Consider the following 57,671-nt stretch of genomic DNA (forward strand, 5'->3'; position numbering starts at 1 on the left):
TCTGTGTCTATATTAACTTCAAATTTGTTAAACTCATTTTTATCACTTTCATTGTACGCAAACTGTTCAGAATTTCTAATAGTTTAATTGGAATTCCTTGACTAGCTAATCTAATCTAACCATTACTTGCCTTTTATCACTTCCAGACATGCTCTTCTTTAATCAATAACCCACGTTTATATGCTATTGCATTAAGTATACCGTACTCTTCTCTAATTATATAGTGAATTTTTTCAGACTTTTCTTTATTTGGTAAGCTGTCTTCCAATCCCTCTTTTATACGTGTAACGACTTCATCCATTTGCTCATATGTTAATAATTCTTCTTCGATACCATACAGCTCTGTTAATTCATCGATTGAAAAGTTTGCTAATTCTTCGTCAGTATAATTTTCTGTATTATTCAATGAAAGATTTTTCTCATTACCTTTATACCTAGATTGATTTTCTAAGAGTTGACAAAAAAGAAATAGAGCAAAATGGATATTAGAGAAATATAATGCTGTAATCCCTCGCAATGGAATATATTCTAAAAAATTACTTGAAAAGAAGACTGATTTCGAGGAAAAGTTCTTTCAATTCTAATTTTAGCCAATAAAAAAACCACCAACATTTATTTATTGGTGGAGACGGTGGGACATGTCCTTCCATACTTTCGTAATGGCACTGACTATATCTTGAACCTAAAATGTTTAGGTCCTTCGGCGTCTTATACAAAATATAAATTTATTCTATTGTAGAATAGTATTTTGCATCCTAGTGCTACCTGTTGTTCAGGCAGCCTATAAGTCGATACATGGCTGTTGGATTGCTCCACATACCACTCGGTATTGCCTTATTGTTGATTTTTCAAGTAAGTCCGGAGATCGCATTTCTTCGCTGGTTTGCTTTTCCGCTACTTACGTATCAAATGCATACGCTCTGTTGCCGAGAACTGCGCCACCTCGAACTGCGAAGCATAGGACGTGCTAATGTCGGCGTTGCGACAGATCTTTACGGTGGGACGACGAAAGCGCAGTCCCAGGAGTCGCGACCTTAGCCGAGCTCGGTCCTTTCCGTCCTACTTTTTGAAATTCACATAACAACAACTTAGGTTTCACCGATAAAGCCGAATTTTCACTTTTGTATTGCTACAAAAGGCGACTATGTTACTAATCGAACCCACGTCCAAGGATATTGCCACTTAAGCTTCTACACGCGTAGTTGGTATATTATATTTCGCTAGACTTTAGCCTACCAACAGGCTTTCAGAATAGCTAGTCTGATTGGTTTCAACGCTCTATCCACAGACGGAGGATGAACGTTTATCCCGCTATAAATGAGACTCAAGACCCGTTACACGGGAGATAACGGTTAGAGTCCTTTAGGTGCAATTAAGCAGCTAAAGCGTAATTTTCTTCTTTGCCAGTTATAGGCGTTTAACGTTTTACGAGCCGTAACCTCGACGTGCGACTTAAGCTCAACCTACCCCTGTCGAATCCGAAACGTCCCCATATTAAAAGGGCTCGTCGGTACTTTGAGCTTTACACTCTTTTCTCGAGTGCACTAATTATTATAACATATTCACACCAAAATGCAAAATAACAAATTGTGTAAAACCTAACGACTCATTTCTTTTACGGCACGATCAATATCACGCTTCATTTGTTTTTGTTTCAGATCTTCACGTTTATCGTATTGCTTTTTCCCTTTTCCAAGCCCAATTAAAATTTTTGCAAATCCATTCTTAATATATAATTTTAATGGGACGATTGCGTATCCTTTTTGTTGCATCATACCAAATAATTTATCAATTTCATGACGATGTAAAAGCAATTTTCTCGAGCGAGTCGGTTCATGATTAAATCGGTTTCCTTGTTCATATGGGGCAATATGCATATTAATTAATTGGGCTTCACCGTTAATAATCCGAACATGGGAATCCTTTAAACTGACCTTGCCAGCTCGGATCGATTTAATCTCTGTCCCTTTTAACACAATACCCGCTTCATACGTATCCTCAATAAAATAATCATGCGAGGCTTTCCGATTTTGCGCAATTGGTTTTTCATATTGTTTAGACATCTTTATTCCCCCTGTCTATATCCGTCTTCTTTACACTAACACAAAATCCACTGCATGTTCATCCATATTTACATTCATTACTTTAATATTTACTTCATCACCGATACGGAAAACCTTTCCTGTCATCTCACCAATTAGCGCATGGTGACGATCGGAATAGTGATAATAATCATCCGTCATATAGCTCACATGGACGAGACCTTCTACCGTGTTTTCCAACTCTACAAATAGACCGAAACTAGTGACAGAACTAATAATCCCTGCAAATTCTTCTCCAATTTTATCGGACATGAATTCTGCTTTTTTCAAATCATCCACTTCACGTTCCGTATCAACTGCGGCACGTTCCATTTCGGAAGTATGTTTGGCGATATCTGGTAAAAGTTTCTTCCATTTTTTTAATGTTTTATCAGACATATTACCATTTATTAGATACGTTCGAATTAATCGGTGAACAGTTAAATCTGGATAACGACGAATTGGTGATGTGAAATGAGTGTAAAAGTCGGTTGATAAACCGAAATGTCCAATACTAACCGGATCATATTTCGCTTGTTTCATCGAACGTAACATTAGTTTGGAAATCACCATTTCTTCTTTTTCGCCTTTGACACGTTCGAGCACCTTTTGCAATTCCAATGGATGAATATCATTTGGTGTTCCTTTTATAATATAGCCAAGTCCCGCAAGAAATTCGAAAAAGTGTTCAAGTTTTGCCTCGTCCGGTGATTCGTGAATCCGGTGAATAAACGGAACATCCATCCAGTGAAAATGTTCAGCTACTGTTTCATTTGCACATAGCATAAATTCTTCAATTAAACGCTCTCCTGTCGATCGTTCACGAATTACTACATCAGTTGCTTTTCCTTCCTCATCGACTAAAATTTGCGCTTCTTTAAAATCAAAATCAATCGCACCGCGTTTCATACGTTTATGACGTAAAATAGATGCTAATTCTTCCATTCGTTCAAAGTTTGAGACGAGGGGTTCAAATTTTCTCCTCGTTTCTTCATCCTTATCAACTAAAATTTTGTTCACATCTCTATATGTCATCCGTTCTGTCGTCCGAATAACTGCCTGAAATATTTCATGACCGACAACTTGACCAGCACGGTTCACTTCCATTTCACAGCCAATTGTTAACCGATCTTGACCACGATTTAAAGAACAAATTCCATTGGATAGTCTGTGTGGGATCATTGGAATAACTCGGTCTACTAAATAGACGCTTGTACCGCGCTCTAGAGCTTCTTTATCAATCGGAGAGTTTTCTGTTACATAATGGGTCACATCTGCAATATAAACACCAAGCAAATAATTGCCGTTTTCTAATTGTTCCACTCGTACGGCATCATCTAAATCTTTCGCATCTGCACCGTCAATAGTGACAATCACTTCTTCACGTAAATCCCGACGCCCCTTAAGTTCTTTTTCACTTATTGAATCTGGCGTCTCTTCTGCTTGATTTAACACATTATCTGGAAAGTCTATCTTAATCCCGTGCTTATAAATGATCGAGAGAATATCAATTCCTGGATCATTTTTATGACCCAGAATTTGCACGACTTCTCCTTCAGCACTTTTTCTACCTTCAGGATACTGAACTATATCTACAATTACTTTATGTCCTGTTACTGCACCTTTTGTTTTATTTTTAGGGATAAAAATATCATTGGGGATTCGTTTATCATCAGGGATGACAAATCCAAATTCATGACTATCTTCATACGTCCCAACAATTTGGTTATTCGCTCGCTCTAATATGCGAATAACAACCCCTTCCGGACGATTTTCTCTTACGCCCTTTTTTTCGATACGAACAATTACCGTATCATTATTCATTGCTGATAATAAGTCAGATGAATGAATATAGATATCTTTTTCATTTTCGTCTTCCGGAATTAAAAAGGCAAACCCTTTTTTATTCATTTCAATCTTTCCACGGACTAAATTCATTTTTTCTGGCAGACCAAAACGATTTTTTCGTGTTCGTATAAGTTGACCAGTATGCTCAAGTTCATTCAATGTTTTAACCAAAAGTTTAAATTCATCAACCTGTGACAATCCGAATATTTCTTCTAATTCATTAACAGATAAAGGTCTTGTACCACTTTCTTTAAAATAATCTACTATTTTATCTTGTAAATTTTCATTCATCTTTTCACCTTCTTTCTATATACTATTACTATTTTATATATGGTTAGGAAGTTCATTCATTTAGTCTTGCCATTTTAATGATTCTAGAAACGTATAGATGTCTTTATGCAGCAGATCCTTCTCTTTATCCAAAGTAATTACATGCCCTGAGTCTTTATAGCATTTTAGTGACTTTTCATCAGTGGCAATTTGGTCATAAATATATTTTGCACTCGCTGGGTTAATCATATCATCTTTTTGAGCTTGTACGATCATTGTTGGTACGTAAAGCATATCAATTTCTTCACTAACTTCTTTTATAAAAGAACCAATTTGCTTAAACATTTCCGTAGAATTATTCATTAAGGTAGCGATTTCTTCTTTAATAACTTGTTCATCTTTTTTCTCAAACTGTTTATATTGTTCGGAAAAAAATTTAAATCCTTTCGTCAGTTGTCTATTATTATCAAAATACATCGGTGTACACATTGGGATCATAGCTTTTACTTTTTTACGAATCGCTAATTTTAATCCGAGCACACCGCCCATTGAAAGTCCTGCTATTGCAATTTCCTCATAACCTAACTGTTGCAAATATTCATAGGCATTTTGTACATCTTCCCACCACTCTTTAGGAGTTGTTTCAATCAATTTTTCTGGTTCTACCCCATGTCCTCGATAAATTGGTGCATGAGTGGTATATCCTTTTTGCTCAAGAAAACGTCCTAACATGCGTACATCTGCAGAATGTCCGGTAAACCCGTGTAACAGGAGTACTGCACGAGGACCAGCTTGAAATGTAAATGGTTCAGGCTTTTTTATTTTCAAACTCTAAACTCCCTCCCGCTTATCCTTATCCTTCTTCAACATTGAAAAACCCTTATCACAGATGTAATAAGGGATCGTCTTTCATTATTATAAGATATAGGCACTAACAAAAGCTAAAATAAAGAATAATGTAGCTGTAATAACTGTTCCACGGTGAAGAATTAAATCTAACCCGCGCGCTTTTTGTTTACCAAATAATTGTTCAGCACCACCGGATATGGCACCAGATAAACCAGCGCTTGTACCTGATTGTAAAACAATAAAAGTGATCATTATAATTGCATCAATAATTAATATTACATTAATAGTCGTTGCCATCTTAAGTACATCCTCTCTTAAAACGAACAAATATCTAACTTATACTTTATCATATGTGGAAAAAGAATGGCAAGTTTTAACTTGCCATTCGAAAGTTACCCTATACTCTCCGTCTCCTCGGAAAACTCATAATGTTCTTTTTCATTACGATGTCTAATCAAAAATACGATGAGTGATAGAGCTGCAAATACCGCAAAATAAATAAATAAGACGCTTATATTGGCCCAAACTTTAGAAATGCTACCTAATGTAATAATATTATTGTACCCATCTAAAGAATAAGTAAATGGCAAAAATGTACTTAATTTACGTAATCCTTCTGGTAACATATGAATCGGTAGGTCTGATCCTGTTGTAGATAACTGTAATACAACAAAGACTAATGCGATAAAACGGCCTATATTTCCTGCTAATGCAATTAAAAATAAGACAATCATTAAGAAGGTTAAACTTACCCAAATGGAGAAGAAGATAAATAATATACTACTTTGTACCTCTATTTTTAAAACAAATAGTGAGAACAAAGAGATGAGAATCGCTTGCGCAATCACTAGCACGGAAAGCTTTGTAACTTTACCGATAAACCACGACATTCCTGTACTTGGTAAAATTGCTGGTTTTCTGTATGGCACTACAAATGACATTGCCATTACTCCAACAAAAAGAGCTAATGTTAAAATATACGGTGCGTTTGCGTTACGATAAAATGGAAAGCTATTAATAACTTCACCATCTAACACGACTGGAGACGCAAACATAACTTTATTTGCATCAGTCGGATTTAAACTACTTGTACGTTCTACCCCTCCCAATAAACCTTCAACTAATTGACCGCTGCCATCTAATAATTCTCCTAATCCGTCATCAACTTGTGTAACACCATCTGTAAGAGTTCCCCAACCTTCTTCAACTGTTTGGTTTCCATCAGCGATTTGCGTGGAACCATCATGGAGTTGTGTTGCACCTGCTGTTAATTCTCCCCAACCACTTTCAACAGTTTGATTCCCATCAGCGATTTGCGTGGAACCATCATGAAGTTGTGTAGCTCCTGTTGTTAACTCTTGCCATCCATTTTTAACTGTTTTGTTCCCATTAGCAACTTGAGTTGTTCCATCGTGTAAAACAGCTACGTTTTTTTCTAATTCATCCCAACCGGATTTTACCGTTTGATTTCCATCCGCTATTTGCGAAGCACCATCTACTAATTGATTTGCTCCAGCATTTAATTGTTCTTGGCCATCAACAAGCTCTGCTAATCCGCTATTCAATGCACTAAGTCCGTTATTAAATTCACTGCCTTCTTTAAGACCATCCCGTAATTGATTTGCACCATCAACCAGTCTTTGAAAATCGTTTTGTTTTTGTGGAGCATCTTGCAAACTCTGCTCTAGTTGGTTCAATACCGTATCAAGTATTCCATCATACATAGGGTGTTCTTTATCTAAAGTAGAAAGAAATTCAAGACTATCATATAATGTTCCCATTGATTCGATTGTTTCATTAACACCTTGTTGTGCCTGGATCACACCGGCAGCTAGTTCGGTACTGCCTGGTACGAGTTGTTCGTCTAATCCTGCTTTTAATTGGGCACTTCCATCCTTGGCCGTTTTAGCTCCTTCGAGTAACTGCTTTGACCCCGCTTGAAGTTCTTGTGCTCCCGATTTTAGTTCAACAGCACCATCTGATAATTTTTTAATATCAGAAGACTTTTCATTTAAGGTACTTAGTAATAATCCAGTTCCATCATTGACTTGTTGTGCTCCATCAGCTAATTTTGCAATATCACTTGATTTGTTTTGTAAATTGCTTAATAATGTCCCCGTTCCTACATTGAGTTCTAATGCCCCATTGGCAAGTCGAGATATATCCGGTTGCTTAACCACTAAAGAATTTTGCAATTCTCCTGTTCCAGCATTAAGCTCCTTTGCCCCATCGGCTAATCGGCTAATGTCAGGAGATTTATCGATTAAAGAAGTAAGGATTTCATCTGAACCATCTTTTAATTGGCCAGCACCATCACTAATCTGCTCGGATCCTTCATGAGCCTCTGCAAAACCATCTGCAACATCTCCAAGCTGTGAAAATACATTATCTACATAAGTTTCAGTTACTTGGGTTGATAATTGGTTCTTTAAGGACTCTGCCGCTTTATCAGTTACTTGTGCCGCCATAAAATGGAGTCCTTCATTTTGTATAAATTTTAATTCAGGTCTTTGCGGATTATCATCAAGTACCGTAAGCGCATTTTCTGAAAAATTGGAAGGTACTTCAATCATCATATAATATTTCATTCTATCCATACCTCTTTGCGCTTCCTCTTTTGTTACAAATTCCCATCCTAATTCTTCATTCGTTTTTAAGTTTTCTATTAATTCATCCCCAACATTTATTTTTTCCCCATCTTTTACAGCACCTTCATCACTATTAACGACAGCGATTGGTAAGTTATCCAAGTTGTCATACGGTCCCCATTTAGGTGATAACATTATCATCGCATAAACTAACGGAACAAAAATACAAATAAGGACAGAAAGTAAAACAGTTTTTTTAGCAATTAATCTTTTAAACTCTGATAATATATATTGTGATGTACTCATGAAACCTCCCCTTTATTTTCAGATTAAATGGAAACTAAAACAATAATGCTATCTAACTAGATTGAACCACTACCTTTAAATGGCTTTCTCTCATTATTCCTCCCTCAAAGAGGAAGCGTTTTCAAAAAAGTTGTATAAATCTTTTTTTAGTTACACTTAATCATAAACTTGGCATTTTCTTTTACCAATTCCTAAAATTGTAGGTTAATAAGATGAGTAGTAAGGATAAACCACTACCTTCATATGAATGAAAACTGTTGCATGTTTTCAGTTTGCAAGAACATTAAAGCTAACAGGTGAAATTACTAATAAAGATCCAATGTTAGACTGGATTAGTTTCCTAGACAAAAAAACAGTGAAAACTGTTATAAGAATTTCACTGCTTTTTTGTATAAAAATTACTTACTGACTTATAAACCGTTTACGAATAAATACTAATGCTCCACCAGCAATTAACAAAATACCACCTAAAGTAATGAGTAGTGGATTGTTAGTTGCTGTTTTCGGTAATATGGAGCCACCACTTGGAGTTCCTTTATCTGTTCCATTTGAAACAAATCCTTTACCATTACCATTTTTATCGCTTTGGTCATCATTCCCGCTTAGGCTATTGTTGCCACCTTGGTCATCGTCGACACCTTTGGGATCGTCGCCGCCTTTGGGATCATCTCCACCTTTGGGATCGTCGCCGCCTTTGGGATCGTCGCCACCTTTGGGATCGTCGCCACCTTTGGGATCGTCACCGCCTTTGGGATCGTCGCCACCTTTGGGATCGTCGCCACCTTTGGGATCGTCGCCACCTTTGGGATCGTCACCGCCTTTGGGATCGTCGCCACCTTTGGGATCGTCACCGCCTTTGGGATCGTCGCCACCTTGGTCATCGTCGCCATCACCTGGCTCCGTAGCTTCTTCTACAGTAACTGTCGCTAGAAGTGTTTCATTATCTGGAGTACAAATAACATCTAATTTTACAGGCGTAGCTCCCAGTTTTGCATTAATAACCGCTTCAATCTCTCCAACATTAATATTTAAATCTTCTTCTCCCGCCGTAAAGCTAGAGTTAACACCCGATACTTTAAAAGGAACGTGATCATCTCCTTCTTTGTGTGGTGTTTCTGGAATTTTCACACCACTACTGCCGACAACATTTACGGTTTGCCCATTAGCTTCCATTTTAAAATGATTAACATGTCCATTAAATGGATTGATTAAAGCTCTAAGTGCATCTAAGTTTCCTGTAAGATCAATTGCAATATCTGTCACAATATTCTTTAATTGAAATTCTTTATTTGGTTCTACAGATTCGGGGATAAATATTTTAGGTGTAACTTTCATGTCAATATCAATTTTCCCCGCAATGGAAGTATTGGCAATACAAGTATAATCAAATGATTTGGTCACTTCTGCAGCACTTACATTGTTCCATCCTGCTTGATAAAAAAATGCCATTACAAGAATAGACATAAATACAATTGCTTTCTTACATTTTTTTCTAATTTTAGCTCCTCCTCGAATCTCTTTTAAGTTTTTACTCATTATTTATTGATTGAATACCCTCCTTCCATAATATTCATAAATTATGTAAACCCTAACAGTGGGTATTACTAAAAATAAAACTAGATTAATAGATATATAAAACCCTTACATATTATTTTAAATGTTTTAACAATTCGTACCAATTCCTAAAAAACTAGTGTTTAAACTAAATAATTTTGTTAACTCCCTACTTTTATATGGATTTAAATTTTTCACAATTCATTTATCAATGGAGCTACCTAGTCTGATACTTAGAAGAAAAGCAGTGAAAACCTTGTTCAGTAGTTTTCACTGCTTTTTAAATAACCTAGATGTGGTGATCAAGCTGAATAGTACCTAAACCTTAAAATATCAAGATTGCGTTAAAGCTTAGCTTCTTTCTTCTTTCGCATAAACACTACTGTTCCACCAACAAGTAATAAAACAACCCCTAATGTAAGAAGTAATGGATTATTAGTAGCAGTTTTCGGTAGGATTGATCCGCTACCTGAAGCTCTTTCTTTAGAACTTCCAGTTGGAACAACCCCTTTGTTTCCTATCTTGGTGTTCGTATCATCTCCATTGCTTTCTATGCTACTTTTGCCATCTGTTTTATCTTCACCGTCTTTGCCATCTGTGCCGTCTTCACCATCTTGGCCATCGGCACCGTCTTTACCGTCTTCGCCATCTTTACCATCAGAGCCGTCCTTGCCGTCTTCGCCATCTTTACCATCAGCGCCGTCCTTGCCATCTTCGCCATCTTTACCATCAGCGCCGTCCTTGCCGTCTTCGCCATCTTTACCATCAGCGCCGTCCTTGCCATCTTCGCCATCTTTACCATCAGCGCCGTCCTTGCCATCTTCGCCATCTTTACCATCAGCGCCGTCCTTGCCGTCTTCGCCATCTTGGCCATCGGCACCGTCCTTGCCGTCTTCACCATCTTTACCATCAGCGCCGTCCTTGCCGTCTTCACCATCTTTACCATCAGCGCCGTCCTTGCCGTCTTCACCATCTTCTCCTGGTGGTCCTTGCAAGTTTCCTACCTGTTCCCAACCTTCTTCAGATTTAATATAAATATCACCTGAAATTGTATCAAGATACAAATCACCATAATTACCAACATTTACACCTGGTGCTCCCTCTCCTATTAGCCAGGTCACACCATCTATACCATCTTGTCCGTCTTCGCCTTTCAAATTACCGATTAATTGCCAATCCTCGTCTGTTTTCTCATATATATCAAATGTATCTGTATCTAAATAAAGATCACCTTTATTTCCTTGGGTTGGTTGAGGTGCTCCTTCTCCCGTAAACCAAGTACCACCTGTTTCTTCACCGTTTCCATCTCCGGGATCCTCGCCGTTATCTCCATCTCCGGGTTCTTCACCGTTTCCATCTCCGGGATCCTCGCCGTTATCTCCATCTCCAGGATCCTCACCGTTTCCATCTCCGGGATCCTCTGTTTCAACAACATGTACGATCCTTGTCTCTGTTGCTCTATTTCCTGCTGCATCCGAAACAGTGTAAACTACCTCATATTCACCCGGTTCTTCCGTATTTACTTCACCACTAATCTTTATTAACTCTGTTACATCGCCATCAACATTATCTGTAGCTGTTGCACCTGGCTCTACATACTCCTGTCCAACCTCTAATTCCAGTGGGTTATCACCTTTTAATGTGATTACCGGAGCCGTCTTATCAACAACATTAACTATTCTAATCTCTTTTGCTTCATTCCCGGCTGTATCTGTAACAGTATAGACTACTTCATATTTTCCTGGTAAATCTGTATTCACTTCTCCACTAATTACAATAGAATCAGTCACATCACCATCGACATCATCTGTAGCTGTTGCACCAGGCTCTACATACTCCTGTCCAACCTCTAATTCCAGTGGGTTATCACCATGTATCGTAATTACTGGCGCGACTTCATCAGCTTCTTCTACATATACTGTCGCCAACAAAGTTTCACCTTGTGGCGTACAAACAACAGTTAAATCAACTGGAGTTGCAACAAGCTTTGCATTGATCACTGCCTCAATTTCTCCTACATGAATCTCCGTATCTTCTTCTCCAGCTGTAAACTTAGAATCAATGCCAGATACTGTAAACGGAATATAACTATCCTCAGGATTATGAGGTGTCTCCGGAATTTTTACTCCAGATTCGCCAACGGCATTTACCGATTGACCATTAGCTACCAGATTAAAGTGATTAACATGTCCATTAAACGGATTAATTAACGGTCTTAGAAAATCTAAATTTCCAGTCAAATCAATTTCAATAGCTGATATTATATCCTTAACAATAAATTCTCCATTTGGCTCAACTGAATCAGGAAGTGATATACTAGGATTAACCTTCATATTGATATCAATTTTTCCTGCTATTGAAGTGTTAGCAACACATACATAATTATATGATCCTGTTGCTTTTGCTGCATCAACTGTCTTAATTCCGCCATTGTGCATAAACATCATCATGATAATAAACATCATTACAAAAATCTTTAATAATTTATTGATGATAATCTCCTCCCCCATTAAAATTACAAAACCAACATGTATTTAAACGGTCCACATCACTTCCTCCCATCAACCCGTAATCTGCAGGATGAAATACCCTTGAAAACCCTTACAAAATTTGCTATATTTATAGTACTAGAACAGTTCAACAAGGAAGCATCCGTTATACTACAGATTTTCTAGCCTGTCTTTACTTTAAATCTTTTACATTTAATAACCAATTCCGAAAAATATCGTATGTTTAGACAAACTTTTTAGGAGAATCCCTACTTTTATATGATTCTGAAAATTATAAATTTTTATATGAGATATTTAAGTATGTAAAGAGGAAAATACATTTAAAGATGTAACGATGTTTATCAGAACGTAACGTTGTCAAAATTGCTACTTGTATTCTTTCATATAATATGTAATTGAAGGGAGATACTCGAATGTCTTTATCGTTAGAACTTCATATGCATACTTTATTTCATAAGGGTTTAGAATTGGTTAAAGAGTACGAAGAATCAATAAACAATGAATGGAAGCAAATGTATAATTACTTTAAAAAGTCTGGGAAAAAATCTGCAATCATTACCAAGAAATCAATTAACATATTTTCACGTATACTGTTTCAATCGGATCATGACCAAGAATCTCTATTAGTTAATTTAAAAAATAGTTAGAATGAAGAAATTGGAGAAAATCATTTGAATCAATTTATCATTTCATTACTAGAAAGTTCTATCCATCGAGCTATAAATTTAAAAACTACATATACTCATACCGATTATCAGTCTATTCAATATCTTTTTAATAAAATTAGCGAATATATTCTTTCGAGTAAATCAGTAGAGCCATTTTCCATTGATGCCTTTCTACAACATCTTGTAAAATCACATCAACTACCAATTGAATGGATTGCTGTTATTACGACAAAAAACGAGACTCTTGTAGTCAATCGTTGGTTTAGTAAAGAACAGAGCCCACTCCCAACGAATATCCCAATGGAAGCAGAATCCATTTATGCAATGATTGAATTATTGATGGAACATATTACTCGATCAACTAAGAAAATGATTTTGCCTATTCCTTTCGAAAATATGACACTATTGTTCTGTACAAAAAAAGAACAAATGGAACATGTTCTTCCGTTAATTACTTATGCTTTACAACTTTTTCAAAGCGGAAAAACAACATTGAAAATAACTCGACAGGAGCAACAATGGAAAGATTCAGTGATCATGTTTAATGAATCAATTATTCGTGCTCGAACTTTCAATGATGCAGTAGATATAATAACCGAAGGATTTGTTAATTATTTACCTTTTGAACGATGCGGTTTATTTTCATACTCTTCAAATGATGAGATAGGATTTGGTTTGTCCGGTCATCGCCACGATCGTGATGCTATTCGAGACATCACTGAAAATATTAAAAACTTACCACTTATTAATAATGGTCTAGAACTTTTACGATTATTCGGAAATGGTATGAAATATTTGCAACCCCTTTATATCGCTGATGCAAGGGATGGGTTTCCAAAACAATATATTGATCAATTCCAATTAAAATCTTTAGTTGTCGCACCGATTTTCACACCATCAAATAATCAGCTAATTGGAGCTGCCATCTTAGACCAAGGAGCGAATTCAGAATTTACTATATCTCAGGATACGTATACAGCACTGATTAAGTTTGGTCAAAGTGCTGGGGAAGTACTTGGAAAGTTTCATACGAGTATACATTTATTAAATAAAACACCTCATTTCTCTCCTAGAGAAATTGAAGTATTAGAATTGATGGCGGAAGGAGAGTCAACGACAGGGGCTGCAGATAAGCTTCATTTAAGTGAGTATACAGTCCGTGATTATATAACTGCTATTATGCAAAAAATGGAAGCAAAAAATCGCACAGAAGCAGTTGCTCGTGCCATTCGAAAAGGTGTCATCTGAAGAATAAACGTAGTTGAGCGATGTTAAAATTTAAGTGCAAGTTAAAAAAGATATAAGGATGAGAGGCTTTAAGCCCCTCCTTTTCCTTATAAGATTTACCTCACTGTTACTCGGATGACGCGATTAATCTACCTCCCTTTTCCTCCTTCCTCTCCTCCTCATACTTATTTTCAATCAAAGTTTTATATCTCTCTTCGATAACGTTTGTTTTAAGTGAAAATTTCGGAGTTAGTTCTCCACCATCAATTGTCCACTCTTCTCCTATGACAACCACCTTTTTTGGTTGTGCGTAATTGATGAATTTCTTCGTTAATTTCGTCACTTCTTTTTCCAACATTTGCTTTACTTTTGGATGTTGACTTATTTCTTCTTTGGTAGTCGCTGTAATTCCATTTTGCTTTGCCCAAGGAATAAGATTTTCATATTCGGGATTGACTAAACAGATGACATACTTTCTGTTTTCTCCAATAACGAGAGATTGACTAATGTAGGCGCTTTCATTTATTGCATTTTCAATTGGCTGAGGGGCAACGTTCATACCAGTAGATAATATAAGCAACCGTTTTTTACGATCGATAATCTTCAGATAACCATCTGAATCCAATTCACCAACATCCCCCGTTTTAAACCAATCACCTTCAAATGATTCTTTTGTTTCCTCAGGATTATTATAGTACCCTTTCGTAATACTTGGTCCCCGTACTAATACTTCCCCATCATTGGCAATTTTCACTTCTAAATTTGGCAATACTTTCCCTACTGTTCCTACTTTACCTCGAATCATTGGATTTGCTGTAATAATAGGAGATGTCTCTGTTAAACCATAACCTTCTAATATTGGAATATCCAGAGCCCAAAAAAATTTGGCTATCTCTGGATTTAACGTACCACCACCTGATACTAATCCACGAATTCGACCACCTAGTTGTTCTTTAACTTTTTGAAAAACTAACTTATCCGCTCGTTTCCATTTGCGATAAAATTTTTTCGGTAAATAATTTTGAGACATGAATTGATCCATGCTTGCATTGAGATAATATTCATACTTTTCCTCACCTACTGATACAGCCCAATTAAAAATTTTTCTTTTTAAAGCAGAACTATTCTTAATTTCTTCTTGAACTTGCGTATATACTTTTTCAAATAATCGGGGAACACTTGTGAAAACTGTTGGACGAATTTCTTGTAAATTTTGTGGTATAGTTGCGATACTCTCTGCATAGCCAATTGTAGTCCCGACCGATAAAGGTAAAAAATGACCTGCCAATCGTTCAAAAACATGTGAGATAGGTAAATAAGAAAGTGTAACATCTTCCGGCAATATTTCTACTAACCAAAACTGAACACCCTCAATATTAGCTAGTATATTCCCATGAGTCAACATCGCCCCTTTTGGTTTACCTGTTGTGCCAGAAGTACTAATGATAGTAAGTAAATCTTCTCGCTCCAGATGCGACCAGTTTTTTTCCCAACGATCAATAGAATGATCTTTTCCTAAACTTTCTACCATGGAAAAGGCATAATAATTGTCAGAAGGATAAAAATCCTCTCTCGGATACATAATGATGATATTGTTTAGTTCATAGGTTCCATTTGCCAACTTTTCTACCTGTTCTTCATCCTCTACAATAACAGTCGTTACATCTGTATTGTTTAAAATATACTCTACTTGTTCAGTAGGTATCGTTGGATATATTGGAACACTTACTGCTCCAATACTGGCTATAGCAAAATCTGAAATCCCCCACATCGGATTACTAGTTGAAATAATTGCTACTTTATCTCCTTTCTTAATACCAATATGCAATAATCCAGATGCAAAATGATGTATCTTTTCCCAAAACTTGCCGTATGTCACCCGTTCATAATTTCCATTTTCCTTCCAAATAAATGCATCTTTATCACGAAAGCGTTCTACTGTTCGACGAAGCATTTCCAAAATATTATTTGGTTTCACATTGAACACCTCTCCATTTATAATACTCAACCTATTTAAATAATGATTATAACCGTTCAATGATTGTTGCTGTTGCCATCCCAAATCCAATACACATCACTTGCAAACCGAACCTACCTTCCATGTCTTCTAAAGTATGAAGTAATGTAGTCGCAATGCGTGCACCACTTGCTCCTAAAGGATGACCTAATGCAATTGCTCCCCCTCGGGGGTTTACTATATCCATATTTGGCTTTAGTTCTTTTTCCCACGCTTTTACTACCGATGCAAAAGCTTCATTGATTTCGATGACATCCATTTGTTCCATTGTTATACCAGCTTTTTGTAACACTTTTTTTGTCGCTGGTATTACTCCAGTTAAATTCATTACTGGATCTTCTCCCACGACTGCTCTTGCAATAATTCGAGCTCTTGGTTTTATTGATAGATCTCTAGCTTTTTTGTGTGACATAAGCAATAGACCAGCAGCACCATCACTTATTTGACTAGAATTTCCGGCAGTTACAACACCCGATTCTGGTTGAAAAGAAGCACTCAATTGGTTTAGTTTTTCAAGTGTTGTCTCTCTTCGAATACCTTCATCCGTTAAAAACTGTCTATCTCCCTCTATATCAATAGGAATAATTTCTCTTTCAAAATATCCTTCATCAATAGCTTCGATAGATCTTTGATGGCTTAAATAAGCAAACTCATCTAATTCATTTCTTGTTATATCCCATTCACTAGCAATCATTTCTGCTGAGAACCCTTGAGGAACAATTGTATGTTCATTCATTAATGTGTCGCTGAAACCCCCGATATCACTTCCCATTGGAACACGTGACATGCTCTCGACTCCACACGCAATTACAATAGTAGCATCTTTTGCTAGAATAGCTTGACAAGCATTGTGAATCGCTTGTTCACTAGAACCACATAAGCGGTTAATCGAATATGCCGGAACCTCTACTGGGAAACCAGCAGCAAGTGTAGCAAGTCTTCCAATATTTCCTCCCTGTTCATCTGTCATCGTTGCACATCCTGTTACTACATCTTCAATATCCCTTTCTGAAACATTATTTCTTTCCACTAACTGTTGTAAAATCGGAACGAGTAAATCAACAGGATGTGTTTGGGATAATGCCCCTTCTTTTTTACCTATTGCCGTTCGAATTGCATCAACGATTACAACCTCACTCACTATTGGATCCTCCTTCCTAAAAGGTGAATAGTTCAATCCCTCCTGAAACATTTAATTCGACACCAGTAATATAATTTGCTTTATCAGATACCAAAAATGTAATTGCATTAGCGATATCTTCTGGTTTTCCTGGTCTTTTAAATGCAGTTCGATTAATCATACGCTCATTCATATCAGGATTACCAAGGTTAAAAGCTTCCGTATCAATAATTCCAGGAACAATAGCATTTACATTAATGTTATATCGTGCCCCTTCTAATGCCATGCTTTTGGTAAAGCTTAATAATCCACCTTTTGTTGTTGCATAACTTGCTTGCCCAAACCCACCTAACGTACCTGCTACAGAGGACATATTTATAATGGATCCGCGTTTTTGGGCTTTCATATATGGCCAAACAGCTTTCGTACAATGAAAAGCTCCTGTTAAATTAACACGTAAATCTCTCTCCCAAAACTCATCATTTTGATATTCGAGTTGTGAAACATGATCAAGTGTACCAGCATTATTTATTAAAATATCTATTTTTCCAAACTCATCTACAACGCGTTGTACAACATCCTCTACTTGCTCTTTATTTGTAACATCCATTTTTATTGCCATTGCTCTTCTTCCCATATCTGTAATCTGTTTCTCCGTTTTGTTTGCATACATGACATTTGTACTTTGCATCACTTGTGCCATTGGTCCGAATCTCTCAGCTTCTTCTTCACTCTTTTCATCCGATTCTAACAAAATGTCAGTGACGACAACATCTGCACCTGCTTCAGCTAATGCAAGTGCGTCTGCACGTCCGATACCTCTTGAAGCGCCTGTTACTAAGGCTACTTTTCCTTCTAGTAAGTTGTTCCAAGATGACATTTATAATCCCACCTTTTTAAAATTATGTATTCGGATAAAATTGGGCCTTTTCTTTTTGAAAAAATGCCATTAATCCTATACCTGGCTCTTCTGTTGTAAATGTTTTTGAAAATGCCTTTGCTTCAAATTTCAATCCTTCCTCTATTGGTTTTTCAGCGGCATTGATCGCTTGTTTCGCGAGCCCCATCGAATGAATCGCCCCTTCTGCCAGTCGTTCAGCAAACATGGTCGTTTCTTTTTCTAAATCTTCGGCAACTTGCGTAATTAAGCCAATTTCATACGCTTCTTCGGCAGCTAATTTTTTTGCTGTAAAAATTAATTCCATTGCTTTTGCTCTTCCTAGAATATGAGTCATTCGCTGTGTTCCACCTGCACCGGGAATAATACCTAAAGATAATTCAGTCAATCCGATTTTTCCACTACTCATTATTCGGAAATCACAAGCTAAAGCTAGTTCACAACCACCACCTAATGCATGCCCATTAATGGCAGCAATAACCGGTTTAGGTATACTAGCGAATTTATGAAAACAGGCTTGCATTCTTGCGCTTTGTCGTGCTATTGGATCATCTTCATCATTCATTTCACCTGTTGTAGCCATCATCCCTTTTAAATCAGCACCTGCTAGAAAAATATTTGGATGATTAGAAGTTACTACAATGACTCGAACTGATGGATTACTCTTTAAATTATCAAGAGCTGCTTCTAGTTCTTGCATCAATTGTTCTCCTATCGCATTAACCGGAGGGTTATCAATAATTATCCAAGTCACACCTTTGGGATGATGTTTCAAATGGATGAGCTCATAAATCATTTTTGCTACCTCCTAAACTCTAATTCCATATGGTTCATATTGACGTCTTGCAATGACTAAATGCTGAATTTCATTTGTCCCTTCAAACAAATCAAACACTTTCACATCACGAAATAATTTTTCAACAATATGCCCTTCCAACCCTATAGGGCCTAATAACTCTAAGCTTTTAGCACATACATCAAGTGCCATTTTTCCAGCTATTGCTTTACATATTGCAGCTTCCTTCGCATTCGGAATACCTTGATCTGCTTTCCACGCTGCCTCCCACGTAACTAAACGGGCTGCATGAATCATGCCTTCCATTTCGGCAAACATTTCAGCTGTCATATTGTGATATTTATCACTTATCGGAAAATCTTGTCGTACAATATCTAACGTATATTCATAGGCCGCTCTCGCTATTCCTATCGCCATCGCTGCTACAATTGGTCTTGTTGAATCAAAAGTTTGCATCGCTGTTTGAAAACCAGACCGTTTAGAATTTTTCTTTTCATACAGTTCTTCACCGCCAAGTAAGTTTTCAATTGGTACGAAACAATCCTCAAATAACAGCTCAGCTGTTTCGTTTGCTCGTAACCCCATTTTTTCAACCAAACGAGAACACGTAAAACCAGATGTGCCCTTTTCAACGACAAAAGCTCTTTGTCCAGCCCTTCCTAACGCAGGATCAACTGTTGCAAATACGACAACCCACGAAGCACGCCCACCATTTGTTATAAAGATCTTCTGGCCGTTAATTAGATAACCTCCATCCACTTTTGTAGCTATTGTTTGAACATTAGAAGCGTCAGAACCTGCTTCCGGTTCCGTCAGTGCATATGCACCCCATCTTGGCTTATCATTTTTAAAAATGGTCAGAAATCTATCTTTTTGTTCTTGTGTCCCACTACTTTGGATTGGAGGGCCTCCAAGTCCTGCACCAGGTAACGATAAAGCAATTGCCGGGTCACCCCAAGCAAGTTCTTCGGTTGCAATGACTGCCATTCGATTCCCTTCACGTTCGCCCTTATTGTAACCGCTCTCATTTTCACTACTACTAATGGATGAGGTGTTAAGTTGAACTCCGAATTGGTTTATTTTTTGTAACCAATCTTCTGGCACATACCCTAGCCTATCTGCTTCTAAAGAAATGGGTCGGATTTCATTTTCTGCAAACCAGTGGGTCATTTCTCTAATTTGATGTTGCTGTTCGGATAATTCAAACGATATCATACCATCACCTTTTTCTCAGTCATTGCTAAAATTTGGCCACCACGACGTGTTAGGAATTCTCTTTCTCTTCCATATAATATAACTTGGGCTTGTGCATCTCTCATCCATTTCTCCACAGGATATTCTTGCACATACCCATGGCCGCCTAACAATTGCACAGCGGAATTAGTTACAAAACGGACACCCTTATGTGCGGTAAACATAGTACTTAATGCATAACCTTCTGCACTTGAATGACGGTCATCTATAGCTTTTGCCGCTTGCCATATGCGGCTTCTTACCATTTTTACCTCCATGACCATTTTGGCAATTCTAAAAGATACCCCTTGAAATTTGGCGATCGGTTGCTGAAATGCTTCTCGTGTCGCTGTATATTCCGTAGCATAATCTAATGCAGCCTGCATAAGACCTAATTGCTTTGCCGCTTGTAATATATAAATTCTTGTGTTCGCTTGCTGTAAAATTCTTTCTGCTTTATTTCCTATCGCGATGACTTGATTTTCTGAAAAACTTACTTCATCAAAAGATAATTTAGCAATACTCGCTTCTCGTAATCCTAAACGATTATCGCATGTTTCAACTTCCCATTTGTTACGACTTTTATCTAACCAAAAAAGTATGGTTTCTCCGGTGTCATCTTTGATACCGATTATTAGATGAGTCGCTATCTTCCCCAACCGTACTGGTTTAGATTTTCCATGCAGCTTATAGGCATTACTTGTTTTAGCTAATTTTAAGCGACTTTCTGGCATTTCTTCAGCAACTTCCTTAATAAAAGCGATCGTACAGCTATTTTCTTTAACGAAGTGTCGTTGCTCATCATGTATCTGTCGATCACTCATAACACGTAGTACTGAAGCACCATCCCCCAAACCCGGAAAGCCTTGGACTGTTCCTAAATCTCCGTAGCATAAAGCTTCTAATATCTGTACTTGTGAAATAAGTGGTAATTGCATCCCGCCTAAACTGTCCGGTTCCTCCATAGCTAAAAATCCTAAATGGTTTACTTGATCAATCAATTCATGATGGACAAAACCTTTTTGCTCATTTTTACGTGCGGAAAGTCGTATATTTTCCCTGCCAAGTTTGTATGCCACCTCTGTAAAAGCTTTTTCTTCGTTCGTTGGATCAAATGAGATCATTAGAAAACTCCTTACTTATTTTTCTCTTTATTATAAGTTGCCAATATACTTTGCAATTTTAAAGCTAACCCCATATTTCCTTTAATTTTTAATTTTCCACTCATAAAGGCTTGTGTTCCATTTAATTTACCTTCTGCCATTTGCACAAAATCTTCTGCCTTCATATGGAGCGTACAATCCGCTTGTTCTTTTTCTCCTTCAGCGCAAGAACGATGATCATTTTTTAATATAAGTTGATATATTCCTGGGTCTTCATCCGTTAAATTGAACTGATAAACAGCATTAACCCCTTCTGCATACTTTGGTTCTCTACTTAATGCATCATTAATTTCTTGAAAAACTTGTTTAACATTTGACATATTATTTCCTCCTGTACTTTTTCTTAATGTAAGCGTATAGTAAATGTTTTTCATTTCATACTCCGTTATATGTCGTGTTTATTAAAAAACAGACAGTACTCATCCCTAAAATTGTATGATCTTATAAGCGGGCTATAAAAATTGTAATAAAAAATTAGTGAGGATTGTGGAATCAAAACTTGGAAATGTATAAACATGTTTCTTGATGCAGAGTGGCGAGCAATTAATGTGGATTCAGATGATCTGTAAATGACGTCATACATTTCTAAGTCACAATCTATGTATATTGGAAATTCTATTAAACAACCAAATGAAAAAAATCCGAACCTATTCAAATTTAAAATTTGAATAGGTTCGGATAACCACATGACAAAACACTTTTCTCTCATACTTTTTTATAAAAAATAAAGACGATTCAAGCTATCTCAGTTTTTCAATCACGGATGATGCAGCAAGTTTTCCGCTGAATAAACAGCCTCCCAAAAACGTACCTTCTAAGGATCGATACCCATGTACACCCCCGCCGCCAAACCCAGATACTTCACCAGCAGCATATAACCCAGCGATTGGCTCCCCTTGAAAATCTAGCACTCTAGCAGCTAAATCCGTTTGTAATCCACCTAATGTTTTCCGACTTAAAATATTTAAACGTACGGCAATAAGTGGACCATTTCTAGGATCTAGTAATCGATGGGGCTTTACAGTCCGAATTAGTTTATCACCAATATAATGTCTTGCACCGTGCATTGCAGTTACTTGTAAATCTTTCGTAAATTTATTCTCCATTGCCCGGTCTCTTGCTTCTACCTGCTTACGCATTTTTTCAATATCAATCCTCTTTTCGCCCACTAATTTATTCATTTTAATCACTAAATTATCAATCGAATCCGCTACAATGAAATCTTCTCCGTAATCAAGAAATGCTTGTACTGGTTTTGGTGATCCAGGTAATACACGTTGTAAAACTTTACTTATACTTTTTTCTGTTAAATCTGGGTTCTGTTCTGAACCTGATAAAGCAAATTCTTTTTCAATAATTTTTTGCGTTAAAATAAACCATGAATAATCGTATCCAGTGTCTAGTATCGTCTTTAGCGTACCCAATGTATCAAAACCTGGTAGATTTGGAACTGGGAATCGATTTCCTTCTGCATCAAACCACATAGAAGAAGGGCCGGGAAGGATACGAATGCCATGCCATTCCCATATCGGACTCCAATTTTTAATCCCTTCCGTATAATGCCACATACGGTCACGATTGACGATACGACCTCCGATTTTTTCCGTAATTTCAAGCATACGTCCATCCACATGCTTTGGAACACCCGAAAGCATTTTTTCTGGCGATTTTCCTAATCGTTCAGGCCAATTTTTACGAATCAATTCAAAGTTTGCCCCTATTCCACCACTACAAATAATGACCGCCTGCGCTTCATACGAAAAATCGCCAATTTCTTTTCGTGAACTCTCTTCTCCCCTTCTGATAGAAGTCGGCTCTAGTATAGCTCCAGTAACTCCTGAAATGGACTTATTTTTTACGATCAATTCATCCACACGATGACGAGGTAAATATGTAACAGTTCCTGCCTCTATTTGTTGATGGAGTGATTTGACAAATGGTGCCACGATACCTGGTCCAGTCCCCCAAGTTATATGAAAACGTGGTACTGAATTTCCGTGACCTTCTGCTAAATACCCACCTCGCTCCGCCCAACCGACTACAGGGAAAATACGAACTCCTTTTTCATATAACCAATCACGTTTTTCATATGTTGCAAAATCAACATATGCCTCAGCCCATTTCAGTCCCCAAAAATCTTCATCATCTAAACGATCAAATTCAGCACTACCAAGCCAATCTTGCCAAGCTAATTCTTTAGAATCTTTTATTCCCATACGTCTTTGCTCAGGTGAATCTACTAAAAATAATCCTCCGAACGACCACCATGCTTGACCACCTAATGACTGTTCACCTTCTTGATCAAGTAACAATACTTTTTTTCCGTTCTGTGCAATTTCAGTAGTCGCTACGATTCCAGCAAGTCCTGCTCCAATGACAATGACATCATATTCCATCTTATCGCCCCCTTTTTATTAGTATTATAAAGTGTTTTACTATTTTTGAAAGTATATTCTCTCTCTTCTGTCAATTTGACCGAATTAGATCTAGTGTTTTCGTTAACTTTTGTTCCCTTGCCGCTTCAAAATGAAATATCCAAGGACATCCCACTGTTTTAACTCGTTCAACAACATTTTGTATCGTAAATTGGTTCGGATCCAATTTCTCGGTAACTTCTTCCCAATATAATGGTGTTGCAATAGTTGCGTCTTCTGTTTTACGTGGAGAATAAGGAGCGATAATCGTTTTGTTCTTTCCATGCTGGACATAGTCAATGTAAAGACGTCCTCCGCGATTCTTTTTAAAACGTTCTATCGTAAAAAGATCTGGTGCTGCATTTACAACAATTTTTGCGATTGTTTCCGTAAAAATGGCAGTTTGCTCAAAGCTTAAACGATTAGTTGGAATTGGGATATGAATTTGAAGCCCTTTATTTCCCGATGTTTTAATAAATGAAATGAGTTCTAGTCCATCTAACAATTGTTTGATCATTTTCGCCGCTTTGATTGCGAGCACAAACTTTTCTCTGCTGGGTGGATCTAAATCAAATACAATTTCATTTGGATACATGCTATCAATCGTTTGAAATGGGACATGATATTCGATTGCACTATGATTTGCAAACCATATAAGCGACTCTAATTGGTTACAAATTTGAATCCGTTTATCCTCTTCTTCCAAATAATCAATATAATCAGGTGCATAACTAGGTAAGTTTTTTTGAAAAAAAGATTTTTCCTCTATTCCATCTGGACAGCGAATAACAGTAAGAGCTCGGTTTTGTACGTACGGAATAATATATGGATAAATTTCTCGTATATATACAAGTAAGTTACCTTTTGTGAGACGTTTTTTTGGCCAAAAGATTTTATCCTCGTTTGATATATTTACTTTTTCAGGTAGCATCGCTAAATCCAATTCCAACCTTTCTTTCGTACAATCTTCCGGTGCTAATGTTGGAAGTAGTTCAGCAAACTCGGGCTCTCGCAATTCATTTGCATGTAAATCTAATGTATTGATGGAAGCACATATTGCTGGAGGTAATCTGATCATTTGTTTCTCTTTTTCACCGTTTGACATAAATATTTTTTTTAATGACGTCATTTCTTCTGCACTTAGACCATGTTTACATTTTCCAATAGTCATCGTTGTTGCATGATGATAAATACCGGTTTGAAAATAATCATTTTTTACATCATATGCTGTTAGAAAAACATATATCTTTCGCCAGTTTTTTTCTTTTAACCAATCATCGTGTGCTTTCCCACGTACATATAAACTTGAGCTTTGTTTCGCTACAATGCCCTCACCTTTATGGTAAAAAACAATGGTAGAAACCTCTTCATAGTCTTCATATGATTTAATCATTTGAAGGGGCATATTCTCTTTTTCTTTTAGCTTTTTAAATAAATTTACTAACATTTTTTTTCTTTCTTTTAAGGACGTTTGACGGTAATCTTTTTGACCTTGTTGCAATAGATCAAAAGCAATAAATGTTGCCGGTCGCTCGATAGAAAGTTTGGCGATTTTCTCTTTTAATTTTAGTCGACCACGTTTTTGTATAGCTGAAAAATTAGCTTGATACGCATTATTTAACACTACTAATTCGCCGTCTAATTGAATAGGTAAATTTTTAGTAAGTACCGGCTCAATTTTCTTACAATAAGCTAAAACCTCAGGAAAATTTTCAGTTAAATCTATATTATTCCTGCTAATAATTTGAATATTATTTTCGCTCCACAATAGAGACGCACGGAAACCATCATATTTCACTTCATAAATCCAATCTTTTTTTGGGATTATTTTTGCTGTTTGGATAGGTTGCATTAATTCCATTTTTTTCACTCCTCCGTTCCTTCTTAATAAGTTGTGCTTTTTAAAGGATAAAAATGCAAAAGCATACACAAACTACATTGAAAAGGAGGCGTCTTTTCATGCATACCATGTGGAAAGGAACCATAAGTTTTGGACTAGTCAATATTCCTGTAAAAATGCATGCTGCCACAGAAAATAAAGATGTGAAATTAAGACAACTTCACAAAGAATGTCAAACACCTATTAAGTATCAAAAAGTATGCCCGGTTTGCGATCGGAAAGTAGAAGAAGAAGAAATCGTTAAAGCGTATGAAATTACGAAAGACAAATTCGTTATGTTAGATGAAGAAGATTTAAATGCATTAAAAAAAGAACAAGGTGATAAAGCTGTAGAAATTCTCGATTTCGTTAAACTAGAAGAAATTGATCCAATTTATTTCGAAAAAAGTTACTATTTATCACCTGGGGATGGTGGTTCAAAAGCTTATTCTCTATTACGTACAGCTTTAGAAGAAACGGGGAAAATAGGGGTAGCTAAGATGATGATTCGTTCTAAAGAACAGCTTGCAGTCATTCGATTTTATGAAAACATACTTGTTGTGGAAACGATTCATTATCCAGATGAAGTAAGAAACATCAAGGATGTACCTAATGTACCGGAAAAGGTAGAAATAGTGAAAAAAGAGCTTGATACCGCAAAATTATTAATCGACCAACTGACAACTGTTTTTGATCCTGAAAAATATACAGATGAATACCGTACTTCACTACTTGAGACAATCGAAAATAAGAAAACCGACAAAACTGCCACAGTTACCGGTAAGACCGAGAGGAAGCCAGACAATGTGACAAACTTAATGGATGCACTCCAAGCATCATTAGATAAAGCAAAAAAAGAAAAAACAAAACCGAAGAAAAAAACGACAACAGCGAAAAAAACTGCAAAATAACAGTAAAGGGGGTGTCCTTTTGATTTTAGGACATCCCCCCACTTTCTAATCTAAATACGCATTCCTAATAGATCATCTTCTTGGCGACCACCTACACGTTCATTTACGATTTCATATGCTTTGTTTAAATTTACTAAATAAGCCTCTTTTACTTCTTTCGCTTCATCTAATTTCTGGATATCATTTTTAAATTTTGTATACCCTTCTTCTAGTGAAAGACTCTTTTCTGCAACAAGCCTATTCATTATTGTTGTCTGCAATCGCTCGATGAAGTAATTGACTGTTCCGTACAGTTTGAACACCTCCATAGTCTTCTTCCACAAAAAACAACCTCCCTATAAAAGAAGGTTGTTCGTAAGTGTATGATCCAAATCAAAATAAGCCTCGGTGTCTTTATTTAAAAATCACCGCGCTTTTCTACCAACACCTCCTATCCTCCGTAGGAACTGATGTACGAGATCAAATAGGCAGGTCTCCTGGCTCATAATCATCGCTTTTCGATCCTTCCCGTCTTCATAATCATGAAAACAGTGGATTATTTCGAATTGCTCCTATACACAGTTGCGGGACAGCACCGGATTTTCACCGGTTTCCCTTTTAAGCAATAAAGATAATTTCTTTATTACACCTATTTCTCCTATATTCAGTTTATATCTTCATTATATCATTAAGTTTTTTTATTACTATAAGTGCGTGTTCAAAACTCCCATGTCTTTACAGACGCCGCAATGAATGAAAAGGATAAAAAGGACCAAGAAGTTCGAGGCGGCGCAGCTCCCGTCAGCGGAATGTATGCTTTTAAATACATGAGCAAAGATCTGGCACACAGAAAAAGTGATCTTCTTTTCCAAGGAAACGCTTCTAGCACGCAGAAAAAGTGCTTTCCTTTTTCAAGGAGCGGAAAAGCAAGCATTCGTGCGAAATTCGCAGTGCCATTTTTACCGGACTTTTTGAACATCCTCTATAATCTCTCTAAAGCATTCTCGATAGCTTCTTCCCCTTCTACTACATCAAATGAACGGTTGAACGTTTTTTCATTATCCAAACAGGAAAAAACTATTTTAGCAACATCAGCTCTTGAAATTTTTCCCCTTCCGGATAAGTTTTCACCTATCAACACTTTTCCAGTGCCTGGATCATTCGTTAGTCCACCTGGTCGCAGAATCGTGTACGTTAATCCACTTCTTAACAATTCTTTATCAGCATAATGTTTAGCGACATAATAATGACGGATTTTTTCATTCCAATATTCTCGGTTATTTGCCTGAAATGCACTTACCATAATAAATCTCTTGATCCCAGCTTGCTTAGTAGCCTCGATCGTCTTTACCGCACCGTCGAGATCTACTAATAAAGTTTTATCTGCTCCAGTATGACCACCTGACCCTGCAGTAAATAAGACGGCATCACAGCCGTCAGCAGCTTTTGCTATTTTCTCAACGCTACCTTCTAAATCTGCTACTACAGCTTCTACTCCTGCTTGTTGAAAAGTGTTTGCCTGCTCTTCTTTTCGCACCATTGCTACAGGTGTATGGTCACTCTCTTTTAATAAGTCGATGAGCTGTTTTCCAATTTGTCCGTTTGCACCTACTACCAATACGTTCACTTTCATACCCCTTTCTTAAACGAGTGTTTATGTACATTGTAATGGAGTTTGAAGATTATTTTAAATGAATTGTTTTTTAACCACGGAGTTCACGATTTAACCACGGCAAAGCAAAATTAACCACGAAGTTTGTAATTTAACCACGTAAAACATGTAATAACCACGGGGGAAAGCAGTAGCCACGCATTTCGCGATTTAACCACGGAAGGGAACAATTATCCCAATAAAAAAATCATCAGCGTTCTATCACACTGATGATTTTTCAATAAACCTTGTTATTTTTTCAAATTATAAAAAGCTTCTAATCCAGCATATTCACCAATTCCTGCAAGTTCATCTTCAATCCGGATTAGTTGATTATATTTTGCCACACGGTCTGTTCGTGATGGTGCACCAGTTTTTATTTGTCCTGCATTTGTTGCAACAGCAATGTCTGCGATCGTTGCATCTTCTGTTTCTCCTGAGCGATGAGAGATAACAGCAGTGTAACCAGCACGTTTTGCCATTTCAATCGCTTCAAACGTTTCAGTTAACGTACCGATTTGATTCACTTTGATTAAAATAGAGTTTCCAACACCTTGTTCAATGCCTTGTACAAGTTTTTCTGTGTTTGTTACGAAAAGATCATCTCCAACTAATTGCACACGTGTACCAATCCGTTCTGTAAGTAGTTTATGACCTTCCCAGTCATTCTCATCGAGTCCATCTTCAATTGAAATAATCGGGTATTTTTCAATTAATTCTTCATACCAATCGACCATTTCTTCGGAAGTACGAACAACACCTTCACCTTTTAAATTATATTTTCCATCTTCGTAAAATTCAGATGAAGCAACGTCCATTGCAAGTTGAACTTCTTCTCCTACTTTATATCCTGCTGCTTCAATCGCTTCTGCAATTGTTTGTAATGCTTCTTCATTGGAGGACAAGTTAGGTGCAAATCCACCCTCATCACCTACGGCTGTATTAAGCCCTTTATCTTGCAAGACTTTTTTAAGTGCATGAAAAATTTCAGCTCCAATACGCACAGCTTCTTTAAACGAAGGTGCTGCAACCGGCATGATCATGAATTCCTGGATATCCACATTATTATCTGCATGTTCTCCACCATTTAAAATATTCATCATCGGTACAGGTAGAACATTTGCATTAAATCCACCTAAATAATTATACAGAGGGATATTTAAGTGTGATGCTGCTGCATGGGCTGCTGCCATGGAAACGCCTAAAATAGCATTTGCTCCTAAGTTACTTTTATTCTCTGTATCATCAAGCTCAATCATAATCGCATCGATGATATTTTGACGAGTTACATCAAGCCCAAGCAGTTCTGGAGCAATTTTTTCATTAACATTTTCAACTGCTTTTAAAACACCTTTACCTAAGTAGCGATCTTTATCACCATCTCTTAGTTCAACAGCTTCATATTCTCCTGTTGACGCTCCACTTGGAACTAAAGCAACTCCAAATGCACCTGATTCAGTTGAAATTTCGACTTCTATAGTTGGGTTACCACGAGAGTCGAGTACTTCTCTTGCATAAACATCTGTAATATAAGGCATTACAAATCTCTCCTTTATATCGAATATATTTTTTAATAAAATTTTCTTAAAGCTTAGGACTAATGCGGGTTGAAAATCGACTTGTCATCTTGGTGAGGACTCGACATCTTGATAATCCACTCGACGTCTTGGTGAGGACTCGAAATTTTGAAAATCCACTCGACGTCTTAGTTAACGACTTGACATCTTGAAAATTCACAACCTGAAATTCGATCCAAAATTAATCAATTATTAATGATTTTCCTGTCATTTCTTCCGGTTTCTCTATTTCTAATAAATCTAACATTGTTGGTGCTAAATCTGCCAAAATACCATCATTACGAACCGTTATTCCTTTTTTCGTTATAATCACTGGTACTGGATTTGTCGTATGGGAGGTCATTGGCTTACCATCAGGTGTAACAACTTCATCGGAATTCCCGTGATCAGCTGTAATAATCGCTTCTCCACCAAATTCAATAATTTTGTCTACCACTTTCCCTAAGCACTCATCAACAGCTTCAATGGCTTTAATCGTTGGTTCTAATTTCCCTGAATGTCCAACCATATCTGGATTGGCAAAATTTAAAATTACAGCATTTAATTCGCCTTTTTCCAGTTCTTCGAGTAATGCATCAGTTACTTCATAAGCACTCATCTCTGGTTTAAGATCATACGTTGCGACCTTAGGGGAATCGATTAAGATTCGCTTTTCTCCGGCAAATTCTTCCTCACGTCCACCACTCATGAAGTACGTAACATGTGGATATTTTTCAGTTTCTGCAATACGCAGCTGTTTTTTGCCATTTTTTGCAAGGACTTCACCGACCGTATTCGTTAGATTAATTGTATCAAAAGCAATCGGTGCATGAATCGTATCACTAAAATTTGTCATTTGAACAAATAATAGATTTTCTAGTTTACGCTTCCCTCGGTCAAACTCTTTAAAATCCCCATTTGCGAAAGTTTGCGATAATTGAATTGCTCGGTCTGGTCTGAAATTAAAAAATATAACAGCATCATCATCATTAACCGGACCAACCGCTTCCCCACGCTCATTCATGATGACTGAAGGTAAAACAAATTCATCATACACTTCCTTTTCGTATGAATCATGGACAACTGCTTCAGCACTGTTAAATTTAGGTCCTTTACCGTCTTTAATTGCATCATACGCCAATTTTACTCGTTGCCAACGCTTATCCCGATCCATCGCATAATAACGTCCTGAGACTGTTGCAAACTTTCCTACTCCAATTGCCTTTATTTCGTTTTCAATCTGTTCTATGTATTCTAATGCTGTTTGTGGTCCTACATCACGTCCATCTAAAAATGCATGGATATAAACTTTTTCTATCTCTCTTTTTCGTGCTAATTTTAATAGTGCAATCAAGTGATCAATATGACTGTGAACCCCACCATCTGATAATAATCCGAATAAATGAAGGGCACTATTTTTTGCTTTTACTTGTTCTAATGCTTTTAGAAAAATTGTATTTTTATAAAACTCGCCTGAAGCAATTGCATTATTTATTCTGGTTAAACTTTGAAAAACGATTCTTCCTGCTCCGATATTTAAATGACCAACTTCCGAATTCCCCATCTGTCCTTCTGGGAGACCAACAGAAAGACCACTTACTTGAAGTTGATTATGCGGATAACTGTTCCAATATCGATCAAAATTTGGTTTTTTTGCTTGAGCTACCGCATTTCCCTGCTCCTCAGCTCGGCATCCAAACCCATCTAAAATAATAATTGCTGCTAAGTTCGTCATGATGCATTATTCCCTACTTCCACTAATTGTTTAAAAGAATCCGCTTCAAGACTAGCTCCACCAACAAGCGCTCCGTCAATATCGCTCATTTTAAGTAACTCTTCAATATTGGCTGGTTTTACACTCCCACCATACTGAATAGTAACTTGGGAAGCAATTTTCTCTGAAGTTAGTTGACGAATTACTTCACGAATATGTGTACACACTTCATTTGCATCCTCACTTGACGCAGTTTTCCCTGTACCAATAGCCCAAATCGGCTCATAAGCAATAATTGTTTTTTTAATTTGCTCATCACTCAAATTACTTAAAGCTACCTTTACTTGATTCGCTATATGAGTTAATGTTTCATTTGCTTCACGCTGTTCTAATGATTCACCAACACAAACAATTGGAATGAGACCATGTTTAAAAGCAGCGAGAGCTTTTTTATTTACTGTTTCATCTGTTTCATTAAAATATTCACGTCGCTCAGAATGACCAATCACGACATGAGTTACACCAATATCACTTAACATAACTGGACTTACTTCTCCCGTAAATGCACCTTCTTTTTCAAAATGCATTGTTTGAGCAGCTACTTTAATATTTGTACCTTCTGTCTGTTCAACTAAGCTTTGTAAATATACAAACGGGGCACAAATAATCGCTTCTGTTTGCTCATTTGTGTCAATATCTCTTACTGATTCAATGAACGACTTAGCTTCTTGTCTTGTTTTATGCATTTTCCAGTTTCCCGCAATTACTTTTTTTCGCATTAGATACTCTCCTTACTCTTTATCGTCTAGTGCAACAATTCCTGGAAGATCTTTTCCTTCCATAAATTCAAGCGATGCTCCACCACCCGTAGACACATGATCCATCTTATCTGCTAATCCAAATTGTTCTACTGCAGCTGCTGAATCACCGCCGCCAATCACTGTATATCCTTTTGTTTCTGCAAGCGCTTCTGCGACAGCTTTTGTTCCGCCGCTAAATGCTTCCATTTCAAATACACCCATCGGTCCGTTCCAAACTACGAGCTTCGAATTAACAATAACATCACGGTAGGTTGCTGCTGTTTCAGGGCCAATATCGAGGCACATCCATCCTTTTGGTATCTCATTTGCTGCAACTGTTTTATTATTTGCATTTTCTTTAAACGCATCCGCCACAACTGCATCTGTCTGAATGTAAAACTTTACACCTTTTGCTTCCGCTTTTTTCATAAATTCTTTCGCTAAATCTATTTTATCCTCTTCTAATAAAGAATTTCCAATTTCATACCCTTTTGCTTTTAAAAATGTACAAGCAAGTCCACCGCCAATTAACAAATTATCAACAATATCTAAAAATTTATCGATCACATTAATTTTATCTTTTACTTTAGACCCACCAATAATAGCTGTAAATGGTCGTTCCGGGTTCGCTAATGCTTTTCCGAGTACTTCAATTTCTTTCTCCATTAAAAACCCGGCAGCTGCAGGAAGTTGTTCGGCTACACCTGCTGTAGAAGCATGTGCCCTATGGGACGTTCCAAATGCATCGTTTATGTAAATATCAGCCATTTCCGAAAAAGCTTTAACAAGGTTTGGATCATTTTTTTCCTCCCCAATCTCAAAGCGGACATTTTCAAGTAATAGCACATCACAGTTTTGTAAAGCGGCAATTGCCTGGGTCACTTCTTCACCAATTACAGTATTTGTTTTTGCAACTTTTTTTCCAAGCAATTCACTTAACCGTTTTGCAACAGGATCAAGTCGTAATTCTTCTACTATTTCACCTTTTGGGCGTCCCAAATGGGTTGCTAAAATTACTTTTGCACCATGATCAATCAAGTGCTGTATAGTTGGGATTGCAGCTTTAATCCGTGTATCATCTGTAACCGTTCCATTTTGCATTGGGACGTTAAAATCTACACGACAAAAAACTCTTTTTCCTTTTACCGTTATTTCTTTTAATGTTTTCTTGTTCATATGAAAAAACCCCTTTACATTTCTTCACGTTGTTACATATCCTTTTCCATTATACGTCAGTCTGTTCCAAATACATAATTTTTATATGGAATAAAAGAAGGTTGGGAAATAACTAAGTTCTTAAATCCATAGTTGAAGGATACTGCGACATAATTATTTAATCATCAATGGGAAGAATGACTCGACCTCCAAGACGTCGAGTCATTCTTCCAAGACGTCGAGTCGATTGTGAACATGTCGAGTCGTTTTCTAAGATGTCGAGTCGATTGCGAACATGTCGAGTCGATTGCGAACATGTCGAGTCGTTTTCTAAGATGTCGAGTCGATTGCGAACATGTCGAGTCGTTTTCTAAGACGTCGAGTCGATTGCGAACATGTCGAGTCGTTTTCTAAGACGTCGAGTCGATTGCGAACATGTCGAGTCGTTTTCAAAGATGTCGAGTCAATTCGCAATATGTGAGTTGTCTCAGACATGGCATTGATACATAACATGTAGACTCTTATGTCGCAGTTTATTTGAGACGGTACAAAGACACTGATAAAAAAATCCGAGCTAATACAAACTTTAATTGAAAAAATTTGAATTATAGTTCGGATTTTTCTATGATTAAAATTCTATTGCACCAGCCTAATTATATTGTGCGTAAGATGTTGACTTTATTATAGTCCTTTTTCTTTTAAAAATTTCGCTAAATCAATACAACGGGAAGAGTAACCCATTTCGTTATCATACCATGAAACTACCTTGACCATATTATCTTCTAGAACCATTGTTGAAAGTCCATCAATAATAGAAGAATGTGTATTACCAACAATATCTGTTGATACTAGCGGCTCAACTGAGTACTCTAAAACACCTTTTAACTCATCTTCGGCAGCTTCACTTAAGACAGCATTTACTTGTTCAACCGTTACATTCTGATCCAATTCTGCAACTAAATCGACAACAGAGCCATCTGGAACAGGAACCCGAATTGCCATACCATTGAATTTGCCGTTTAATTCAGGTAGTACTTTTCCAACTGCTTTTGCTGCACCTGTTGACGTCGGAATAATATTTTCAGCTGCTGATCTAGCACGACGGTAATCTTTATGAGGTAAGTCTAAAATTTGTTGATCATTTGTATACGCATGAACTGTTGTCATCAACCCGCGCTTAACACCAAATTTATCATGTAATACTTTGGCAAGAGGGGCTAAACAGTTTGTTGTACATGATGCGTTTGAAAGAATATCATGTTTATCCGCTTCATATTTGTCCTCATTAACACCCATTACAATTGTAATATCTTCATCTGTAGCCGGGGCAGAAATAATAACTTTTTTTGCACCAGCTTCTAAATGTTTACTTGCATCTTTTCGATTTGTAAAGCGGCCTGTTGATTCAATCACTACTTCAACATCATGATCTTTCCAACCAATGTTGATCGGATCTTGTTCGGAGTACACATGGATTTTCTTACCATTTATAATCAGATCATCCCCATCCACTTCTACCGCTGCATCAAGTCTTCCATGTACTGAATCATATTTAAGTAAATGTGCCAACATATCTGCATCTGTTAAATCATTAATTGCTACTACCTCAACATCATCATTCTTTAATGCTTGCCTAAAAATATTCCTTCCAATTCGTCCAAATCCATTAATACCAATTTTTACAGTCATTTGACTTCCTCCCTATTTTTTGTTTTTTATAATAAATACTTTTTAACAATCTCATTCGCTGCTGCTTCGTCAGTTATGAGCACATCACTTTTGCCTTGTTTCATATAAGAGGCAATTGCTTGAGCCTTTGACTTTCCCCCAGCGACAGTAATAACTTTATTAATTTTCTTTAAATCTTCCAAATGGATTCCAATTGTTCTTACTTTGTGAACAATATTCCCTTCTTTGTCGAAATAATAACCAAATGCTTCACTCACTGCTTGTTCATTAATTAATTGCTGGACAGTATTGGCTGAAGTTTTCCTTCGCTTGGCCATTGTCAGTGCATCACCTATTCCATGTATTACAATATTTGCATGCTTAATTAAATTCAGTGTTTCCATAATCGATTGCTCTTTAATCATAGATTGATACAAATCTTCACTTAAGGGATCGGGAACATGCAATAGTCGGTAGTCCCCTTTTTCAGCCTTCGCCATTTGGGCAACAATAGTGTTCGCTTGGTTCTCTACCTTTTCACCAACACCACCCCTGGCAGGTACAAATAAACATTCAAAGCCTTCCAATGGAACCATAGCATTTGCTACAGCAGCCATGGTTGTTCCTCCAGTAACTGCAATTGTAACGTTATCCTTAATGACTGTCTTCAAAAATTGTACTGTTGCCCTACCCAGTGCTTGCTTTACATACGGTTCTACATCACTATCTCCAGCAACAATAATGACATTTTCAATTGCTGTTTTACTTTTTAGTTTATTCTCTAAAGAAATCAAACCTGAAACCTCACGAATAAAAGAGTGCAGTCGATCGATAATATTTTTCCCCTCATTCGTAATTAACATTCCTTTAGTCGTCATATCAATTAATCCTTGCTCTTGTAATAAGGAAATTTCATTACGAATATATCTTTCCGGCATACTTGTGTGATCGACGATTCCCCTTCTACCGATCGGCTGAAAAAGATGAATCGTATAAAGAACGGTATACCTTTTTTGCATTGTTTCCAGTAAATCTGGGTAGATTATTTTTTGTAGATGAATTAACTCTTTCACAAAAAAACTCCTTTAACGTGAAGGATAAAACTACTGCACTTAAACATCAGGGTCGATTTCGTCCCTGTTGTTATTATTCTGTCCCACTTGGTGTAAAAAAATAAGCAGTGTATAATACTCCTTTTTAAATTCTATCATACACTTTAATGAAAAATCAATCATTTATTTCTATATTTTCTTGTAACGCTTTTTCTAATTGTTTTAAGTTCATTTTTTCACACGTTAAAAATGTATCTTTAATTCGTACAGCCGGAATTAAAAGTTGATACTCCTCCAACCAACTGTCGTTTGTATAAATATCTCTTTCTTCTAATTCGAACGAATAATAATTTTTCAGCATCATGATAAGCGCATAGGCATCGTCACATAAAGAACAATTATGCTTCGTATAAAATTCAAGTTTTACCATGTTTGTCATCCTTACATTAAGTATACTTTATTTTGTTTCGGATTATTTCTATAAAATGCTTAATTATTTTTGCTGTTAAGCCCCAGATTACTTTATCATTATATTTATAGAAAAGTTCTTCTACCTTGCGAGTGCGCCAATCATAATTTTCACCATCTTGGATTAGATGATATGGAAAGTTTGCTTCAGGAACAACTTCTAAATTTACATAATAAATATCCGGTTCTTTTTCAAGAAAAAAGGTGAGTGGAACTGTAAATACTTCTGCAACTTCCGCTTTATTTAAAACCATTTTTTCTAAACTCATGATTTCTCCCGCATATGGATATATTACTCGCCCTTCCGGAGCAACTATATAATCCAATGGGATTACATGCCTAATCGTGGCAGGAGTTATCCCTAACTCTTCCGTTGTTTCTCTAATTGCGCATGCGAGCGCATTTGCATCATTTTTATCGATCCTCCCCCCTGGAAAACAAACATCACCTGGCTGGTTTCTCATTTTAAGGGAGCGTACTTCAAATAAAATATGAATCTCTTTCTCAATTTCGACAAGCGGCAGCAGTACAGCATATTGTTTGAAAACTTTTTGATCCATTATAGAAGGTTGCCGGTTAATTAATTTCTTTAATATAGTTTGAGCATCCACATTATCATCTCCAACACAATCAATTCTATTATACTAAGAGTAAGTAAAAAATGAAAAAATAGCGCCTTCACGAAGGATGTAAAGTATTGATTCAGCGATTTCGTTCAACAATTAAGCGCAAATGTTCTTCAATTCAGCGAATCTAATTTTTATTCAGCGATCTCGACCAAGAATTCAGCGTTTTCTTAAATAATTCAGCGCTTTAATATTTAGGCAGATATTTCCCATTGACATTTTTCTTTTTTATGTGACAATTAATATAATAAAAATTAATATTTTCCTTTAATTTAGTCCCGTGAGGCTAGCAAGGTGAACGACAGATACGTATATCTCTTTTGATATACGTCTATAGTATACGTATGTACAAAACACCTTGTTATCAAGGTGTTTTTTATTGTTCACATGAAGGAGAATAAAAAAGGAGAAAAAACAGATGGCAAAATATAATGAGATTCAAGTTCATGAACGACCACCATTACAACAGAGTGTACCACTAGGAATTCAACATTTATTTGCTATGTTTGGTTCAACTGTGTTAGTTCCAATCCTTTTTGGTGTAAACCCGGCAATCATTTTACTCATGAACGGGATAGGAACAATCCTTTATTTATTCATTACAAAAGGAAAAATCCCTGCTTATTTAGGGTCAAGTTTTGCATTTATTTCGCCAGTACTCGTTGTACTTGGGAAATATAATGGCGAAGAGGGTTTCAGCTATGCCTTAGGTGGATTTTTAATGGTTGGGATCGTTTTAACTATCGTTGGTATCATTATTAAATTTATTGGTACAAGTTGGATCGATGTTTTGTTTCCACCAGCTGCAATGGGAGCAATCGTTGCAGTTATTGGACTTGAACTCGTTCCAGTAGCAGCAGAGATGGCTGGATGGATTGCACCTGCCGATGCCGGTGCTAATTGGAAGATGGATTCAACATCCGCAATTGTCGCTCTATTAACGTTATTAATTACGATTGTATTTTGGGTAACGATGCGTGGATTTTTAAAAATCATTCCAATTTTATTAGGTATTACTTCTGGTTATATTATTGCCTACTTTTTCGGACTGCTTCAATTAGACCTTGTTGGAGAAGCTACATGGATAACAATGCCAGAACTTTATACGATGAAATTTGATTGGTCAGCAGTATTTATCATCTTGCCCGCTGCACTCGTGCTAATTCCTGAACATATCGGTCATTTGTTTGTAACTAGTAATATTGTAGGTAAAGATTTAACGAAAGACCCTGGGTTAGACCGCTCTTTTATTGGTAACGGGGTATCAACAATTATTTCTAGTTTCTTCGGCTCCACACCAAACACTACTTATGGAGAAAATATTGGCGTACTTGCGATTACACGAGTTTACTCTACTTGGGTCATCGGTATGGCTGCAGTGATGGCGATCATCTTATCATTCTTTGGAAAACTTGCAGCACTTATTCAATCGATTCCAACACCAGTTATGGGTGGAATTTCCTTACTTCTTTTCGGAATTATTGCAGCAAGTGGAATCCGGATGCTCGTTGAAGCAAAAATTGACTATTCGAAATCCCAAAACTTAATTTTAACCTCTGTTGTTCTTGTCATTGGCATTAGTGGTGCATCAATCAATATTGGGAAAGTAGCATTAACCGGAATGGGGCTTGCGACTGTTGTTGCAATTATTCTCGGATTATTCTTTAAAATACTAGAGGTACTAAATCTATCGAATGAATAATTTTCAAAATCGGGATAGTCTTTCCAGTATATATAGATTATAATATTTTTAAAAGGAGGGCTTACGAGATGGTAGAAAAGGTTGAAAATGGTCTCTTTGGTGAATTTGGCGGCAGCTACGTACCAGAAGATTTACAAACCGTTTTAGAAGGACTAGCCGAGGCGTTCGAAACATATAAAGATGACCCCGAATTTCAAGAAGAGTTTCGATATTATTTAAAAGAATATGTAGGTAGGGACAATCCATTAACCTTTGCACAAAATTTAACTCAAAAAATCGGCAGTGCAAAAATTTATTTAAAGCGTGAAGATTTAAACCATACGGGTGCACACAAAATCAATAATGCGATTGGACAAATTTTACTTGCCAAGCGAATGGGTGCAACTCGTGTTATTGCTGAAACTGGTGCTGGGCAGCATGGTGTTGCAACGGCTACAGCATGTGCGATGTTTAATATTCCTTGTACAATTTATATGGGAAAACATGATACTGAAAGACAAGCCTTAAATGTGTTTCGCATGGAATTACTAGGAGCTACAGTTGTACCAGTAGAAGCTGGACAAGGAAGACTTAAAGATGCGGTAGATGCGGCACTTGGCGATTTAATTGAAAACTATCAAACTACTTTTTATTTACTTGGCTCTGCTGTTGGTCCACACCCTTATCCGACAATGGTAAAACATTTTCAATCGATAATTAGCGAAGAATCTAAGCTACAAATTTTAGAAAAAGAAGGAAAACTTCCTACAGCTGTAGTAGCTTGTGTTGGTGGAGGAAGCAATGCAATTGGAGCATTCGCAAATTATATCGAAGAAGAAAATGTACGTTTAATCGGTGTTGAGCCGAAAGAAGCTGCATCCATTACCGAGGGAGTTCCTGCTATCATTCATGGATTTAAATGTCTCACTCTCCTTGATGAATACGGTGAACCAGCACCAACTCACTCGATTGCAGCGGGGCTAGATTATCCTGGCATTGGACCAGAACACAGTTTTTTAAAAACGAATGGCCGTGCTGAATATGTAACCATTACCGGTGACGATGCTTTGGAGGCCTTTAAGGAATTGTCGCAAGTAGAAGGAATTATCCCAGCACTTGAAAGTTCCCATGCAATTGCTTATACAATAAAACTTGCAAAAAAACTTACAAAAGATGACGTTATAATTGTTAATTTATCAGGTCGCGGGGATAAGGACGTTGACCAAGTGTTTCAAATGGAAAAATTATAAGAAATTCTGGCAAGATGATTACTTCTTTTCTGCCACATCTTGCCAGTCTTTTTTATGTATAAAATTAACCCCAAATCTGTTCTAACCGTGGTGCATAGAAATCAATTGCTTTTTGATAACTTAACATTTCACTATCTTTAGTCGTCTCCATTAAACATGTAAGCAGTAGTTTCATAGCTGCTTGATGTTCTTGTAAATTATATAGGGTCATCGAATAGAATACTTATATTACCCTGTTATCGGGGAACTGATTGATACCTTTTTCAAAAACATTTTTTGAGTTTTCATAATTTCCAATCGCTCGATATGTGCTCCCCAATCCAATAATTGCTTTTTCCAAGTCTTTCCCTGATAACCCCAATTTTGTTTCCTTTTAATACGGAACAGCTTTTGTTTCCTCTCCTAGCACATCAAAACTCCATGCACATTGAAGTTTACATAAGGATCATTTGAAAATTTTCTTACCAGTTTCATTAATAATCGATTAGATTGTTTTAGTTCTGATTTTTTACGCAACTCTATTGCTCGTTTAATCTCTTCTTTCACGTCTCCCCCTCTTTCCTCGTTCACGATAATTCCGAATTTATATATAACAAGAAATACTAAAAATAATCCATCGCTTCATGTACCCTGAAATAGATTCAGAAAAGCTAAAGATTAAAACGGAATTCCCAAAATTAATAATATATCTAATAATAGCCGTCCCAACATTAGAAAACTTGGCTTATCGCCAAGATTGGCGATATCCTTAGTTGCACTTATGCAGTAGGAAAGTTTCTTTCTTATCTGCCAAAAAAAGAATACAGAAAGCCGCTATAGGAACTCGGATCAACCGAATGTGATTGATGATAGTTTTCTATTTGAGGATCATCATAATAATTAACATCTCGACCATCCAGCATTAGATCACCGCCCTACTTGTTAATTATAAATAGTTAGACTCGTCTAATGTTTAAGAACTAGAATAATTTAATTCCAATTTAGCTTTTCATTTTGTTCGTTGCTGACCGTACCTTACATACCAGCATAAAGGCATTATCAATGTTTCCATTTAATTATAAAACGTATTGATTATTTTTCCTATATAATTCTGTCAACCTGTATTATAACAATTCGCTATAAAAATATTGCAATGGAGCTGCTATTATTATTATAATAGAATTAACATCACTACATAAAGGAGTTAATCTTATGAATTCTGTTATACAACAATTAAAGAACGTGCCAACAACCGCTATTTCTGATGTGCTTAAAGGAATGAACAATATTGATCCTGCTATTAAACCTTTAAAAGAAAATTATAAAATTGCTGGGCAGGCATTCACGGTAAAACTTCCTGTGGGAGATAATTTAATGCTATTAAAATCTCTAAAAGAAGCAAAGCCAGGTGATATTCTTGTTGTTGATGTAAAAGGCGATACCTATCGCGCTATTGCTGGCGATTTTGTCGTTGGGATGATGCAAACATTAGAACTTGGTGGCCTAGTAGTCGATGGAGTAATCCGTGACCTCATCGATATAAAAGCATTAAATTTCCCAGTTTTCTCTAAAGGAACAACGGTGTCCTCTGGCGGAAAAACAGGACCTGGGGAAACAAATGTCCCAATTTCCTGTGGCGGAGCTTCCGTAAATCCTGGTGATATCATCGTCGGCGATGTTGATGGAGTAGTCGTTATTCCACGAGATCGTGCGGAAGAAGTACTGGATGGAGCAAAAGCAAAAATGAAAGCCGATGATGAGCGAGAAGCAAACATCAGTGGAAATAAAGAAGAAATTTATAAATACATCGACGGAATGATTGCGAAAAGTAAATAAAATATAATAAGCAAATAAAATTATAAAACGCCGAACTAAATTCTAATTAAAGTTCGGTTTTTCTTTTGACCGCTTTAGTAAATTTTATCGTTTATTTCCTGGAACTAAGCCATAAAACACTACATGAATGGAACAAATTTACATGTTGGATAACGTAACATCTTGGAGAATGACTCAACATCTTGTGAATCCACTCGACATCCCTGAAACGAATCGACATCCGGAAAACACACTTGTCATTTTGGAGATCGAGTCAGCACCTAACTTAGTGGTGATTTAATCGGTGTAAATGAGTAAAAATATTGTTTATTATTTAAACGAAGATCGATTAAGACAATTAATCATTCACGATTTAAAAGTTAGAACTGTTATCGGAAAGTTCAATAGCGGAAGATAGAAAAAAATCCATTACCGAAAAATTTTAAGACAAAGTAAAGATTATAAGAAAATTGCCTGGTGAAAAGCCTAGAATATAACTTCTAAGCTTTTCAATAATTTAATTAAAAATCTTGCCAGGGTTCAACATATTATCAGGGTCTAACAATCGCTTAAAACTTTTCATTACTTCAACTGCATCTCCATGTTCTTCTCGTTGATATTTCATTTTACCAAGACCTACACCATGTTCACCGGTACAAGTCCCTCCTACTTTAATCGCTTTTAAAACCAGTTTATCGGTCATTCGTTCAGATCGCTCGCGATCTTCTTGATTATCTACATCAAATAAGGATAGTGTATGGAAATTTCCATCACCTACATGCCCTAAAATACCACCATGTAAGCCAGACTCTTCAAGTAAATTTCTTGCATAATGGACTAGCTCGGGTAGTTTAGAGATAGGAACGCAAATGTCTGTACCTAAAAATCGTTTTCCTTTTTGATGTCTAAAAGCATAAGCCATTTGATGCCTAGCTTTCCAAATTTCATTTCTTTCTTCTGTCCTTTCTGCAATATCCCAATGTTCACAACCGAGCTCTTCCATTAGTTCCTTAACTAATACCACTTGAGCCTCTACAGCAGCCTTAGCACCAGCAAATTCAAAAAATAGAGAATGAGCTACCGGGAAAGAGTAGTCACCATATTCATTCACTTGCTTGATACTTGACGCATCAACTAATTCCATTCTCATTATCGGGATATCATTTGCCAACACCGTGTATGCCGCCTCTGCACATTCCTCTACTGTTTTGAATGTGCACCTTGCTGCGATAATATGTTCTGGAATCCCATGCAATTTCAATGTAACTTCGGTAATGATTCCAAGTGTTCCTTCTGATCCAGTAAAAAGTCCAGTCAGATTATATCCGGATGATGATTTTTTCGCTTTTGTCCCTGTATGTATAACACGACCATCCGCCAAGACAACTTCCATATCTAACACTTGATCTCTCATTGAACCATAACGTACCGCAGTCGTTCCACTTGCATTCGTTGCCGTCATCCCACCAATTGTCGCATCTGCACCCGGATCAATAGGAAATTGCAGACCATATCTATTAATCTCTTCATTTAATTGAATTCGTGTCATTCCCGGTTGAACAGTTACAGTCATATCTTTTGGAGAAAAGTCGACTATTTTATTCATTCGCTCTAAATTAACGGAAATTCCTTTTTTAACCGGGATCACTTGCCCTTCAAGTCCCGATCCGACACCATATGCGGTAACAGGTGCTTGAAATTGTTTAGCGACAGAAAGTATTTTAGTTACATCTTCTGTTGATTCAGGGAAACATACAATATCAGGTGTAACTGCTGCATGTGCAGATTCATCATGACTATGGCGGAACAGTTCTGTTTCATTTGTACTTACCTTTTCAATACCTAACTCTTCTTCTAATCGTTTTTTCATAATTATCCCCTTTAGAATTAAATTTATATTCAAGTAAATTTCAGATAACCACGACGATTTTGAAATAACCACGCAATTTACGATTTAACCACGAACGAAATGATTATCCAGCTAAATTGCAATTTAACCACGGAGATTTTCAAATAACCACGCAATTTGCGATTTAACCACGAACGAAAACGTTATCCAGCTAAATTGCAAATTAACCACGGAGATTTTCAAATAACCACACAATTTACGATTTAACCACGAACGAAAACGTTATCCAGCCAATTTGCAAATTAACCACGAAGATTTTGGAATAACCACACAATTTACGATTTAACCACGAACGAAAACGTTATCCAGCTAAATTGCAAATTATCCACGGAGATTTTCAAATAACCACGCAATTTGCGATTTAACCACGAACGAAAACGTTATCCTGCCAAATTGAAATTTAACCACGAAGATTTTGAAATAACCACGCAATTTACGATTTAACCACGAACGAAAACGTTATCCAGCTAAATTGCAAATTATCCACGGAGATTTTCAAATAACCACGCAATTTGCGATTTAACCACGAACGAAATGATTATCCAGCTAAATTGCAATTTAACCACGGAGATTTTCAAATAACCACGCAATTTACGATTTAACCACGAACAAAATGATTATCCTGCCAATTTGCAAATTAACCACGGAGATTTTGAAATAACCACACAATTTGCGATTTAACCACGAACAAAATGATTATCCTGCCAATTTGCAAATTAACCACGGAGATTTTCAAATAACCACGCAATTTGCGATTTAACCACGAAATACTAGAATTATCCACAAACGAAAAAAACATCATTTTATCAATTTAGTCGCTTCAAATATCGTGTCCCCTATTAGTTTTTTCACAGTCTGATATTTTGCAAGTCGTGGGCTTTGACCAGCCCATAAAGACATATATCCTTTATCTTTATTTTTAGCTGCTGCTTTTCTCATCGGTTGTGTCAATGCGTTTTGGATCGGAAATTCAGGTAAATCTTCTTCAAATTCCATCATTATATCAATATATTGATTCCGAATTCCTTGAGCATATTTTCCTGAAAATGCCCTTGTTTCTACAATTTCTTCTTCCACTGCTTGTAAAATTGCTTCTTTATGTATGTGATTAGCGCCACTTTCTTCTGTCACTAGAAAAGCCGTTCCCATTTGTACCGCTTTAGCACCTAGACAAAGTGATGCAGCAAGACCTCTCCCATCCATAATGCCACCTGCTGCAATTACTGGAATCGATACATGATCTACTATTTGTGGAACTAGTGACATCACTCCAATAGAACGTTGTTTATCTTTCAGAAAACTACCCCGATGTCCTCCAGCTTCGTACCCTTGAGCAACGACAGCATCCATACCTAGTTGTTCAATATGGATTGCTTCTTGAACTGTAGTCGCTGTCCCTACTGTACTTATGCCTGCTCGCTTTAGATCATTCATGATTGATTTCGTCGGAACGCCAAATGTAAATGAACAGACCGGAATTTTTTCTTCAACAACTACTTTTATTTGCTCAAAATAATTCTCTAAAAATGACTCTTTTGTAGGAATAGACGTATTTTTCTCCAACTTATACTTTTCCTGAACACTAACTAAAGCCTCATTCGCTGCTTGTATTTTATGTTCGACAAGCGAAAAATCATTTGGGACAAATAGATTAACACCAAAATTCTCCGTTTGTAACTTTAGCTCTTTAACTTGGCTTCGCAGCTGTTCTGGACTCATATAGCCTGCCCCGATCATACCGAGTCCTCCGGCATTAGAAACCGCTGAGACAAGTGAGTTTGTAGTGATTCCACCTGCCATAGGTGCTTGGATAATTGGATACTCAACATTAAATAATTTGGTAAATTGATTTTCAATCATGACAGATACCTTTACCTTTCTTTTAAATTAATACACTTAATTTTATAATAGCTGTTTTACTGTTATGTAACAAGATTAATTGAAAATGTTTACTGCATTACAGTATTGATAATACTAATAATTAATCAAAATTAATGCCGATGAACAGGAGAGGTTTTATGATCAAAATTGCAAGTGCAATTATATTATTTGTAGGGATTGTTAGTGCCTTTATTATAACAGGAGTAATTGTTTTCTTTATTTATCTCATTTCTTTTGATCGAAGACAAAAAAAACATTCTATTCTAAGGAATTACCCACTTCTTGGTAGAGTACGTTACTTTTTTGAAAAAATTGGACCAGAACTAAGGCAGTACTGGTTTATTAATGATACAGTAGGTAAACCTTTTTCAAGAGCAGATTATGAACATATTGTCCGTAATTCAAAGTATAAACGTGATGTTATCGGTTTTGGTTCTAGAAGAGATTTTGAAAAAGAAGGATATTATATTCGAAATGACATGTTCCCAAAATTGGCGGAGGATTTAAAAGTAGATAAGGATATAATTACGTTAACAAATAAATATTTGCTATTACGTGATCCACTCTTCACCCAGAGAAAGGAAAAATTAAAACAAGATAAATCACTTGCCTATCTTTTACATGATGATGATGCAGTAGTCATAGGAGCAAAGACGAAATATCCTTTCATCACCAAGGGTCTTATTGGGATGTCTGCAATGAGTTACGGTTCTTTGGGAAAGAATGCCATTACCGCCCTTTCTAAAGGACTGGCGATGGCTAAAGGATCATGGATGAATACTGGAGAAGGAGGGCTTTCACCTTATCATTTAGAAGGAGAAGTCGATATTATCATGCAAATTGGACCAGCATTATTTGGTGTGAGAGACAATCAGGGAAAACTTGATTTAGCTGAGCTAGAAAGAAAAAGTAAAATACCACAAATTAAAGCTTTTGAATTAAAACTAGGACAAGGAGCAAAAACTCGCGGCGGACATATTGACGCTGAAAAAGTGACACCTGAAATTGCAGAGATACGTAGAGTGGAGGCTTTTAAGCCAATCGATAGTCCCAACCGTTTTTACGAGTTCAATGATCCGGAAAAAATGGGTGAATTCATTTCATTAATTCGGCATACGACTGGAAAACCAGTTGGGATAAAGCTTGTCGTAGGAGGAATTGACAGTATCGAACCGTTAGCAAAATATATGAAAGAAACTGGTGAAGACCCGGATTTTATAACAGTAGATGGCGGAGAAGGTGGGACTGGCGCTTCCTATCAAGAACTCTCTGACAGTGTTGGGCTACCAATAAAATCAGCAATCCCAATTTTAGATGGGACATTAAAAAAATACGGTGTTCGCGACAGAGTGAAAATTATTGCTTCTGGAAAACTATTTACCCCTGACCGCATTGCCATTGCATTAGCTATGGGAGCTGATCTTGTTAACATTGCACGAAGTTTAATGATCTCTATCGGTTGTATTCAAACACTAAAATGTCACGCTAATATTTGTCCAGTAGGCGTAGCAACCACTAACCCAAATCTACAAAAAGCTCTCGTTATCGAAGAAAAAAAACATCGAGTTGCTAATTACATAACGACACTTAGAAAGGGATTATTTCGTATTTCTGCAGCCGCAGGACTAAATTCGCCCGTCCATTTTGAACCGAAACATATTATGTATAAAGATGATCATGGAGTCATCTATCCGTTAGAAAAAATATTAAACGATATTCATAACCAATTAGGCTGGGAAAAAAATCACTGATACCGCGGCAATAGTATTTTTTCATGAAGCATTTAAATGTGACATAAATAAATGTTCCTAATATGATGGTACATCATCTTGTTTCCCTCTTGCAATCAACCTCACTACAATGTATAGTAAATTTATAGGAATAATATATGAAAGTGTGGAGAAATGTCTTGATTGAATTAAAAAATGTTTCAAAAATATATAAAAGAAATGGCACCGAAACAGAAGCATTAAGTGATGTAAATTTGCAAGTAAATAAAGGGGATATCTTTGGTGTTATTGGATTCAGTGGGGCTGGTAAAAGTACGTTAATTCGGCTTGTAAATTATTTGGAAAAACCAACTACTGGAAAAGTTTTCATTGATGGAAATGATTTAAGTACTTATCCAATGAGTGAACTTCGGGTCTTAAGAAAAAATATTGGGATGATTTTTCAGCATTTTAATCTATTAAACTCAAAAACGATATACCAAAATATCGCAATCCCACTTATTTTAGCGAAAGAAAGTAAGCAAGCAATTAAAGAACGTGTGATGGAACTTCTACATTTCGTTGGATTAGAGGACAAAGCTGACAGTTATCCAAACGAATTATCTGGCGGCCAGAAACAGCGGATTGGAATTGCACGAGCCTTGGCTACAAATCCCTCAATTCTTCTATGTGATGAAGCAACATCAGCACTTGATCCACAAACAACAGATTCAATATTACAGTTACTACAAAAGATTAATGAAGAATACAATATTACGATTATGATCATTACCCATGAAATGAGCATCATTCAGAAAATATGTAATAGAGTCGCTGTAATGGAAGAAGGAAAAGTAATCGAAGAAGGTAACGTCTTAGATGTATTTGGGAATCCAGAGCACACTTCTACAAAGAACTTTGTAAGAACAGTGATTCAAGATGAGTTGCCTAAAAGTGTTCGACTAAAAATAAAGCACATTCCGGGAAGCAGACTATTTAAAATTGACTTTAGTGACAAAACTAATACAGTAATCAATGAATTAATAAAAAAATTTAATGTGAATGTTAATTTTATTTATGCAACAATGAATGAAATAAAAGATGATACAGTTGGTCATATGATTATTCAATTAGCTGGTAATACAGTAGAAGAAGCTGTTTTACATTTACAATCATCTGATATTAACGCAAAGGAGTTGGCATAATTATGTTTGCTACTACAGTGACCATGGAACAATTCCTACAAGCGATGATCGATACATTTTATATGGTTGGTTTCTCTTTGTTAATTGGGTCTATCATTGGAATCCCTTTGGGAATTTTACTTGTTGTTACCAGACCAGGTGGAATTATTGAAAATAAATTTATCTTTAGTGTACTAAATCCAATTATCAATATGGTAAGATCTTTACCATTCATTATTTTACTTGTCGCAATTATTCCGTTTACTCGATTAATCGTGCAAACTTCAATAGGTACAGCAGCGGCAATTGTTCCTTTAATTATTTACGTTGCACCATTTATTGCTCGTTTGGTGGAAAACTCCATCTTAGAAGTAGATGATGGAATTATTGAGGCAGCCGAATCGATGGGTGCAACTCCAATGCAGACGATCTGGTACTTCCTTCTTCCTGAAGCATTAGGTTCGTTAATATTAAGTTTAACAACAGCTACAATTAGTTTACTCAGTGCGACCGCAATGGCCGGTGCCGTCGGTGGAGGTGGTATCGGAGACTTGGCGATTAGCTACGGATACGAACGATTTGATTCATTTATTATGCTTGTTACTGTAATTGTATTAATCATTTTTGTGCAACTTATGCAGTCAGTAGGAAACTGGTTAGCTAGAAAAGTAAGAAGAGAAGGATAGATAAAACAAGCATCAAGACAAACATGTGGAGGATTAGAGAAAATGTACTCTCTAATCCTATTTTAATTTTATGAACTAAATAATAACACTTAAAACATTTTTAAGATAACATAAAAAACTGGTATTAAATTCGCCCCAACATTCATTTGTGATTTCACATTACTTATTTGTTAAAAAAACTATTGCTTAAAATTTTAGCATCCTAAAAATGTTGAGAAAACAGTTGTGAAATTAATGATGATTTTTGCTGTAATTTGTTATCCGAATTACTTCGTTTATCCGGTGATAAATTATTTGAATTTCATGGTAGCAGTGTAAAAATATGATAGTATTTAATGTAATTAGATTAATTATGGCTTGTTCTACAAACGAGGCTAACGGAACAAATGAAGGTGAATTAAGTATGAAATTGAGGCAAGAATAGGTCTGTCTTTAAAGGAGGGAACAATCATAGATTCAAATGGTTTTCTTTATGCTGCTAAGATGACCAATACCTTAGCAGAAGAAATTCCAGAAAATAAATGGGATGTTCAGTTGATTAAAGAATTGGGATCACTAAGAAAATTATTTATTCATATCATTCGCGTTAGAGATATTTATAGGGATGGACTAAGAACTGGTATCGTAGAATTTCCAGGCGATCTTCCGTCAAGTGATGGCAAATTAATTGAGCAATTAGATAGATCAATGAATGAACTAGCTTCTGCATTTACACAAGCAGGTAAACAGCGTATTAAAATGGGTGAAGAATATTTATCAACAGTAGAGATGTTAAACACTGCGGTACAACACGAAGGTATTCATCAGGGACAGTACTTTGTTGCCCTTAAACAAGCAAAGATTAATTTACCAAAACAATGGATTCGGGATTGGGATATGTAACCATATTGTTCAGTTATAAGACGCAGTTGTTGAAGAAGCACTGTGCCTGAATCGAGAAATATTGCTGAATAAGACTGACAAAATAATTTACATCTTAACCATGAAAGTAGGAGATTTTGATGTCAATAAAATATGCTCATACAAACATTGTTGCAAAAGACTGGCGTAGATTATCTGATTTTTATATTAAGGTTTTTAACTGCAAGCCTGTATTACCCGAAAGAAATCTCTCAGGTAAATGGCTAGAAAGGCTGACCAATATAGATAATGTTAGTATTAAAGGTATCCATTTATCTTTACCTGGGTTCGAGGAGGGACCAACTTTAGAGATTTTTCAATATTATCCTGAAAATCCTGACAAGCAGTCATCAAATATTAGTTCTCAAGGATTGGGACATATTGCATTTGTAGTAGATAATGTTGAAGAAGTTTTGAACAAGTTAATTGAATGCGGTGGACAGAAATATGGAAGTTTAGAGGAAAAAGAGTATGAGTCTCTCGGAGTATTAACAGTTGTTTATGCAAAGGATCCCGAAGGAAATATTATAGAGATACAGAATTGGAAATAATGAATTGTTATATTCCTCATTTACTTTAGAAACCTGTGCAAAACTGAAATGAGAATTGCGCTTTTTCTTGGATCAAAAGGAGAAATGCATATAATTCCAAAGGGTATTGAGCACAAACTTTATGCGGTAAAGAAATGTCATCATCATGCCGGAGAACCAAAAGGAGCAGTAAATACTGGTGAAACAAACGGCGAATTGACTGCTGAGAATGATGTGTGGGTTTAAAAGTGTTAAAGTATCTTTGTCAGTATTGCTTACCCTTGTTTAATCGGACTTTTCCGCAAACGGGTGCAGTTGTTGTGCGAAATGTTTTTAGAACCATTACAGCAGATAATGGCTCAGAATTCAGCAATCTGTCGGAACAAGGGGAAGGACTTCAAATTGACGTCTATTTTTGTCCCCCCTATGCTTCGTGGGAGCACGGATCAAATGAGCGTCATAATGGACCTATTCGAAGATTTATTAAAAAAGGGCAACCAATTCATTCATATACTGACGAGCAGATTGACGATGTCGAAAACTGGATGAATACACTTCCACAGAAAATACTAGAATATCAAACGCCGATGGAAAAATTTTAGGAAAGACTTATATAGTGGTTTCTCAAAGGGTGTTGCATTTAATATTGCAATTAAGGTAAATTATTTGAATTTCATTGTAGCATTGTAAGAATATGATAGTGTCTAAGTAATTAGATTAATTATGGCATTATTCTACAAACGTTCTGATTGTAGGGAAGTTGTTTATAGAGGATGTTCAAAAAGTCAGCTGAAAATGACACATGGCATTTCTTCGTTGACTTGCTTTTCCGCTACTCACGTATTTAACTGCATACATTCCTTTGCCGGGAGCTACGCCGCCTCGAACAGCTCGGTCTTTTCATCTTTCTAACATAGGAGTTTTGAACACGCACTTATATGTTACAGTAGAGTTATCAATCCATAGGGGGAAATTTAGATGATTCTTGGACTACATCATGCACAAATTACTATTCCGAAGGGTGCGGAAGAAGAAGGTAAACAGTTTTATTGCAATGTATTAGGTTTAGAAGAAGTAGAAAAGCCGGAATCACTCAAGGGGCGTGGAGGATTTTGGTTAAAAGTCGGGGATCAAGACGTTCACGTAAGTACTGAAGATGGTTTTGACAGACTAACAACAAAAGCTCATTTAGCTTATTTGGTAAGTGATATTTCACACTGGAAAAGTGTGTTGGAACAAAAAGATATTCAGTCAATTGAAGGAGTTCCAATCCCTGGTTTTGACCGATTTGAATTCAGAGACCCTTTTGGCAATAGGGTGGAAATGATTCAAGAAATATAAAAAAAATAAACAATCTGGCGCATTTGACGCATTGTGATGTGCCAAAATCAAAGCTAGATTGCAAACGAAAATATTGTGAAGTTAAAAGAAACAATTGAGTTTTGTAAGCCTCAAGTATTAGCCCAAATACATCACAGGTTCACTAACTAAGGATCCGTTCTTGTGTTAAAATAAAATTAAAAGCTTTGGTAATTAAAGGGTGGATTAATTGTTTAAGGGTTACCAGTTAAATTAGTAACCGACATTAATTTTCCATGACTCGAAAATTCATTACTTTAATTAAGAAGAAAGGGAGGTATTTTAATGCTAAAAAGGTTTTCTATGGTGTTCTTAACAATGGTATTGGCTATTGTTGCTTTATTAATAGCAACCAAACACCCAACAGGTCCAAACACTGTTTCATTCGATGAACCAGTTGGATTATTGATATCATTAGGTATGTTAATAGCACTATTTTTACCGCCTTTAATTTTTTCATTTTTTAATAACCTTGCTGTAAAAGTAATTTCCGCTATTTATCAATCCTTTATACTTATTAGTTTTTTAATTATTGTTCCAGTAGGCTTTTTTGTTCCTGCTTTTTCCATAATTATTATCGGCGTTTTAGGTGCTATTGTTACTATTTGTAGTATCATCGTTACTATTTTAGTCGGGTTAAAAAAGAAAAATTCAGCCGTTTAATTCTGCTTAGGAATCGGGCACCTTAATCGAACAAATTGGGTAAAGAATTAGTAACATAACTATAAAATGAATTACAAAAAAGGTGCTAATCGCACCTTTCATTTTAATACTCTTTTCGTTGTTTTTGCACATGAATTAATAGGATAATAGTAATGTGATTTAGTTAGTGAAATTACTTTTTTTATGATCTTTTCTCCAAGGAAACGGAATCCCTTACGTTTATCGCAGATTATTATATACTCATTATCTTATTTCTTCTGGAATAAACCAATAGTCATCTTGGTTATGTTCTTCCATATATGCCTTAAATTCATCAGATTCATAAGCTGCTTTTACGGCTTGAGCCCAATCTGTATCTTTATTTTTCTCATCGACTACTGCAACAAGTTCTAAATCTTTTAATATATCTTCTTGCAGTAAGCTTAAAGATGCATCGACTCCAGATGCATAAACAATACTACCTGGAATAACACCATAATCAAGATCGTCTAAAGCACGTGGAATTTGCGCAGAATCCATTTCTTGTATATCAAGATTAAGTTCATTTTCTACGATATCATTTTGCGTCACTTTTACTAATTCTACATTATCTTCTAATGTAATTAATCCAGCTTTTTGTAATACAGCATAGGCTCTTGCTGCATTTGAAGGGTCTTTCGGAATCCCAATGACATCCCCTTCTTCAATGTCATCAAGTGAATCTTTACGACCTGGAAAAATACCAGTTGGTACCGTCGGGACTGGTGTAATACTTGTTAAACTCGCACCTTTTTCATTATTAAAGTTTTCATAGTAAGCTGTATGTTGGTCAACATTCAAATCAATCGAACCTTCGTCAAGTGCGATATCAGCTTGTAATAATTCCGTAAAATCAGTTGTTTCAACCGTATACCCTTCCTCTTCCAATATAGGTACAATTGCATCAATAAACAACTCACTATAAGGTCCAGGTGAAGTTCCAACTTTAATTGTTGTCTTTTCTTCACCATCTCCTGTTGTTCCAGAACCACAAGCAGCAAGAAATAATGTTGTTAATATTGTAAAAATAAACAATAACCTTGAGACTTTCATTGCGTTTCCCCTTTTTATATGTTTTAAATTCATACTTTACTACTTTGTTTTATATGAATTATGTACTATAATACAGGGCACAAGATAAAAAGTCAATTCAATTTTATGAAACCCCCAAATGTATCCATCTAAACTGCTTTAACATCCAATTTATGTAACCGTTATTTAGATAGTCATTTATAATGGTTATGATAAAGAATGGTCTCTTTTTAAAATAAGACTTCCTAGAAAAGACAAGAGACTAAGACATAACATAGAGAATCCAAATTTCTTCAATTGTATTAGTACGTATGGACTTTTATATGGGTCTCTTTTATAAATTTTATTGTTTATTCCATAGACTGTGCAGTTAAGTTTGAATAGAAAAAGTTCTACCGCTACGCAAATACACTCCGCTTTCCACAGGCGGCGGCCTTAGCCTTCCTTGTGCTACGCGACTTTAGTTGTCTCACCTAGATGATCTTCTATTTGAAGCGTTTGGACGAGTTTAATGATCAAGGAAGATACTGCGAAGCCTTTCTTCTCGTGGGAGTCTACGTGTATTTCCTTTGCTGAGATCTGTGTACGGTAATAACGCTAAACAGCTTGAAATAACTACTATCATAATGGGTGATTGGAGCCGAAGGGCAGTCAACTCCTGGTCGGCTAAAAGCGGTCACGTTCTCTGACCTACACTGACAACTGGGACGGACGTCCTGTCCGTCGCAGGAAAAGCACGTGTCTGAAGACCCCACAGGGTTTTCTTCCGAGGTGGGCTGAGGTTCCTGAGGTCGTGACTAAGGATGCGCGAACTGCCTGGAAGAAGAAATCACGAAGCTGTTACCGGGGTTTAAATTTTCATAACTGCACAGTTTACTTCAACCTACGTATTAAGGACAACGGTCGAAATAGTAACCTTCTACTCTAAATTACCTATGCTGTAATCGTTCGTCTTTAGAGCTTAAGGTTTTTGTTTTGTCCATGCCTCTATTATGTAAAGTATTCAATTTTGGCTTCTGGAAAGTATTTATGCACATAACTACCTAACGTATCTTTTATCTCTTCTTGTTCATCATCTTGATACACATATTTCCAAATTCCATATCTGCCCCATTTCGTTTTTCGCTTTGATTCATCTAACTCCAATTTTGTCATTGGATAATTTTCTTGTATTACTCTTTTCGCAGGCTTTGTAAATCGGTGTTGAATCATTTCAAATGTTAAATCTTTACGGGTGTGAGCAGGTAAGGAAGCATCTAATTTTTCAAACATTTCCCGGTACCCTTCCTTCCAACCGTCATGTAAATAAATTGGAGCAACAATAAACCCAAGTGGATAGTCGGCTTCAGCTACTTTAACTGCTGCTTCAATTCGCTCATGAAGTCTAGATGTTCCTGGTTCAAAATACTTTATTATATATTCATCATTTATACTGAAGCGAAATCGTGTTTTTCCTTGATGATCTGCATCTAATAAGTGATCCACATGTGCAAATTTTGTTACAAACCTCAGTTTTCCATGTTCAGACTTCCCAAAAAACTCTATTGCTCTCTTTAAATTATGTGTTAAATGATCAACACCGACAATATCCGACGTACAAGAAGCCTCAAATCGTGTTGTTTCAGGAGCTCGTTCCTCCATATAATCTATTGCAGCTTCAAAAATTTCATCGACATTAACATACGTACGAATATATGGTTTTGACCCCATCGTAGTTTGTAAATAACAATAATGACAATGTCCCATACAGCCTGTTGCTAATGGGATTGCATATTCTGCAGAAGGTTTCGAGGTATCAAATTTTAACGTTTTACGAATCCCGATAACAAGTGTAGACTTAGCTATACGGTATTTTTGAAAATGATTTTCACCTGGTAAGTTTCTAATTTGATTATGAGAAGTTGTTTCTCGTACCTCAATATTCATATTCTTAAATTTTGTTACTAATTTTTGTGCTAGCGGATACTCCATCGCATTTGGTTCAACGTAAACAAGCTGAGGTACAAATGGTTTAACCATAAAAACCATCCATTTCTGGAGAACTAAATGCTTCTTTATAAGCTTCTTCCGCCTCTTCTTCTGATTTGAAAAGCGCAAACTCATCGGACAAAGGAAAATAATTATCGTGCGCAAACAAAGCTAATTCATTTGGTCTTTCTGGATTTTCGACGATTGCTGCTTGCTGAACTTGCGCAACATCTTGGGCATGTGGATTACGAATAATCATATAAACTATTTCACCAGCTTGAAATTGTTCCATTTTTATCACCTTTTAAAATATAGTCATTATAGTATGGATTATTGAAGGTGAATTATGAAAAAATGATTACAAATATACAAATTATATTTTTTTAAATAATCTATCCCATACTTCAGATGGGACCATACCGTTTGCTTCTACTGTTCCATCTTTCTTTAAATAAATTTCCAGCCGATCAGGTAAATTTACTAAATCTGCTTCCAACGCTTGATAACGATCGGTTAAAAAGTGAAAGCGTTGATTCGTTGACCCAACCCATGGACGATGCTTTTCTAATTTATCACGTTCAAACGGCCCATCGATAAAAAGATCTGTTACATCATACAAATCTTTCCATCCAGGTTTGTTCATCTTTTCTAGTTGTTCTTTATAATATCCACTAAAGGTCATCACGCTAAGTCCATCAGCTTGTGCTCGACTCCCAATCTCTGCAAGTGCCTCCGCTTGTTCAAAAGGTTCACCACCAAGAAATGTTATTCCTTCAATATTTTTTTCATTTTTACTTTTCATAATCATTTCCCAAATCGCATCGACAGATATACGGGTACCTTTATTAGGATTCCATGTCCACGGAACCCCACATCCTTTACAATGGATGGGACAACCTTGTACCCATACACAAGCACGACGGCCAGGACCTTCTGCCGTCGTTAATGGTAAAAATCGATGAAGTTGTACTTCCATTACTTATCCACTAACCTTTCTGGATGTTTTTTATTTTCTCAAAATCTTGCTTGATTCAATCAATAACAGTTTTTAGTAATCAACAACTCTTCCAGTTTGTTTTCTTCTTTCTAGTTGCTGTTGATCTGGTTTATGCTGATTCGACTTATTTTGTATGTTGTTATCATTTTTACGTTTATTTCTTAATTCTTCATCCGAAAAAACAATATATGGTTTCGCTTTAATTAAGACATGTGGCTTCACGTTTAACGAGTTTACTAAATGAGTATACGATGTAAATGCAGTAACTTTATTTCGAACGATAATAATTTCTTTTGCCATAAAAGATCCCACAGACGGCAACTGCTTTAGTTGTGCTTCCGTTGCACTATTTATGTTAACAAAGGTTGGATGCTTTTGGGCTTTCTTACGGCTTTTCTTTCGTTTCATCGGGTATTTAGTTGGAGCAGGCTTTGTAGATGGCGTAATAGTACTACGAGTTCGTATTTGTTGGTTTCTTCTTGGTTGCACCATTAAAGATGGCATTTTATCAGGTGCAATTTGCCTTGCTAATAGTTGCAAATATTCAATTCGTGCCAAAAAAGCTTGAACAAAAGCGGCGATCCAGCCCATTATCACAAGACTTACTGAAAGATCAAAGACAACATGTTCTTCATCAAATTGCCCATCAACTATAAAAAACTGAACAACGATTAGTAAATAAATAAATCCAGAAATTAGCCACTTCATTTTTTTTGCTCGTGCACCAATATAAAAAAAGCTAATATAAGAAGAAAAACCAAATGGAAAAAGGAGCCAACATAACCAAATAGATCTGGACCATTCCCATTTTTTTCCGAAAGGAGTTATTGGATTCATTGTCCTTAGTCTCCTTTAACTTCCATTTGTTGTTCAACCGGTGTTTGCTCTTCTTGATATTGCAACTGTTGTGCAAGTAAAAACTCCTCGGTATATTTAGAATCTACTGTTTCAGCATCCAATAGGCTTTCTAGAATTTCCACATAGTCCAAACATTCTTCATCATTCATTCCAATCGTTTTTGCACGAATTTCACCTGTGGCAGTTATCTCCAATCTTATTTTTTTCTCCATTCTCCTACTCTCCTACCTGGAATGTTAAAACAATTGTGT

Annotated in this window: 50 protein-coding genes, 1 other RNA gene, 2 pseudogenes and 1 riboswitch (1 of these 54 running past the window's edge); of the genes and pseudogenes, 15 read left to right on the top strand and 38 right to left on the bottom strand. The window is 36.4% G+C overall.

Annotation, left to right across the window (positions count from 1 at the left end; all coding sequences use genetic code 11):
* Positions 1–136 precede the first annotated feature (136 nt).
* The 9 genes from SPD89_RS08120 to SPD89_RS08160 all read right to left on the bottom strand — a co-directional run bounded on the left by SPD89_RS08120 (position 137) and on the right by SPD89_RS08160 (position 11,961).
* A complete protein-coding gene (locus SPD89_RS08120) occupies positions 137–406 on the bottom strand; it encodes a hypothetical protein (RefSeq protein WP_336261459.1) in 270 nt (89 codons plus the stop codon).
* Between the two features lie 745 nt (positions 407–1,151).
* Positions 1,152–1,483, bottom strand: a transfer-messenger RNA (tmRNA) gene (gene ssrA / locus SPD89_RS08125).
* Positions 1,484–1,598: 115 nt separating this feature from the next.
* Complete coding sequence (smpB, locus tag SPD89_RS08130; protein ID WP_336261460.1) at positions 1,599–2,063, bottom strand: SsrA-binding protein SmpB; 465 nt, start codon at positions 2,061–2,063, stop codon at positions 1,599–1,601.
* 30 nt (positions 2,064–2,093) lie between these two features.
* The gene (gene rnr / locus SPD89_RS08135; protein WP_442961085.1) at positions 2,094–4,220 is read right to left on the bottom strand and encodes a ribonuclease R; all 2,127 of its coding nucleotides are present in this window, start codon (positions 4,218–4,220) and stop codon (positions 2,094–2,096) included.
* Between the two features lie 60 nt (positions 4,221–4,280).
* Entirely contained in the window at positions 4,281–5,027 is a 747-nt protein-coding gene (locus SPD89_RS08140; protein WP_336261461.1) for an alpha/beta hydrolase, read from the bottom strand.
* An 87-nt stretch (positions 5,028–5,114) separates the two neighbouring features.
* Positions 5,115–5,345, bottom strand: coding sequence for a preprotein translocase subunit SecG (secG, locus tag SPD89_RS08145; RefSeq protein WP_336261462.1), 231 nt, complete (start codon positions 5,343–5,345; stop codon positions 5,115–5,117).
* 95 nt (positions 5,346–5,440) lie between these two features.
* Positions 5,441–7,942, bottom strand: coding sequence for a YhgE/Pip domain-containing protein (locus tag SPD89_RS08150; RefSeq protein WP_336261463.1), 2,502 nt, complete (start codon positions 7,940–7,942; stop codon positions 5,441–5,443).
* Between the two features lie 402 nt (positions 7,943–8,344).
* Positions 8,345–9,478 (bottom strand): LPXTG cell wall anchor domain-containing protein, encoded by a 1,134-nt coding sequence (locus tag SPD89_RS08155; protein ID WP_336261465.1) that lies wholly within the window; start codon positions 9,476–9,478, stop codon positions 8,345–8,347.
* A gap of 362 nt (positions 9,479–9,840) precedes the next feature.
* Entirely contained in the window at positions 9,841–11,961 is a 2,121-nt protein-coding gene (locus tag SPD89_RS08160; RefSeq protein WP_336261466.1) for an immunoglobulin-like domain-containing protein, read from the bottom strand.
* A gap of 458 nt (positions 11,962–12,419) precedes the next feature.
* Between SPD89_RS08160 and SPD89_RS08165 the strand changes: the two genes are divergently transcribed.
* Positions 12,420–12,653: a hypothetical protein gene (locus SPD89_RS08165; protein WP_336261467.1), complete on the top strand. Its 234-nt coding sequence runs from the start codon at positions 12,420–12,422 to the stop codon at positions 12,651–12,653.
* Between the two features lie 24 nt (positions 12,654–12,677).
* Complete coding sequence (locus SPD89_RS08170) at positions 12,678–13,922, top strand: response regulator transcription factor (RefSeq protein WP_336261468.1); 1,245 nt, start codon at positions 12,678–12,680, stop codon at positions 13,920–13,922.
* A gap of 106 nt (positions 13,923–14,028) precedes the next feature.
* Here SPD89_RS08170 and SPD89_RS08175 read toward each other — a convergent pair whose 3' ends face one another.
* The 9 genes from SPD89_RS08175 to ligD all read right to left on the bottom strand — a co-directional run bounded on the left by SPD89_RS08175 (position 14,029) and on the right by ligD (position 25,403).
* Complete coding sequence (locus SPD89_RS08175; protein ID WP_336261469.1) at positions 14,029–15,879, bottom strand: AMP-dependent synthetase/ligase; 1,851 nt, start codon at positions 15,877–15,879, stop codon at positions 14,029–14,031.
* 46 nt (positions 15,880–15,925) lie between these two features.
* Positions 15,926–17,059 (bottom strand): thiolase family protein, encoded by a 1,134-nt coding sequence (locus tag SPD89_RS08180; RefSeq protein WP_336261470.1) that lies wholly within the window; start codon positions 17,057–17,059, stop codon positions 15,926–15,928.
* 16 nt (positions 17,060–17,075) lie between these two features.
* Entirely contained in the window at positions 17,076–17,918 is an 843-nt protein-coding gene (locus SPD89_RS08185; protein ID WP_336261471.1) for an SDR family NAD(P)-dependent oxidoreductase, read from the bottom strand.
* Positions 17,919–17,940: 22 nt separating this feature from the next.
* Entirely contained in the window at positions 17,941–18,732 is a 792-nt protein-coding gene (locus SPD89_RS08190) for an enoyl-CoA hydratase/isomerase family protein (RefSeq protein ID WP_336261472.1), read from the bottom strand.
* A 12-nt stretch (positions 18,733–18,744) separates the two neighbouring features.
* Entirely contained in the window at positions 18,745–19,947 is a 1,203-nt protein-coding gene (locus tag SPD89_RS08195; RefSeq protein WP_336261473.1) for an acyl-CoA dehydrogenase family protein, read from the bottom strand.
* Entirely contained in the window at positions 19,944–21,089 is a 1,146-nt protein-coding gene (locus SPD89_RS08200) for an acyl-CoA dehydrogenase family protein (protein ID WP_336261474.1), read from the bottom strand. The genes SPD89_RS08195 and SPD89_RS08200 overlap by 4 nt, the downstream gene beginning before the upstream one ends.
* 11 nt (positions 21,090–21,100) lie before the next feature.
* Positions 21,101–21,448: an SCP2 sterol-binding domain-containing protein gene (locus SPD89_RS08205; RefSeq protein ID WP_336261475.1), complete on the bottom strand. Its 348-nt coding sequence runs from the start codon at positions 21,446–21,448 to the stop codon at positions 21,101–21,103.
* A gap of 420 nt (positions 21,449–21,868) precedes the next feature.
* Complete coding sequence (locus SPD89_RS08210; protein ID WP_336261476.1) at positions 21,869–23,524, bottom strand: FAD-binding dehydrogenase; 1,656 nt, start codon at positions 23,522–23,524, stop codon at positions 21,869–21,871.
* 70 nt (positions 23,525–23,594) lie between these two features.
* Positions 23,595–25,403: a DNA ligase D gene (gene ligD, locus SPD89_RS08215; protein WP_336261477.1), complete on the bottom strand. Its 1,809-nt coding sequence runs from the start codon at positions 25,401–25,403 to the stop codon at positions 23,595–23,597.
* A gap of 98 nt (positions 25,404–25,501) precedes the next feature.
* On the opposite strand from ligD, the gene ku reads away from it, so the two are divergent.
* A complete protein-coding gene (ku, locus tag SPD89_RS08220) occupies positions 25,502–26,332 on the top strand; it encodes a non-homologous end joining protein Ku (protein ID WP_336261478.1) in 831 nt (276 codons plus the stop codon).
* A gap of 50 nt (positions 26,333–26,382) precedes the next feature.
* On the opposite strand, the gene SPD89_RS08225 is transcribed toward ku, so the two are convergent.
* The 10 genes from SPD89_RS08225 to SPD89_RS08270 all read right to left on the bottom strand — a co-directional run bounded on the left by SPD89_RS08225 (position 26,383) and on the right by SPD89_RS08270 (position 36,986).
* Positions 26,383–26,655: a hypothetical protein gene (locus tag SPD89_RS08225; RefSeq protein WP_336261479.1), complete on the bottom strand. Its 273-nt coding sequence runs from the start codon at positions 26,653–26,655 to the stop codon at positions 26,383–26,385.
* 126 nt (positions 26,656–26,781) lie between these two features.
* A riboswitch (cobalamin riboswitch) is annotated at positions 26,782–26,979 on the bottom strand.
* 314 nt (positions 26,980–27,293) lie between these two features.
* A complete protein-coding gene (locus SPD89_RS08230; RefSeq protein WP_336261480.1) occupies positions 27,294–27,938 on the bottom strand; it encodes an SDR family oxidoreductase in 645 nt (214 codons plus the stop codon).
* Between the two features lie 275 nt (positions 27,939–28,213).
* Complete coding sequence (eno, locus tag SPD89_RS08235) at positions 28,214–29,500, bottom strand: phosphopyruvate hydratase (RefSeq protein WP_336261481.1); 1,287 nt, start codon at positions 29,498–29,500, stop codon at positions 28,214–28,216.
* Positions 29,501–29,720: 220 nt separating this feature from the next.
* Positions 29,721–31,253: a 2,3-bisphosphoglycerate-independent phosphoglycerate mutase gene (gene gpmI / locus SPD89_RS08240; protein ID WP_336261482.1), complete on the bottom strand. Its 1,533-nt coding sequence runs from the start codon at positions 31,251–31,253 to the stop codon at positions 29,721–29,723.
* A complete protein-coding gene (tpiA, locus tag SPD89_RS08245; protein WP_336261483.1) occupies positions 31,250–32,011 on the bottom strand; it encodes a triose-phosphate isomerase in 762 nt (253 codons plus the stop codon). The genes gpmI and tpiA overlap by 4 nt, the downstream gene beginning before the upstream one ends.
* A gap of 12 nt (positions 32,012–32,023) precedes the next feature.
* Positions 32,024–33,208 (bottom strand): phosphoglycerate kinase, encoded by a 1,185-nt coding sequence (locus SPD89_RS08250; RefSeq protein WP_336261484.1) that lies wholly within the window; start codon positions 33,206–33,208, stop codon positions 32,024–32,026.
* Positions 33,209–33,868: 660 nt separating this feature from the next.
* Positions 33,869–34,876 (bottom strand): type I glyceraldehyde-3-phosphate dehydrogenase, encoded by a 1,008-nt coding sequence (gene gap / locus SPD89_RS08255; protein WP_336261485.1) that lies wholly within the window; start codon positions 34,874–34,876, stop codon positions 33,869–33,871.
* Positions 34,877–34,902: 26 nt separating this feature from the next.
* Positions 34,903–35,928, bottom strand: a complete 1,026-nt coding sequence (locus tag SPD89_RS08260) for a sugar-binding transcriptional regulator (protein WP_336261486.1) — start codon at positions 35,926–35,928, stop codon at positions 34,903–34,905.
* A gap of 154 nt (positions 35,929–36,082) precedes the next feature.
* A complete protein-coding gene (locus tag SPD89_RS08265) occupies positions 36,083–36,337 on the bottom strand; it encodes a glutaredoxin family protein (RefSeq protein ID WP_336261487.1) in 255 nt (84 codons plus the stop codon).
* Between the two features lie 16 nt (positions 36,338–36,353).
* Positions 36,354–36,986 carry an NUDIX hydrolase gene (locus tag SPD89_RS08270; protein ID WP_336261488.1) on the bottom strand — a complete coding sequence of 211 codons (633 nt, stop codon included), beginning with the start codon at positions 36,984–36,986 and terminating at the stop codon, positions 36,354–36,356.
* A 433-nt stretch (positions 36,987–37,419) separates the two neighbouring features.
* Between SPD89_RS08270 and uraA the strand changes: the two genes are divergently transcribed.
* Both uraA and trpB read left to right on the top strand, forming a co-directional pair.
* Positions 37,420–38,703: a uracil permease gene (uraA, locus tag SPD89_RS08275; RefSeq protein ID WP_336261489.1), complete on the top strand. Its 1,284-nt coding sequence runs from the start codon at positions 37,420–37,422 to the stop codon at positions 38,701–38,703.
* Positions 38,704–38,771: 68 nt separating this feature from the next.
* Complete coding sequence (trpB, locus tag SPD89_RS08280) at positions 38,772–39,932, top strand: tryptophan synthase subunit beta (RefSeq protein ID WP_336261490.1); 1,161 nt, start codon at positions 38,772–38,774, stop codon at positions 39,930–39,932.
* 64 nt (positions 39,933–39,996) lie between these two features.
* Here the strand turns inward: trpB and SPD89_RS08285 are convergent.
* Positions 39,997–40,478 (bottom strand): annotated as a pseudogene (locus SPD89_RS08285) (tetratricopeptide repeat protein).
* 645 nt (positions 40,479–41,123) lie between these two features.
* Here SPD89_RS08285 and SPD89_RS08290 point away from each other — a divergent pair.
* On the top strand, positions 41,124–41,747 hold the full coding sequence (locus SPD89_RS08290) for an RraA family protein (protein WP_336261491.1): 624 nt from the start codon (positions 41,124–41,126) through the stop codon (positions 41,745–41,747).
* A 496-nt stretch (positions 41,748–42,243) separates the two neighbouring features.
* Here the strand turns inward: SPD89_RS08290 and SPD89_RS08295 are convergent, their stop codons facing one another.
* Positions 42,244–43,596, bottom strand: a complete 1,353-nt coding sequence (locus SPD89_RS08295; RefSeq protein ID WP_336261492.1) for an FAD-binding oxidoreductase — start codon at positions 43,594–43,596, stop codon at positions 42,244–42,246.
* Between the two features lie 837 nt (positions 43,597–44,433).
* Entirely contained in the window at positions 44,434–45,495 is a 1,062-nt protein-coding gene (locus SPD89_RS08300; protein ID WP_336261493.1) for an NAD(P)H-dependent flavin oxidoreductase, read from the bottom strand.
* A gap of 158 nt (positions 45,496–45,653) precedes the next feature.
* On the opposite strand from SPD89_RS08300, the gene SPD89_RS08305 reads away from it, so the two are divergent.
* The 9 genes and pseudogenes from SPD89_RS08305 to SPD89_RS08345 all read left to right on the top strand — a co-directional run bounded on the left by SPD89_RS08305 (position 45,654) and on the right by SPD89_RS08345 (position 52,547).
* Entirely contained in the window at positions 45,654–47,267 is a 1,614-nt protein-coding gene (locus tag SPD89_RS08305; RefSeq protein WP_336261494.1) for an FMN-binding glutamate synthase family protein, read from the top strand.
* Between the two features lie 158 nt (positions 47,268–47,425).
* Positions 47,426–48,430 (top strand): methionine ABC transporter ATP-binding protein, encoded by a 1,005-nt coding sequence (locus SPD89_RS08310; RefSeq protein ID WP_336261495.1) that lies wholly within the window; start codon positions 47,426–47,428, stop codon positions 48,428–48,430.
* Positions 48,431–48,432: 2 nt separating this feature from the next.
* Positions 48,433–49,095, top strand: coding sequence for a methionine ABC transporter permease (locus SPD89_RS08315; protein WP_336261496.1), 663 nt, complete (start codon positions 48,433–48,435; stop codon positions 49,093–49,095).
* A gap of 483 nt (positions 49,096–49,578) precedes the next feature.
* Positions 49,579–49,977, top strand: a complete 399-nt coding sequence (locus tag SPD89_RS08320; protein WP_336261497.1) for a DinB family protein — start codon at positions 49,579–49,581, stop codon at positions 49,975–49,977.
* A gap of 119 nt (positions 49,978–50,096) precedes the next feature.
* Positions 50,097–50,546, top strand: a complete 450-nt coding sequence (locus SPD89_RS08325; protein ID WP_336261498.1) for a VOC family protein — start codon at positions 50,097–50,099, stop codon at positions 50,544–50,546.
* Positions 50,547–50,630: 84 nt separating this feature from the next.
* Positions 50,631–50,771, top strand: a complete 141-nt coding sequence (locus SPD89_RS08330) for an oxygenase (protein ID WP_336261499.1) — start codon at positions 50,631–50,633, stop codon at positions 50,769–50,771.
* 74 nt (positions 50,772–50,845) lie between these two features.
* Positions 50,846–51,127, top strand: a pseudogene (locus SPD89_RS08335) (IS30 family transposase); the annotation flags it as partial.
* Between the two features lie 376 nt (positions 51,128–51,503).
* Positions 51,504–51,866: a VOC family protein gene (locus SPD89_RS08340; protein WP_336261500.1), complete on the top strand. Its 363-nt coding sequence runs from the start codon at positions 51,504–51,506 to the stop codon at positions 51,864–51,866.
* A gap of 303 nt (positions 51,867–52,169) precedes the next feature.
* Positions 52,170–52,547, top strand: a complete 378-nt coding sequence (locus SPD89_RS08345) for a hypothetical protein (RefSeq protein ID WP_336261501.1) — start codon at positions 52,170–52,172, stop codon at positions 52,545–52,547.
* Positions 52,548–52,790: 243 nt separating this feature from the next.
* On the opposite strand, the gene SPD89_RS08350 is transcribed toward SPD89_RS08345, so the two are convergent.
* From SPD89_RS08350 to SPD89_RS08380, 7 genes are all read right to left on the bottom strand, one after another.
* The gene (locus tag SPD89_RS08350) at positions 52,791–53,618 is read right to left on the bottom strand and encodes a MetQ/NlpA family ABC transporter substrate-binding protein (protein ID WP_336261502.1); all 828 of its coding nucleotides are present in this window, start codon (positions 53,616–53,618) and stop codon (positions 52,791–52,793) included.
* A gap of 969 nt (positions 53,619–54,587) precedes the next feature.
* The gene (splB, locus tag SPD89_RS08355; protein ID WP_336261503.1) at positions 54,588–55,616 is read right to left on the bottom strand and encodes a spore photoproduct lyase; all 1,029 of its coding nucleotides are present in this window, start codon (positions 55,614–55,616) and stop codon (positions 54,588–54,590) included.
* On the bottom strand, positions 55,609–55,857 hold the full coding sequence (locus tag SPD89_RS08360) for a transcriptional regulator SplA domain-containing protein (protein WP_336261504.1): 249 nt from the start codon (positions 55,855–55,857) through the stop codon (positions 55,609–55,611). Before SPD89_RS08360 ends, splB begins: the two co-directional genes overlap by 8 nt.
* Positions 55,858–55,938: 81 nt before the next feature.
* Complete coding sequence (locus SPD89_RS08365; RefSeq protein ID WP_336261505.1) at positions 55,939–56,541, bottom strand: 4Fe-4S single cluster domain-containing protein; 603 nt, start codon at positions 56,539–56,541, stop codon at positions 55,939–55,941.
* Between the two features lie 72 nt (positions 56,542–56,613).
* Complete coding sequence (locus tag SPD89_RS08370; protein ID WP_336261506.1) at positions 56,614–57,399, bottom strand: ComEA family DNA-binding protein; 786 nt, start codon at positions 57,397–57,399, stop codon at positions 56,614–56,616.
* 5 nt (positions 57,400–57,404) lie between these two features.
* Entirely contained in the window at positions 57,405–57,632 is a 228-nt protein-coding gene (locus SPD89_RS08375) for a DUF2997 domain-containing protein (protein ID WP_336261507.1), read from the bottom strand.
* 4 nt (positions 57,633–57,636) lie between these two features.
* On the bottom strand, positions 57,637–57,671 hold the 3' end of the coding sequence (locus SPD89_RS08380) for a hypothetical protein (protein ID WP_336261508.1). Its footprint extends 409 nt past the window's final position; 35 of the gene's 444 nt are visible here — the last part of the coding sequence; the start codon falls outside the window, past its right edge; its stop codon occupies positions 57,637–57,639.

This window comes from Pseudogracilibacillus sp. SO30301A (assembly GCF_037072025.1).
In the GTDB taxonomy this organism is placed as follows: domain Bacteria; phylum Bacillota; class Bacilli; order Bacillales; family Amphibacillaceae; genus Pseudogracilibacillus.

Bases quoted from the DNA above. Each gene is read 5' to 3' on its own strand.
- smpB (WP_336261460.1), bottom strand. From the start codon at position 2,063: ATGTCTAAACAATATGAAAAACCAATTGCGCAAAATCGGAAAGCCTCG.
- rnr (WP_442961085.1), bottom strand. From the start codon at position 4,220: ATGAATGAAAATTTACAAGATAAAATAGTAGATTATTTTAAAGAAAGT.
- secG (WP_336261462.1), bottom strand. From the start codon at position 5,345: ATGGCAACGACTATTAATGTAATATTAATTATTGATGCAATTATAATG.
- SPD89_RS08150 (WP_336261463.1), bottom strand. From the start codon at position 7,942: ATGAGTACATCACAATATATATTATCAGAGTTTAAAAGATTAATTGCT.
- SPD89_RS08155 (WP_336261465.1), bottom strand. From the start codon at position 9,478: ATGAGTAAAAACTTAAAAGAGATTCGAGGAGGAGCTAAAATTAGAAAA.
- SPD89_RS08160 (WP_336261466.1), bottom strand. From the start codon at position 11,961: ATGATGTTTATTATCATGATGATGTTTATGCACAATGGCGGAATTAAG.
- SPD89_RS08165 (WP_336261467.1), top strand. From the start codon at position 12,420: ATGTCTTTATCGTTAGAACTTCATATGCATACTTTATTTCATAAGGGT.
- SPD89_RS08185 (WP_336261471.1), bottom strand. From the start codon at position 17,918: ATGTCATCTTGGAACAACTTACTAGAAGGAAAAGTAGCCTTAGTAACA.
- SPD89_RS08190 (WP_336261472.1), bottom strand. From the start codon at position 18,732: ATGATTTATGAGCTCATCCATTTGAAACATCATCCCAAAGGTGTGACT.
- SPD89_RS08195 (WP_336261473.1), bottom strand. From the start codon at position 19,947: ATGATATCGTTTGAATTATCCGAACAGCAACATCAAATTAGAGAAATG.
- SPD89_RS08200 (WP_336261474.1), bottom strand. From the start codon at position 21,089: ATGATCTCATTTGATCCAACGAACGAAGAAAAAGCTTTTACAGAGGTG.
- SPD89_RS08205 (WP_336261475.1), bottom strand. From the start codon at position 21,448: ATGTCAAATGTTAAACAAGTTTTTCAAGAAATTAATGATGCATTAAGT.
- SPD89_RS08210 (WP_336261476.1), bottom strand. From the start codon at position 23,524: ATGGAATATGATGTCATTGTCATTGGAGCAGGACTTGCTGGAATCGTA.
- ligD (WP_336261477.1), bottom strand. From the start codon at position 25,403: ATGGAATTAATGCAACCTATCCAAACAGCAAAAATAATCCCAAAAAAA.
- ku (WP_336261478.1), top strand. From the start codon at position 25,502: ATGCATACCATGTGGAAAGGAACCATAAGTTTTGGACTAGTCAATATT.
- eno (WP_336261481.1), bottom strand. From the start codon at position 29,500: ATGCCTTATATTACAGATGTTTATGCAAGAGAAGTACTCGACTCTCGT.
- gpmI (WP_336261482.1), bottom strand. From the start codon at position 31,253: ATGACGAACTTAGCAGCAATTATTATTTTAGATGGGTTTGGATGCCGA.
- tpiA (WP_336261483.1), bottom strand. From the start codon at position 32,011: ATGCGAAAAAAAGTAATTGCGGGAAACTGGAAAATGCATAAAACAAGA.
- SPD89_RS08250 (WP_336261484.1), bottom strand. From the start codon at position 33,208: ATGAACAAGAAAACATTAAAAGAAATAACGGTAAAAGGAAAAAGAGTT.
- gap (WP_336261485.1), bottom strand. From the start codon at position 34,876: ATGACTGTAAAAATTGGTATTAATGGATTTGGACGAATTGGAAGGAAT.
- SPD89_RS08265 (WP_336261487.1), bottom strand. From the start codon at position 36,337: ATGGTAAAACTTGAATTTTATACGAAGCATAATTGTTCTTTATGTGAC.
- uraA (WP_336261489.1), top strand. From the start codon at position 37,420: ATGGCAAAATATAATGAGATTCAAGTTCATGAACGACCACCATTACAA.
- trpB (WP_336261490.1), top strand. From the start codon at position 38,772: ATGGTAGAAAAGGTTGAAAATGGTCTCTTTGGTGAATTTGGCGGCAGC.
- SPD89_RS08290 (WP_336261491.1), top strand. From the start codon at position 41,124: ATGAATTCTGTTATACAACAATTAAAGAACGTGCCAACAACCGCTATT.
- SPD89_RS08295 (WP_336261492.1), bottom strand. From the start codon at position 43,596: ATGAAAAAACGATTAGAAGAAGAGTTAGGTATTGAAAAGGTAAGTACA.
- SPD89_RS08300 (WP_336261493.1), bottom strand. From the start codon at position 45,495: ATGATTGAAAATCAATTTACCAAATTATTTAATGTTGAGTATCCAATT.
- SPD89_RS08305 (WP_336261494.1), top strand. From the start codon at position 45,654: ATGATCAAAATTGCAAGTGCAATTATATTATTTGTAGGGATTGTTAGT.
- SPD89_RS08315 (WP_336261496.1), top strand. From the start codon at position 48,433: ATGTTTGCTACTACAGTGACCATGGAACAATTCCTACAAGCGATGATC.
- SPD89_RS08320 (WP_336261497.1), top strand. From the start codon at position 49,579: ATGACCAATACCTTAGCAGAAGAAATTCCAGAAAATAAATGGGATGTT.
- SPD89_RS08325 (WP_336261498.1), top strand. From the start codon at position 50,097: ATGTCAATAAAATATGCTCATACAAACATTGTTGCAAAAGACTGGCGT.
- SPD89_RS08330 (WP_336261499.1), top strand. From the start codon at position 50,631: ATGCATATAATTCCAAAGGGTATTGAGCACAAACTTTATGCGGTAAAG.
- SPD89_RS08340 (WP_336261500.1), top strand. From the start codon at position 51,504: ATGATTCTTGGACTACATCATGCACAAATTACTATTCCGAAGGGTGCG.
- SPD89_RS08345 (WP_336261501.1), top strand. From the start codon at position 52,170: ATGCTAAAAAGGTTTTCTATGGTGTTCTTAACAATGGTATTGGCTATT.
- SPD89_RS08350 (WP_336261502.1), bottom strand. From the start codon at position 53,618: ATGAAAGTCTCAAGGTTATTGTTTATTTTTACAATATTAACAACATTA.
- splB (WP_336261503.1), bottom strand. From the start codon at position 55,616: ATGGTTAAACCATTTGTACCTCAGCTTGTTTACGTTGAACCAAATGCG.
- SPD89_RS08360 (WP_336261504.1), bottom strand. From the start codon at position 55,857: ATGGAACAATTTCAAGCTGGTGAAATAGTTTATATGATTATTCGTAAT.
- SPD89_RS08365 (WP_336261505.1), bottom strand. From the start codon at position 56,541: ATGGAAGTACAACTTCATCGATTTTTACCATTAACGACGGCAGAAGGT.
- SPD89_RS08370 (WP_336261506.1), bottom strand. From the start codon at position 57,399: ATGAATCCAATAACTCCTTTCGGAAAAAAATGGGAATGGTCCAGATCT.
- SPD89_RS08375 (WP_336261507.1), bottom strand. From the start codon at position 57,632: ATGGAGAAAAAAATAAGATTGGAGATAACTGCCACAGGTGAAATTCGT.